The sequence below is a fragment of the Candidatus Brocadia sinica JPN1 genome, assembly GCF_000949635.1.
GTDB lineage: Bacteria > Planctomycetota > Brocadiia > Brocadiales > Brocadiaceae > Brocadia > Brocadia sinica.
In genome coordinates, this window is the sequence record NZ_BAFN01000001.1 from 1,729,490 (window position 1) to 1,787,160 (window position 57,671).

The 57,671-nt window shown below is 43.0% G+C and carries 45 protein-coding genes, 1 pseudogene and 2 riboswitches (2 of these 48 running past the window's edge); of the genes and pseudogenes, 26 read left to right on the top strand and 20 right to left on the bottom strand.

Annotation, left to right across the window (positions count from 1 at the left end; all coding sequences use genetic code 11):
• The 4 genes from BROSI_RS07690 to BROSI_RS07705 all read right to left on the bottom strand — a co-directional run.
• Positions 1-262: the start of an ABC transporter permease gene (locus BROSI_RS07690; protein WP_052563158.1), read on the bottom strand. Its footprint begins 503 nt before the window's first position; only the first 262 of its 765 coding nucleotides appear in the window; the start codon lies at positions 260-262; its stop codon lies beyond the left edge, outside the window.
• A 188-nt stretch (positions 263-450) separates the two neighbouring features.
• A riboswitch (cyclic di-GMP riboswitch) is annotated at positions 451-548 on the bottom strand.
• A 52-nt stretch (positions 549-600) separates the two neighbouring features.
• The gene (locus BROSI_RS07695) at positions 601-1,725 is read right to left on the bottom strand and encodes a hypothetical protein (protein WP_052563159.1); all 1,125 of its coding nucleotides are present in this window, start codon (positions 1,723-1,725) and stop codon (positions 601-603) included.
• A gap of 131 nt (positions 1,726-1,856) precedes the next feature.
• Entirely contained in the window at positions 1,857-3,644 is a 1,788-nt protein-coding gene (locus BROSI_RS07700; protein ID WP_052565710.1) for a glutamate mutase L, read from the bottom strand.
• 107 nt (positions 3,645-3,751) lie between these two features.
• Entirely contained in the window at positions 3,752-4,075 is a 324-nt protein-coding gene (locus BROSI_RS07705) for a hypothetical protein (RefSeq protein WP_157842431.1), read from the bottom strand.
• Between the two features lie 239 nt (positions 4,076-4,314).
• Between BROSI_RS07705 and BROSI_RS07710 the strand changes: the two genes are divergently transcribed.
• The 8 genes from BROSI_RS07710 to BROSI_RS07745 all read left to right on the top strand — a co-directional run bounded on the left by BROSI_RS07710 (position 4,315) and on the right by BROSI_RS07745 (position 15,300).
• Positions 4,315-4,578, top strand: coding sequence for a hypothetical protein (locus BROSI_RS07710; protein WP_052563161.1), 264 nt, complete (start codon positions 4,315-4,317; stop codon positions 4,576-4,578).
• Positions 4,579-4,616: 38 nt separating this feature from the next.
• Positions 4,617-5,954 (top strand): threonine synthase, encoded by a 1,338-nt coding sequence (gene thrC, locus BROSI_RS07715; RefSeq protein ID WP_052563162.1) that lies wholly within the window; start codon positions 4,617-4,619, stop codon positions 5,952-5,954.
• A 239-nt stretch (positions 5,955-6,193) separates the two neighbouring features.
• Positions 6,194-7,039 carry a zinc metalloprotease HtpX gene (gene htpX / locus BROSI_RS07720; protein ID WP_102046788.1) on the top strand — a complete coding sequence of 282 codons (846 nt, stop codon included), beginning with the start codon at positions 6,194-6,196 and terminating at the stop codon, positions 7,037-7,039.
• A gap of 190 nt (positions 7,040-7,229) precedes the next feature.
• A complete protein-coding gene (locus tag BROSI_RS07725) occupies positions 7,230-7,547 on the top strand; it encodes a hypothetical protein (RefSeq protein WP_052563163.1) in 318 nt (105 codons plus the stop codon).
• Between the two features lie 103 nt (positions 7,548-7,650).
• Entirely contained in the window at positions 7,651-8,919 is a 1,269-nt protein-coding gene (gene leuC, locus BROSI_RS07730; protein WP_052563164.1) for a 3-isopropylmalate dehydratase large subunit, read from the top strand.
• Between the two features lie 98 nt (positions 8,920-9,017).
• Positions 9,018-13,292: an acyl-CoA dehydratase activase gene (locus BROSI_RS07735; protein WP_082059106.1), complete on the top strand. Its 4,275-nt coding sequence runs from the start codon at positions 9,018-9,020 to the stop codon at positions 13,290-13,292.
• Between the two features lie 188 nt (positions 13,293-13,480).
• Entirely contained in the window at positions 13,481-13,972 is a 492-nt protein-coding gene (gene leuD / locus BROSI_RS07740; protein WP_052563165.1) for a 3-isopropylmalate dehydratase small subunit, read from the top strand.
• Positions 13,973-14,103: 131 nt separating this feature from the next.
• Positions 14,104-15,300 carry an FprA family A-type flavoprotein gene (locus BROSI_RS07745; protein WP_052563166.1) on the top strand — a complete coding sequence of 399 codons (1,197 nt, stop codon included), beginning with the start codon at positions 14,104-14,106 and terminating at the stop codon, positions 15,298-15,300.
• Between the two features lie 122 nt (positions 15,301-15,422).
• Here BROSI_RS07745 and BROSI_RS07750 read toward each other — a convergent pair whose 3' ends face one another.
• On the bottom strand, positions 15,423-16,232 hold the full coding sequence (locus BROSI_RS07750) for a DNA-3-methyladenine glycosylase family protein (protein WP_052563167.1): 810 nt from the start codon (positions 16,230-16,232) through the stop codon (positions 15,423-15,425).
• Between the two features lie 686 nt (positions 16,233-16,918).
• Here BROSI_RS07750 and BROSI_RS07755 point away from each other — a divergent pair.
• Entirely contained in the window at positions 16,919-19,471 is a 2,553-nt protein-coding gene (locus tag BROSI_RS07755) for a putative bifunctional diguanylate cyclase/phosphodiesterase (protein WP_052563168.1), read from the top strand.
• 41 nt (positions 19,472-19,512) lie between these two features.
• On the opposite strand, the gene BROSI_RS07760 is transcribed toward BROSI_RS07755, so the two are convergent.
• Positions 19,513-20,625, bottom strand: a complete 1,113-nt coding sequence (locus BROSI_RS07760; RefSeq protein ID WP_052563169.1) for a CapA family protein — start codon at positions 20,623-20,625, stop codon at positions 19,513-19,515.
• A gap of 217 nt (positions 20,626-20,842) precedes the next feature.
• On the opposite strand from BROSI_RS07760, the gene BROSI_RS07765 reads away from it, so the two are divergent.
• Entirely contained in the window at positions 20,843-21,610 is a 768-nt protein-coding gene (locus BROSI_RS07765) for an HAD family hydrolase (protein ID WP_052563170.1), read from the top strand.
• Positions 21,611-21,674: 64 nt separating this feature from the next.
• Here the strand turns inward: BROSI_RS07765 and ndk are convergent, their stop codons facing one another.
• The 3 genes from ndk to BROSI_RS07780 are packed head-to-tail and all read right to left on the bottom strand — an operon-like array spanning position 21,675 to position 24,456.
• Entirely contained in the window at positions 21,675-22,145 is a 471-nt protein-coding gene (gene ndk / locus BROSI_RS07770; protein WP_052563171.1) for a nucleoside-diphosphate kinase, read from the bottom strand.
• Entirely contained in the window at positions 22,130-22,693 is a 564-nt protein-coding gene (locus BROSI_RS07775; protein ID WP_052563172.1) for a DUF4416 family protein, read from the bottom strand. Before BROSI_RS07775 ends, ndk begins: the two co-directional genes overlap by 16 nt.
• 47 nt (positions 22,694-22,740) lie before the next feature.
• Positions 22,741-24,456: a proline--tRNA ligase gene (locus BROSI_RS07780; RefSeq protein ID WP_052563173.1), complete on the bottom strand. Its 1,716-nt coding sequence runs from the start codon at positions 24,454-24,456 to the stop codon at positions 22,741-22,743.
• Between the two features lie 784 nt (positions 24,457-25,240).
• On the opposite strand from BROSI_RS07780, the pseudogene tnpC reads away from it, so the two are divergent.
• A pseudogene (tnpC, locus tag BROSI_RS19025) lies at positions 25,241-26,199 on the top strand (IS66 family transposase); the annotation flags it as partial.
• Between the two features lie 177 nt (positions 26,200-26,376).
• On the opposite strand, the gene BROSI_RS20775 reads toward tnpC, so the two are convergent.
• The 4 genes from BROSI_RS20775 to BROSI_RS19030 form a co-directional block, all read right to left on the bottom strand.
• Complete coding sequence (locus BROSI_RS20775) at positions 26,377-26,535, bottom strand: CBS domain-containing protein (protein ID WP_230400657.1); 159 nt, start codon at positions 26,533-26,535, stop codon at positions 26,377-26,379.
• Between the two features lie 343 nt (positions 26,536-26,878).
• Complete coding sequence (uvrB, locus tag BROSI_RS07800; RefSeq protein WP_052563176.1) at positions 26,879-28,885, bottom strand: excinuclease ABC subunit UvrB; 2,007 nt, start codon at positions 28,883-28,885, stop codon at positions 26,879-26,881.
• Between the two features lie 5 nt (positions 28,886-28,890).
• Positions 28,891-30,144 carry an AI-2E family transporter gene (locus tag BROSI_RS07805; RefSeq protein ID WP_052563177.1) on the bottom strand — a complete coding sequence of 418 codons (1,254 nt, stop codon included), beginning with the start codon at positions 30,142-30,144 and terminating at the stop codon, positions 28,891-28,893.
• Positions 30,145-30,149: 5 nt separating this feature from the next.
• Positions 30,150-30,557 (bottom strand): ComEA family DNA-binding protein, encoded by a 408-nt coding sequence (locus BROSI_RS19030; protein ID WP_082059108.1) that lies wholly within the window; start codon positions 30,555-30,557, stop codon positions 30,150-30,152.
• Positions 30,558-30,937: 380 nt separating this feature from the next.
• Between BROSI_RS19030 and BROSI_RS07815 the strand changes: the two genes are divergently transcribed.
• From BROSI_RS07815 to BROSI_RS07885, 14 genes are all read left to right on the top strand, one after another.
• Positions 30,938-33,535: a PDZ domain-containing protein gene (locus BROSI_RS07815; protein ID WP_157842432.1), complete on the top strand. Its 2,598-nt coding sequence runs from the start codon at positions 30,938-30,940 to the stop codon at positions 33,533-33,535.
• Positions 33,536-33,601: 66 nt separating this feature from the next.
• Positions 33,602-33,958: a four helix bundle protein gene (locus tag BROSI_RS07820; protein ID WP_052563179.1), complete on the top strand. Its 357-nt coding sequence runs from the start codon at positions 33,602-33,604 to the stop codon at positions 33,956-33,958.
• A 43-nt stretch (positions 33,959-34,001) separates the two neighbouring features.
• A complete protein-coding gene (locus tag BROSI_RS07825) occupies positions 34,002-34,961 on the top strand; it encodes an SPL family radical SAM protein (protein ID WP_082059109.1) in 960 nt (319 codons plus the stop codon).
• A 247-nt stretch (positions 34,962-35,208) separates the two neighbouring features.
• Positions 35,209-35,499 carry a hypothetical protein gene (locus BROSI_RS07835; RefSeq protein ID WP_052563182.1) on the top strand — a complete coding sequence of 97 codons (291 nt, stop codon included), beginning with the start codon at positions 35,209-35,211 and terminating at the stop codon, positions 35,497-35,499.
• 74 nt (positions 35,500-35,573) lie between these two features.
• Positions 35,574-35,972: a hypothetical protein gene (locus BROSI_RS07840; protein WP_052563183.1), complete on the top strand. Its 399-nt coding sequence runs from the start codon at positions 35,574-35,576 to the stop codon at positions 35,970-35,972.
• A complete protein-coding gene (locus BROSI_RS07845) occupies positions 35,930-37,510 on the top strand; it encodes a site-specific DNA-methyltransferase (protein WP_157842433.1) in 1,581 nt (526 codons plus the stop codon). Before BROSI_RS07840 ends, BROSI_RS07845 begins: the two co-directional genes overlap by 43 nt.
• 111 nt (positions 37,511-37,621) lie before the next feature.
• On the top strand, positions 37,622-37,927 hold the full coding sequence (locus BROSI_RS07850) for a hypothetical protein (protein ID WP_052563185.1): 306 nt from the start codon (positions 37,622-37,624) through the stop codon (positions 37,925-37,927).
• 102 nt (positions 37,928-38,029) lie between these two features.
• Entirely contained in the window at positions 38,030-38,278 is a 249-nt protein-coding gene (locus BROSI_RS07855; protein ID WP_157842434.1) for an SIR2 family protein, read from the top strand.
• A gap of 34 nt (positions 38,279-38,312) precedes the next feature.
• The gene (locus BROSI_RS07860; RefSeq protein ID WP_052563187.1) at positions 38,313-40,247 is read left to right on the top strand and encodes an SWIM zinc finger family protein; all 1,935 of its coding nucleotides are present in this window, start codon (positions 38,313-38,315) and stop codon (positions 40,245-40,247) included.
• 338 nt (positions 40,248-40,585) lie between these two features.
• Positions 40,586-41,023 (top strand): septal ring lytic transglycosylase RlpA family protein, encoded by a 438-nt coding sequence (locus BROSI_RS07865; RefSeq protein WP_157842436.1) that lies wholly within the window; start codon positions 40,586-40,588, stop codon positions 41,021-41,023.
• Between the two features lie 168 nt (positions 41,024-41,191).
• Entirely contained in the window at positions 41,192-42,913 is a 1,722-nt protein-coding gene (sdhA, locus tag BROSI_RS07870) for a succinate dehydrogenase flavoprotein subunit (RefSeq protein ID WP_052563189.1), read from the top strand.
• A 7-nt stretch (positions 42,914-42,920) separates the two neighbouring features.
• Positions 42,921-43,631 carry a succinate dehydrogenase/fumarate reductase iron-sulfur subunit gene (locus tag BROSI_RS07875; protein ID WP_200891720.1) on the top strand — a complete coding sequence of 237 codons (711 nt, stop codon included), beginning with the start codon at positions 42,921-42,923 and terminating at the stop codon, positions 43,629-43,631.
• Between the two features lie 182 nt (positions 43,632-43,813).
• Positions 43,814-46,258: a tetratricopeptide repeat protein gene (locus BROSI_RS07880; protein ID WP_157842437.1), complete on the top strand. Its 2,445-nt coding sequence runs from the start codon at positions 43,814-43,816 to the stop codon at positions 46,256-46,258.
• 129 nt (positions 46,259-46,387) lie between these two features.
• Positions 46,388-46,530: riboswitch (cyclic di-GMP riboswitch) on the top strand.
• A gap of 73 nt (positions 46,531-46,603) precedes the next feature.
• Entirely contained in the window at positions 46,604-47,329 is a 726-nt protein-coding gene (locus BROSI_RS07885; protein ID WP_157842438.1) for a peptidoglycan recognition protein family protein, read from the top strand.
• A gap of 106 nt (positions 47,330-47,435) precedes the next feature.
• On the opposite strand, the gene BROSI_RS07890 is transcribed toward BROSI_RS07885, so the two are convergent.
• From BROSI_RS07890 to miaA, 6 genes are all read right to left on the bottom strand, one after another.
• Positions 47,436-47,783 (bottom strand): hypothetical protein, encoded by a 348-nt coding sequence (locus BROSI_RS07890; protein ID WP_052563193.1) that lies wholly within the window; start codon positions 47,781-47,783, stop codon positions 47,436-47,438.
• Between the two features lie 101 nt (positions 47,784-47,884).
• Entirely contained in the window at positions 47,885-50,047 is a 2,163-nt protein-coding gene (locus BROSI_RS07895; RefSeq protein WP_052563194.1) for a hypothetical protein, read from the bottom strand.
• 25 nt (positions 50,048-50,072) lie between these two features.
• Entirely contained in the window at positions 50,073-50,873 is an 801-nt protein-coding gene (locus BROSI_RS07900; protein WP_052563195.1) for a hypothetical protein, read from the bottom strand.
• A gap of 26 nt (positions 50,874-50,899) precedes the next feature.
• Positions 50,900-51,784, bottom strand: coding sequence for a hypothetical protein (locus tag BROSI_RS07905; protein ID WP_157842439.1), 885 nt, complete (start codon positions 51,782-51,784; stop codon positions 50,900-50,902).
• A 23-nt stretch (positions 51,785-51,807) separates the two neighbouring features.
• Positions 51,808-53,562 (bottom strand): pilus assembly protein PilM, encoded by a 1,755-nt coding sequence (pilM, locus tag BROSI_RS07910; protein ID WP_052563197.1) that lies wholly within the window; start codon positions 53,560-53,562, stop codon positions 51,808-51,810.
• Positions 53,563-54,516, bottom strand: coding sequence for a tRNA (adenosine(37)-N6)-dimethylallyltransferase MiaA (gene miaA / locus BROSI_RS07915; protein WP_052563200.1), 954 nt, complete (start codon positions 54,514-54,516; stop codon positions 53,563-53,565). It lies immediately after the preceding gene.
• A gap of 426 nt (positions 54,517-54,942) precedes the next feature.
• Here miaA and BROSI_RS19035 point away from each other — a divergent pair.
• Positions 54,943-56,095 (top strand): IS3 family transposase gene (locus BROSI_RS19035; RefSeq protein WP_420886059.1). Its coding sequence is split into 2 segments (ribosomal slippage): positions 54,943-55,211 and positions 55,210-56,095, totalling 1,155 coding nucleotides; the frame shifts between segments, so codons are not numbered across the junction.
• Between the two features lie 222 nt (positions 56,096-56,317).
• Here the strand turns inward: BROSI_RS19035 and BROSI_RS07930 are convergent.
• On the bottom strand, positions 56,318-57,671 hold the 3' portion of the coding sequence (locus BROSI_RS07930; RefSeq protein ID WP_052563202.1) for a DNA internalization-related competence protein ComEC/Rec2. It continues 1,148 nt past the right edge of the window; only the last 1,354 of its 2,502 coding nucleotides appear in the window; the start codon falls outside the window, past its right edge — the gene reads right to left on this strand; the stop codon is at positions 56,318-56,320.

A 57,671-nucleotide genomic window follows, 5' to 3' on the forward strand; every position in this document is an offset into this window, starting at 1 on the left:
GATTGTTGATCAAAAGACTACCAGATGAACTAAGACACGTACTAAACCATGTCCACGGTAGTAACGCACTGAAAACGAAAGCCGGGTAAGCATCAATGTTTAGCGGAACAACTTTCTGGAAGAGAAAAACCAACACCAGCAATTGAGCTAAGGGGAGCATGGGTGACCATAGTACGCCCAGAACCGAACCCTTATAGCGCACAGCAAAATCGCAACGCACGAGGTGCCGTATCAGATCAAAATTGTAACTTAATGAGTTCATATGATAAATATCCTCACTCCATGCTGAAATATGTTCTTTTGTACTGCCGGCAAGATTTAAGCCTCCGAAAGGTAACCTCTCGACAATTTCTTAATAATTGGCACTCATAGAGATAAAGTTATCTCAAAAATGAAGCTTTGAACGGCAAAAAAAAGCCTTACTGCAAAAATGTTTATTCGATAAACATCTTCGGCAGTAAGGCTATCTTTCTCGCGTTACTTCCTTGTAACTTAAAGACCCATTTACTTTGCGCCCCCTGATCGCTCAGGGTTTGCCTTTATCGGATTGTGAAGAGCATTTTATTTCACAGATTACCCTTAAGTCAATAAAAAAAATTTTTATGTCTCAATCATCTCCACATTTGCCCGTGGGACAATGGCTGTGGAACCATCGGGAAACTCGACCTCGAGGATGCGTACTGTGGCCTCGGTTTCGATGGTCAGGGGAGAAAAGGGGAGTGCCTTGATCTTGCCGATCTTTCCAAAATAAGGTACACGGATGACCCTTATGGTGTCCCCAATTTCCATGCCTCTGTCGAGTGGCTTGTCTAATTCTTCTTTGGCTGTCTTGTTTGAATAAGGTATGATAATTTCTGGTCTTACTACACCCGCACGGATCTGCGTAGCGCCATTAATAGAGGTTTTAGCGCCCGAGCGGGATTTTAAAAGCTCGAATGTCCTTTGTGCCATCTGTATCTGACCAAAACCTTCGGTAATAATGAGAGTAATACCGATTTCTTCTGAGCCCGTAATGGCTACTCCAAGGTCGTATCCAAGCAATTTCTTGAGATTTTTGTCGTCAAGCCCACCAACGATGATGCCTTTTACTCCTATCTTTCTTGCCTTGTCCATAGCATCGTGTTGGATAAAAGACCCCCCCACGATAATTTTGTCCTTATGAGTGGGCAGTATGCAGTCGGTAGTAAGTATATCATCGGACTTATTAACCGCAATCACGAGTTCACCTACTGTTTCACCACCTACCCCAAAGATGCCCTGAATGAAGGTTGCAGTTGTTTCCATAACTACACCCTCTTTTTCCATGACCTCTGTGACCGTGCCGTCCACGAAGGCGAACACTTGAATTGGTTTTGGAGTTTCCCGCAGGAGAACTTGTCCCGTTACTGTTGATATGGTTTCAATCGTTCCTGTTATAGGTGAAAGCAGGACGGTCTTCAGTATTTTAATCCATGGCTTTGTCTCGGCGATGATCTCGTCCTTCCGGACTGCGTCACCTTCTTTTTTTAACATATATTCTCTGATGTCCTTAGGTTGGATACCCAACCGATTTACGGCATTAATGGCGTGTATCTTACCAGGCAAATGGGTACTGGCTACTACATCCTCTGCCTTGAGAGTATCACCCTTTCCGACGATAACATCACCCCGTAACGGAAGGACACGTTGGCTTGTGACCCTGGTTCTTTCAGATATGCGTAAGCCGGGTGTATAAGCGTGAGTCATAGTATATTGGGAATTAAATGATTCATAATCTTATCAATGTGTTTTTTTTATCTGTATCTGATATCCTGATAATTGTTCGACTGAGCTTACGCCGAAGTCTGTGTTTATCTGAATCCAGAATGAAAGGTTTTTTATTCTGGGTACGCGTCAATGGCCTTGGTCCATCGTTGTAGTTGCTCCACTCTTGATGCCTTATCTTTTGCTAGGGTGATAGGTCTGCCCCGGGCATCGATAACTACCCCTACAACTCCGCCAAAAACCTTCTTCACAATAGGTTTCCCTTTTCCTGCGCCGACATCAAAACCTTTTGCCGGTATGACCTCAATTTCCGCTGTCTGATCAATGCCCAAGGGGAAGACGCTCAGGTTCCCATAAGAAAGCGAATTTTCTGTTTTTTTACCATCCGGCATCGTTATCTTATAGGAAATGCATTTTTCATTGGCCTTTCCGATACTTCCTTTAACAAGTGAAACGCAGGTACCCAGATGAATCAAACAATCTTTCTCAAATACCTCTGTAGATGCCTGTTCGTTTACCGTTGAAAGAACTCCCAGATGAGGCATCATGAAAATACTGTCGACAGCAATCCTGGTAATGCCTTCAGGCTGTAGGGCATCAATCATCATAAGCATTGCCTGTGCCCTGCGCGGTGCATTGGAGAGCACACCACCGCTGCCCACCAGGAGGTCCAGCTTTAGCATGTTTATTAATGTTTCACCCACAGTCTCTTGTTTAAATGCTTCGGAGATATCTCGTTCCCGCTGTACTCCCTTGAGTCCTACTGCCAGGGATTTGTGTTGTTCAAAGGATACCCTCAGAGCTTCACGGGATATAGCCTGTTCTATCTTCAACTCTTCCAGTGTTTGAGGTATAGTCGTGGGCCTGATCATCTTGTTCTTGATCCTGTTTCTGAGATCGGATTCATCGATATCGAATGGTATCCATCGCAGAATATTCTCAAGCCCCGCTTCAACCAACACATTAGAGATGCTGTAACTCATTCCGAGGTTTGCGCTCACTGTGCGATTAAATACCTCGCCATACACAGAAAAAATATTCGTCGTGGCGCCGCCTATGTCAATACCAATGACATTAATATTTTGTTTTCTGGCGATTGCCTGCATAATGAGGCCCTCTGCCGCTGGGGTGGGCATAATGGGCGCCCCGGTCCATGACATCAGTTTTTTGTAACCAGGGGCCTGTGCCATTACATGTTCGAGAAAAAGTTTCTGGATTTCCTGGCGCGCCGGAATGAGGTTTTCGTGTTCGAGGGTAGGTCGGATATTTTCTGTAATGTGGAGGGAGGTTTTTTTGCCGAGAATTTCCTTTATTTTTTCGCGGACATCCTTGTTGCCGGCATAGATGACCGGAAGCTGAAATGTCATGCCGAGCCGAGGTCTGGGATGTGCGGCTGAGATATATTCTGCCAATTCTATCACGTGAGAAACAGTGCCCCCATCAGTCCCCCCGGAGAGTAATATTATATCAGGTCGTAATTGACGTATGAGATCTATCTTCTCATGAGGAAGGCGTTTGTCGTTAGATGCAATAACGTCCATTACAATGGCGCCGGCTCCGAGCGCCGCACGCTGGGCGCTCATGGCGGTCATGGTCTTTACAGCGCCTGCCACCATCATTTGCAAGCCACCGCCTGCGCTGCTCGTAGATACATAAATGTCTACGCCAACATTCCCTTGCGCCGGTGTGATGATTCTTTCTCCATCCAGGATCTTCCGGCCAGAAAGTTCTTCTAACTCGGTAAAGGCGTTCAACACACCGCGGGTAACATCTTCAAAGGGCGCTTCTACAGTTGTAGGCGCCCCGCCACGGAATGTTTGCCGATAAACTCCATTCTTTTTTTCAATCAGGATGGCTTTGGTGGTTGTACTCCCGCAGTCTGTGGCAATGATGACATTCACATCATGATCCTCTTTTTTGTAAAAGCCTACCGCAAAGGCACAGAATGTGCTCGGCTTTAAAAACAATTGACAATTCTTTATTCCATTGCAAATGCACTTTCCGCTATTTACATTTTGGATCTTCTTTTTGCGCACTCTGCGTCTTTGCGGTGAATAGTTGCCTTTTCTAACTCCTCGATAATCTTTTTTATCCCTTCCCTCTTTTCAAGTATATCCTGAAGTAGATCGTATTCTGCTGGTGTGAAGAAAAAGGTTAAAAATGGTCTGAAGAATACCATCATCTGGCTTCCAAGATAACTGAGTGGTTGTGCACATTCAAGAAACATTGTGGCTGGAACTGTGATTCTTCTTTTGTTTATTACCGTTGCCAGTTTCCGGATAAGGGCCAGTTCCTGTTCGTTCAATGCTATATTTTTATGAGGCGTTCCCATACTAAAGGCATGCTTGAACTCCCGCCGGATAGATTGCCCGTTTACTTTTGGGAAATATGAAAATATTTTTGACAGTAAATTTTGTAAATACATGATGTCAGGGAATCTTATCAAAGTGATAGCGTTTTTGTCAAAATTAAAATAGTTTTTCACTATTCATAAGAATTTTTCAGTATTGCAGTGTTGTATCTATTCGAAAAAACTTGACAAATTAGATATATGAATCTTATAATTCTAACATGCCGGAAATTGAAGAATTAGAACATAGAATTGCAAGGCTTGAGACCCTTTATGAAGACGTTCTCAAAGAAAGAATCACCCAAATTGCCTCAAGAGTAGACCAAATATATGAAAAAATAGAACGTGATAAGACAGAGATACTTATAAAAACAGAAAAGGACAAGCGAGAGATCATTTATTGGATGATGGGATTGAATCTTGGCTTTTTAACCCTTACCATTACGGCTCTCTGGGCAATTCTGTCTTTTGCATTAAGACGGTAAATGTTTCCCATACGATATTTTGAAAGGAGAAATTGTTCATGCCATACAGGGCATGGTTCCAGTGCATATCAGGATGTAATGAAAAGTATGAGCTGAACGAGGTTGTCTACCAGTGCAGGAAGTGTGGAGATTTGCTGGAGGTCAAGCACGATATGGATAAACTCCACAGGCACTCCCCCGAACATTGGAAGAGGTTGTTTGATGAACGGTATAGACGCAGCAAGTGGCCTTACGGGAGTTCTGTTTGGGGCAAGAAAGAATGGGTGTGTCCCAATGTCGACAACGGGAACGTAGTTTCCTTATATGAAGGAGGCAGCAACCTTTTCTGGGCCGAACGGCTCGGAAAGGAACTTGGTTTGGAAGACTTGTGGATCAAACAGTGTGGGAATGCCCATACAGGCTCTTTTAAAGACCTGGGAATGACTGTACTGGTTTCCATGGTCAAGCAGATGATTGCGGAGGGGAAGGATATCCCAGCAGTTGCCTGTGCATCCACGGGAGATACTTCTGCTGCGCTTGCATCGTATTGCGCCGCTGCGGGTATTCTTGCCATAGTGTTTCTGCCAAAGAACAAGGTATCCCACGCGCAACTTATCCAGCCTATTGCCAATGGGGCGCTTACTTTATCGCTGGATACCGATTTTGATGGGTGTATGAAACTGGTAAAGGAGATATGTAGCAAAAATAATATCTACCTGGCCAACTCCATGAATTCCCTTCGCATTGAGGGTCAAAAAACAGTAAGTATCGAAATAGTCCAGCAGTTCGATTGGGAAGTGCCCGATGTTGTAATAGTTCCGGGAGGGAATTTGGGCAATACCGCAGCGCTGGGAAAAGGCTTTCTTATGATGCAGGAATTGCGCTTAATCGACAAATTGCCGCGCATTGTGTGTGCACAGGCAGCCAAGGCCAATCCTCTTTACCTTAGCTATCTGAAGGGGTTTAAAGAATTTACGCCGGTGAAGGCACAAAAGACTCTTGCCAATGCTATCCAGATAGGCGATCCGGTTAGTTATAAAAAGGCTATCAACGTTTTAAAGGCATTCAATGGCATTGTAGAGCAGGCAACAGAAGATGAATTGGCTAATGCCTCTGCACAAGCGGACAGAACCGGTTTGTTCAGTTGCCCGCATACGGGGGTTGCCCTGGCAGTGTTAATAAAATTGCTGGAGAAAAAGGCGATAAGGCGTGAGGAAAAAGTCGTTGTTATTTCTACTGCACATGGCTTGAAATTCCCGGAATTTAAGATAAGTTATCATGAAAATAAACTGGAAGAAGTAATCCCGCGATTTGCCAACCTTCCTGTAGAAGTTCAACCCCGGTACGATGCGGTCAGGACCGCTATCTACAGGAAACTTGAACAAATATCTTCATAGTATCCGATGCCGGTCACAAGGGACGGCGCTCTATTTTTCCTACCTCCTTGCTCAAAACAAATTGTATAAATATTTTATTTTCACTGAAAAATACATAAGATTAAATTCCTTGACAAAAAATAGGCTATACTTATAATGATTTTTCGGGTGGGGGGTGTTTTGGAATAATACCTTTTCCAGAAGTATGGAATTCCTCTCCTAAAGGTTTTTTTGCGGTTTGTTTGAGGAGAAAGAGTATTATGAATTATTTTAAGACAACGGTATTATTAATTGCCTTGACGCTGTTGCTTGTTTGGGTGGGCAGTATGTTCGGCGGACGTCAGGGTGCGGTCTTTGCCTTTGCCATTGCTATGGGGATGAATTTTTTTAGTTACTGGTTTAGCGACAAGATTGTTTTGAAGATGTATGGCGCCAGGGAGGTTTCTGAGCAGGAGTCGCCGGCCTATTATGGGATCGTTAGGGAATTAACCATGCATGCGGGATTACCTATGCCCAGGATATATATCATCCCAACGAATGCCATGAATGCCTTCGCCACGGGGAGAAATCCCAGCCATGCTGCAGTGGCAGTTACCGAGGGGATGCTTAATTCTCTGAAACTCGAAGAACTCAAAGGAGTTTTAGGACACGAATTATCCCATATTCGGAACCGGGATATACTTATATCTACCATTGTTGCAACGGTTGCCGGCGCTATCATGATGCTGGCAAATATGGCCCGATGGGCGGCTATTTTTGGGGGATATGGCGGGAGGGATGAAGAAGATAGCAGGGGGGGAGGTCTCGGAATGTTATTGGTAGCCATTTTGGCCCCCATTGCTGCGCTTGTAATTCAGATGGCGATTTCCCGTTCGCGGGAGTACGCAGCCGATAAGGGAGGCGCATTATTAACAGGGAATCCGCTGGGGCTGGCCAGCGCCCTTGAGAAACTGCAACAGGCATCAGTGGCCAGGCCTATCGGTGCAAGTTCGGCTACGGCGCATCTGTTTATTGTGAATCCATTAAGCGGTCGTTCGTTTGTTACAATCTTTAGTACTCATCCACCAATCGAAGAACGAATCAAGAGGCTCAGGGCGATGGCCTGAAAAAGGCTTTCTATAATAACATTCACCGTGGCAACGATTCTCTGCAACGGGTTATAAAGCCACCAACATTTCGGAGACCGGTTTAATCTCGCTACTGAAAATGCCTGGTGTCTTCGTGTCTTAAAGTAGCTTGAACTCTTACTACAACGTGTGTATTTACAAAGATAGTAATTTACTTGGAGGAACATGAATGGTGCACTATACTTGCGATATGTGCGGAAGACCATTGCTGGCAGATGAAGACATTCGCTATGTGGTGAAAATTGAGGTATATACCGCCTGTGATGCTATGGAGATGGCGGATGACGATGAAGATTTGGATGAAGAGATATGGGAAAGGGAAGAGGAAAGCGAGAGGCCGGATGGCGCATCGAATCCTGCTGAGCCATTGGAGGATGGAGAATATAAGACCTTTCGTTTCGATTTGTGCACCAAGTGTCATAAAAAATATTTACAGGACCCTTTGTTTTTAAAATCGTGGAATAGAACAAGATTTTCTGAAAATTAGAATTCGCTTTACCAATCTTTCGAATAATAATCATCCTCAGTTGCTTGCGTTTTGTGAAAAAGAAAAAGAAAGACGAAGCATACTGCAATGTGAAAAACAATCTATGGAAATGACAATAACAGAGAAGATCATCGCTGCACATTCGGGTCTCAAGGAAGTACATCCTGGGCAATTTGTTTACGCAGATGTGGATATCTGCCTGGGTAACGATATTACTGCCCCGATCGCTATTGAAGAATTTGAAAAGACAGGGATTAAAAAGGTCTTTGATCCGGAAAAGATTGTTTTGGTTCCTGATCACTTTACCCCCAATAAGGACATCAAGTCTGCACAACAGTCAAAATCCCTCCGTGTTTTTGCTGAGAAACACCATTTAAAACATTACTTTGAGATTGGCAGAATGGGGATCGAACACGCCCTGCTTCCGGAAAAAGGGATCGTGGCGCCCGGAGACCTTGTGATAGGAGCCGATTCTCATACGTGTACCTATGGTGCGCTCGGAGCATTCTCAACGGGTGTCGGGAGCACCGACCTCGCTGCATGTTTTGCTACGGGGAAGGTGTGGCTCAGGGTGCCTGAATCGATTAAATTCGTTTTTCACGGCAAGGTGAAAAATTGGACATCAGGAAAGGATTTAATCCTCTATACGATTGGGAAAATCGGTGTGGATGGAGCCCTTTACAAGGCAATGGAGTTTGCAGGCAGCGCCATATCAAATTTGCCTATGGACGATCGTTTCGCCATGTGTAACATGGCAATTGAGGCCGGGGCGAAAAGCGGTATAATTTCGTCTGATAAAAACACTGAAGATTATGTAAAGGGCAGGGTAACCAAAAAATATGCGATGTATCAAAGCGATCCCGGTTGTAATTATACAAAAACATACGAATTCAATGCCGAAGAAATTTCTCCTCAAATAGCACTCCCCAGTTTACCGGAAAACACAAAACCCGTGGAAGAGGTTTCGGGAATTAAGATCGATCAGGTAGTTATCGGTTCTTGTACCAATGGAAGAATTTCAGATCTCAGGATAGCAGCCAAAATCCTCAAAGGAAAAAAGGCGCATCCTTCCATTCGGCTTATTATTATTCCGGCTACCCAGGAAATTTACAGACAGGCATTACAGGATGGCTTGATTGAAATATTTATAGATGCCGAGGCGGTAGTTTCTACCCCAACCTGCGGTCCGTGTCTTGGCGGTCATATGGGTATTTTGGCAGAAGGGGAACGGGCGTTATCTACGACCAACCGTAATTTTACCGGTCGCATGGGGCATCCCAAAAGTGAGATATATCTTTGCAGTCCTGCTGTTGCGGCAGCATCAGCAATCACGGGAAGGATTACCCCGCCTGATGAGGTGGTAAAGAATTGACCCCAGGCATTTTCGTGATTTCAGATTTGATTTCTTAGCCGAGAAATTTGATAAGAACATGAGATTGTTATTAGATTATGGAAAGAGTGAGTAAAACTATGTCTCAAAAAAAATATATTGGACTTGACATTGGTTCTGTAAGCATAAAGGCAGTATTGATCAACGAACGCAAGGAAATCCTGGAAGATCACTACGTCCGTTCACATGGTCAATCGGTAGAAACATTCCTCCTGGTCTTGAGAGACATATTCAATCGAACCCATATCGATGATATTGACGGTATAGCTATTACAGGATCTGGCGGGAAGCTCATATCCGAACTAATGAACATTGCCTTTATCAATGAGGTTGTTGCTCACAGCCAGGCAACGACAACCTTGCACCCGGAAGCGCGCACCATTATTGAAATCGGCGGTGAGGATTCAAAGCTCATGCTTATAGAGAAGGATGTGTCAACAGGGCATACCAAGGTTTCTGATTTTTCGATGAATACCATGTGTGCTGCTGGTACGGGGTCGTTTTTGGATCAGCAGGCTACAAGGCTTGGTATCGCGATAGAAAAAGAATTTGGAGAGCTTGCATTGAAATCCAAAAACCCGCCGCGTATTGCCGGTCGTTGCAGTGTATTTGCCAAGACGGATATGATCCATTTACAGCAGGAAGGCACGCCGGTGCATGATATTGTTGCCGGACTTTGTTATGCCATGGCCAGAAACTTTAAGAGCAACATCGGGAAGGGGAAGGAATTTTTCAGGCCCATCGTATTTCAGGGTGGTGTGGCAGCAAATGTCGGTATGGTCAAGGCATTTGAGGATGTTTTGGAACTCAAGCCCGGTGAACTGGTTATACCAAAGTATTTCAATGTAATGGGGGCTATCGGTACGGTGTTTACCTTAATGGATAAAGGGATTCACTCGCCCTTCCGTGGATTAAAGGAAGTTGAAGAATACCTGAGGAGCCGCAGCGCAAAGGCGTCGAGCCTTGAACCACTTCGATCGGATAATTACAAAATTGTTGACATGATACACCCGGTTGCTGGCGACGAAAAGGTCGAGGCATATGTTGGGGTTGATGTGGGTTCTATCAGCACAAATATTGTTGTTATCGACAAACAGAAAAATGTCCTGGCAAGACGCTATCTCATGACGGCAGGAAGGCCGTTGGAAGCCGTGAAACAAGGTCTTTATGAGGTGGGTCTGGAAGTCGGAGATAAGGTGGTTGTCTGCGGCGCCGGAACCACAGGTTCCGGGCGTTATCTGACAGGAGACTTTATCGGTGCTGATATCGCAAAGAATGAAATTACTGCCCACGCCACTGCGGCAGCAAACGTGGATAAAAATGTGGATACGATCTTCGAAATCGGTGGGCAGGATTCCAAGTTTATACGGTTGGAAAATGGGGCAATTGTGGATTTTGCCATGAATAAAGTCTGTGCTGCCGGTACCGGCTCATTTCTGGAAGAACAGGCCGAAAAACTCAGCGTAAGCATCAAAGGGGAATTTAGCAAACGGGCGCTTTCGTCGTGCTGCCCCTCACATCTTGGAGAACGGTGCACCGTTTTTATGGAATCCGACCTGAACCATCATCAGCAGCGCGGAACGTCCAAGGACGATCTGCTCGCAGGCCTGAGTTATTCTGTGGTGTTGAACTTTATCAACAGGGTTGTAGAGGATAGGAAGATCGGGAATACTATTTTTTTCCAGGGGGGAGTTGCCGCCAACCGCGGTGTAAAGGCGGCGTTCGAAAAAGTAACAGGGAGAAAGATTATTGTTCCGCCTCATCACGATATTATGGGGGCTATCGGATCTGCCATTATTGCTATGGAAGAAAGGGTATGGGAGAAATCCAGGTTTAAGGGGTTTGATCTCCGGCACAAGAGATACGACCTGTCTTCCTTCGTTTGTAAAGATTGTTCGAATATTTGTGAGATTCGAAAGGTCACTATCGATGGAGAAAACCCGCTTCATTACGGAAGTCGTTGCGGCAAATTTGACGACGAAAAGACTTTGAAAAAAGGGAGGCACTTACCAAGGCTTTTTCGCGAGAGGAAAGATGCGCTCGTCAATACCTATAAGAAAAACAAACCGGATCAGCCTGCAGGAAAAAAGATCGGGATACCACAGGTATCTACCTTTCATGACCTCTACCCGATGTGGAAGGCGTTCTTCATCGAGCTGGGTTTTGATGTTATAACCTCCAGTGATACTAATAAAGATATTATCTATAACGGTGTGGAAGTAATTACCGCAGAGACCTGCTTTCCTATCAAAGTTGCGCACGGACACGTGATCGACATGTTAAACAGGGATATTGATTATCTGTTTTTGCCCAGCGTTATCAATTTAACGCATAGCAGCCCCCGGCTCACCCATTCGTATGCATGTCCTTACGTGCAGTGCATACCGTATCTCGTACGTTCGGCCATTGACTTTAAGGAAAAGAAGTTTGAAGTCTTATCCCCGGTCATTCATTTCGAATACGGAGAAGAGTTTGTGGACAAGACCCTGCGTCAAATCGCAAAAAGCCTTGGAAGAACCGGAGAGGTTGTTGAAATAGCGATAAAGTCGGCACGTGAGGCGCTGCAGACTTTTCATAAAACCCTTGAGGCACGGGGAAAAGAGATCCTGGGAAAATTAGGAGAAAATGAAAAGGCATTCGTGCTGATCAGCCGTTCCTACAATGGTTGCGATACGGGTATGAATCTTGGTCTTCCTGAAAAATTGCGTGATTTAGGAGTTTTGACAATCCCACTGGACTTTTTGAAACTTGATATTGAAGAAGTATCTCATGATTATCCGAATATGTATTGGAAGACAGGACAAAAATTCCTCGCAGCGGCCAGGATAATTGCCAGGGATAAAAGGCTTTACCCCTTATATATTACCAACTTTGGCTGCGGTCCAGACTCGTTTATAACCAAATTTTTTGCCAAAGAATTGGCAGGAAAACCCTGTCTGACCATTGAAATTGACGAGCACAGCTCTGATGTTGGGGCAATAACCAGGTGCGAGGCATTTATTGATAGCCTTAAAAATGTTAAATCTGTCACTGATAGAAAAAAATTGAGAGACGATGTTCCGGTTCGGAACGTGACGGAGAAAAAGAAACGCACGATTTACATTCCTTATATGTGTGACCACGGCAGGATGATTGCCGCCTCCATGAGGGCTAATGGTGTGCTGGCAGAAGCCTTGCCTATGGCCAATAAGCAGTCGATTGATATTGGACGAAAGTTTACTTCGGGAAAGGAATGCTACCCTGCAATTCTTACAACCGGGGATATTGTGAAAAAGGCTATGAGCCCTGACTTTGACCCTGAGGCAAGCGCCTTCTTTATGGCTACAGCATCCGGTCCTTGCCGGTTTGGCCAATACAATAAATTTCAGCGTATGGTATTGGATGATCTTGGATTTCCTCATGTACCTCTTTACACAATGGATCAGGGAGAAAACTACGACGAGGATACCAAGAGCCTTGGCACGCACTTCCGTAAACTGGCGTGGAACGGTATTATGTATATCGACCTCCTGCAAAAATTACAAAGGGAAACGAGGCCTTACGAACTACAGAAAGATGAAACGGATGCTCTTTACGAAAACTTCGTGAAAAAGGCAGAGTCAGCGCTCGAAAAACATCAGGATCTGGTGAAATTCGCGCGGGAGGCGAATATTGCCTTTGCAAACATAAAAGTAGACCGAAGCAAGCCCAGACCATTAATCGGTGTCATTGGAGAGACCTATGTACGTTGTAATGAGTTTGCAAACAACTTTCTTGCAAGAAATATCGAACGTCTGGGAGGTGAGGTATTTATTCCGCCTTTTGCCGAATGGATTAATTATATTGCACACTGCCGCAGGGAATCGTGCCTTTTTGAAAAGGATTATAAGGGACTTTTCGGTGAGATTATCTCTGATATTGTTCAGAGGTACGATGCCTACAAACTTACGAAGGTGTTTAAAGGCAGAATCAGACATTTTCTGAAAGATGCGCCAATTAAAGAACTCATCAGGAGGGGGAAACCGTATATTGACGATTCCTACAAAGGTGATCCGGTGCTCAGCATGGGGAAGGTAATTGAATACGTTGAGGAAGGGTTTGATGGTATCGTTAACGTAATTCCATTTCACTGCATGCCTGGTACGGTGGTGAATGGCGTACTTGAAAGGTTTCAGAAAGATTTTTACGGCATGCCCTGCCTGAAGTTGTCTTTTGATGGCCAGGAACAAACAAATGAAGAAACCCGGCTGGAGGCATTTATGCATCAGGCATATCAAAGGATGGAGGGGAAAGTAAATTCTCATAAACATGGCACGGTAAGCCGTAGACAAAAAAGCAAAGTAAGCAGTAGGCCGATGGCAGTAGGCAAAGGGTGATAATTTATACGTAACGAAATAAATAGTGCCGCACAGTAAAAATAAAAGCAAAAATAGAAATGCAAAATGACAGATGAAAAATTAAAATGGAAGAATTTTTAGTGTGCACAAGTTATGACGTTTGAATACTGTTTTAGTACCAATGCTCGGGCATGTTGCACGTGCTCTTACAGACTAGCGGGGTTACAATGAAAGGTAAATGCTGGAAGTTTGGAAATAATATTAATACGGATGAAATTATCCCGGCGCGGTATCTGAATACTACCGATACGAAAGAGCTGGCATCTCACTGTATGGAGGATGCTGACCCGGATTTTATGAAAAAGGCCAAGGCTGGCGACGCTATTGTGGCGGGGGATAATTTCGGATGCGGTTCCTCCCGTGAGCATGCGCCAATTGCCATCAAGGCAGCAGGGATTTCCTGTGTTATTGCAAAGTCCTTCGCCCGTATCTTCTTTCGAAATGCTATTAATATCGGGTTGCCTATTTTTGAGTGTCCTGAGGCTGCTGAGCAGATTCAGGAAGGCGATGAAATAGAAATTAACCTTGCGGCGGGGGAAATCCTCGATCATACTTCAGAAAAGAGATTCAAATTTGAGCCTTTTCCCCTGGAGATGCATGAAATTATCGAGGCTGGGGGATTAATGAATTTTGTAAAAATGAAAATGGGCGTTGCATAAATTCCCAATCACAAATACCAAATTTAAAGCAAAGCCTAAAGAACGAAATCTTAGTGACGGGGGCATTTGAGAAGTAAAATTCGGAAGTTGACAGGCTAATTTTTCTTATATTTTGGTCGCTGACTTTAGCCATGCAAACCTTAGAAATCACCAAGGATATACATTGGGTCGGGGTATTAAATACCACTCTGCGGGCGTTTGATGTAGTGTTTCAAACCCGATTTGGAAGTACATACAACTCGTATCTCATCCAGGCAGATAAGCCAACACTTATTGATTGTGTTCATGAAAAATTTGACCGGGAATATCTTGAAAAACTCCGGTCGTTAATCAACCTCAGGGACATTTGTTACATTGTGGTAAATCATACAGAAATGGATCATACGGGGGCGTTGGGTCTTTTGTTGAAAGAGACACCGAATGCCCAAATCTTAGCCACAAAGACAGCATCTCTTTTTTTGAAAAATATTCTTCATGCAGAGGTAAAAGGAAAAATGGTTGAAGATGGTGAGTGTATCAGCCTTGGTAATAAGCAATTAAAGTTTATTCATGCGCCATACTGGCATTGGCCAGATACCATGTTTACGTATTTAGAAGAAGAGCATATGCTGTTTTCCTGTGATGGTTTTGCGACTCATTTTTGTGATGAACGGCTTTTTGACGATCTGGTCGATGACTTTGCTGAAGATTTTCGATATTATTTTGAGCACGTAATGGGTCCTTATAGGAAAAAGATCCTTGAGGCAATAGAAAAGATCAAAAATCTGGATATCCGGTTAATTGCCCCGAGTCACGGTCCCATCCTTCGAACCGATCCGTGGAAATACATTAATGCCTATAAAGACTGGAGCACGCCCCGAAAGGATCCCCATAAAAAGCTGATATTAGTCTTATATGCGTCTATGTATGGAAACACGAAAAAGATGGCGGAGGCGGTGGCGAGGGGTGCATCTACGATGACTACCGAGGTTAAACTGCTGGATGCTGCAAACGTATCGCCTGAATTTATGCGGTGTGAGATTGAATCTGCCGAAGGAATCCTGATTGGTTCGTCGACTATCAATGGCGATGCGTTAATGCCTTTATGGAATATTATGAATATTATGTTTAGTGTGAACGTCAAGCTAAAAAAATGTGCAACATTTGGTACTTATGGATGGAGCGGAGAAGCCACAAGGCTTATGGAAGATCGGTTGAAAGGTCTTAAACTCCATATTGTTCAACCGCCGGTAAAGGTCCTTTTTACTCCTACAGAGGAAGACTTGAAAAGGTGCTCCATCTTTGGATATGACTTTGCCCAATCCCTGACGACGAGTTCGGCGACGTAAGTATCCCTACATCGAACTAACAGAACGTTTGAAACTTTGAATTTTGAAGTGTCGTTTTATGTTTCTGATAAAAAGACTCCCTGGCCTCTCTCCTTTTCACGATACAAAAGCCAGAATTTTCACTATCGGGCTTCTCGTGCAAGCATGTAAAGAAATTGCTGGGCATATCCCGCGTACCTGCCAAAATATTTTAGACCAAAAGCCTGCAGTTGCTGACTCGAAACCTCCTGATTCTTGAAATACAGCTTCTGAAGGATCTTCTTCATCCAGGTATCGATGGGAAATGCCTCGGTAAAACCCAGAGAAAACAGAAGGACGCAGTCGGCAATCTTGTCCCCGACACCGGGAATCTGTTTCAGCGTTTTCTTTGCCTCAATATAGGAAAGTTTTTTTAATGATTGTAAAAATGCTTCGTTAACGGAATCATTGGCGGCTTTAATATATTTTGCCCGGAAACCCGTCTTTGCACGGAGAATCCGCTCTAAATCATTTAACTCACCGGGGTTGGGAAACGAATACCCTTCGAATCCCTTCATTTCAATGCTCTTCCCAAAGAATTGTGCCAGTATTTCAAGATTTAATTTTATCTTGGGGATATTTGCCGCCGAGGAGCAGAGGAACGATATTAAACATTCCCAGGGATCTTGCCTGATAATGCGCAAACCGTGATGCCTCCTGATCGCCTCGCCAATGTGGACATCCTTAGTTATCTGCTGCAAAATAGTGGTATAGGGCTCATCTAGGGCAAAATAATGCGTCAGGAATTTCTGGTCTGTGCCCTGGAATTCCAGATGATTTGAGGACTGCCGGACACGAAAGATGCGGTCCCTCGCCGCAACATAATACCAGTCTTCCATCCTGGATACCCGAAACAGTTGTCCGCACAGGAGTGTAGATTCTAGGTTGAAATCTTTTACGAGGATTTTGGGCAAGGTGTATCCTTACAGAACAAAATGGGCTCCTTCATTGTGAAGTTAAGTAATTCGTAACAGTTTATTTCCCTTATCCTCTTTCCCCCCAAGAGGCAGAAAATTTGGTGATAATCAGCGTTCCCCACCTCTGGTGAAAGAAGCTGGAGGTGGGCTGTTGCGATAATTCTCATTATAAAGGTGAAAGTGAAAAATGAAAATGCAAAATTGACAGATATTTTCAATTTCCCTATCAGATAGGTATTTCGTTTTGTGGCAATGTCTTTTTTGTCGTTATTGCAAATACACGGAATCGATAGTTAAAAATAGGTATATTGTCTGAAAATAAATTCATATAGATACAGGACATATAATGGTCGTTGTATGTTGTAAGTTTCTTGTTTGTAATGTTTTGTGCTTGTCTGTAATGGTAAGGCAGACGCTTTTTAATAAAAATAATTTAGATTGTTGATAATTATTCCGATTATAATAGCAGTCCGGTATGTATAGATGCCAGACACTAGTTTTTGTTTCCTAATAAAACAAATTATCCACAAAAGATTCTCATCAGAGGTAGCGATTAATATCCTATGGGTAGAAAAAAATTTTCAAATGATGCGACTATTTTAACGTATAGGATCGAAGCTGTGGTTGTTGAGCTAAGAGATTTTTCGTTTTGCTCAGAATGACAGCACAGGAGGTATTTTCAGGTGAAAACAGATGGGAGGTCTGCCGTTCCTTCCGCAAATACAGGGAGCCGCTCTGTCCAGCTTTGCAGTGGTGTGGTAGCCGGTATCGGTGCAATAGTGTTGTTGGGCTGGATATGGGATTTTCTCTTATTGGCCAGCGGTTACTCAGATTATATACCAATGGCCCCAAATACTGCCGTAATATTCGTTGTCTTGGGCATTACGTTGTATGTCATCATCCGCTGGTCTGCAAACCGCATTCTCCGTTGTTTTGCTAAAGTCACGACAGTTTTTGTCGTGCTCCTTTGCTCGTTGATATTCATCCAATATGTAACTGATAGTGATCTTGGCATTGACCAATTATTTTTCGTTACCACGAAAACACTCGGAAAGATACCTGTGGGTCTCATGTCTCCTATTACAGCCGCATGCTTTATTCTCTCCGGTCTTTCACTGATGCTTGCGCTATCTTTTCCGGAAAATGGAAGGTATGCGAAAAGTATAGCATCCAGCCTTGCAACAATAGTAATATTTGTAGGATCGATCGTGATCCTTGGATATCTGTATAGAACGCCTTTGCTTTATGGCGGGACGATAATACCGATGGCGCTTACAACTGCAGTTGCCTTTGTATTTCTGGGCACAGGACTGATATTTACTATTGGCCAGGAGTACTGGCCACAGTGCCTGGTGACAGGTTTGTCAACACGTGCCCGTTTGATGCGGGCGTTTCTTCCCGTTACGGTTGTTATTGTTATCATCATGGGTTGGATATATACCGTTATTGTCCTGCAGTCAAAAAGTAACCCGGCATTACTGTCAGCGCTGCTTGCGATCCTGTTTATGGTTGTTATTGGCTTTATTGTTTCCCATACAGCAAGTATCATCGGGAACGCGATTGACCTTGCCGAAACAAAGCGCAATCTGGCAGAAATACAACTCCGCAAGTTGTCACAGGCTGTTGAACAAAGCCAAAGTATGGTGTTAATAACCGATGCAGCAGGTAATATTGAATACACGAATCCCAAATTTACCCAACTTACAGGCTACACCCTGGAAGAAACCATAGGACAAAATCCTCGTATCCTAAAATCGGGAGAGACGTCACCCGAAGAATACAAACAGTTGTGGGATACGATTACCTCCGGCAGAGAGTGGCGTGGGGAATTTCATAACAGGAAAAAGAACGGCGAACTTTATTGGGAGTATGCATCCATTTCCCCTGTCAGAAATTCTGACGGAGTTATTACCAATTTCCTTGCTGTAAAAGAAGATATCACGGAACGTAAAAATTTCGAAGCACAGCTTATGCGCCTGGCAGATCGTGATCCACTCACCAATCTCCTTAACCGCCGCCGCTTCCAGGAAGAGTTGAATAGCTCGCTTGCACAGGCGCGGCGACACGATACCAGCGGGGCATTGTTGTTTCTGGACCTGGATAATTTTAAAGACATTAACGATACCCTTGGACATCAGGCGGGAGATGAAATTCTTACACATCTTGCCGATATATTGAAAAAAAGACTGCGGGAATCTGACATTATAGCTCGTCTGGGCGGTGACGAATTTGCCATCCTCTTGTCTCACATCGATGCCAGCCATGCGCAGTCTGTTGCTGAACAGATTATTGATTCGGTGTATAGTCACGTTATGATCGTTCATGAGCAACCGACCAGAGTTACTGTCAGTATTGGTATTGCCCTCTTTCCTTTCCACGGCAATACATCTGAAACATTACTGAAGTGTGCTGATCTTGCCATGTATCGGGCGAAAAAAGAAGGCCGAAACCGTGCATGTGTTTATACCCATGGACAGAAGACAAAGATTGAAACACTACTAAACTGGGAAAAAAACATCCGTGAAGCGCTCTATCTGAACCGTTTTGTGCTGCATCTGCAGCCTATTGCGGATATGCGTGAAAATTGTATTGTGGGCTATGAGGCGTTATTGCGAATGATTGGTGAAAACAATGAACTCATCCATCCAGCAGCATTTCTTGATGTTGCTGAACGTTCCGATCTTATCAATGATATAGATCGATGGGTAGTACGCAGGGCCATCAGGATCATTACAGAAATATGCAAATCTGATAAAAATCTGTATATTGGAGCCAATCTCTCTGGTAAGGCATTCGACGACCCGGAACTGATATCTATCATTAATCAGGAATTGGCAGCCACCGCTATTAACCCGGTAAACCTTGTTCTGGAAATTACCGAAAGCGCCGTTATCACAGACATTATCGAAGCACAGCATTTTATTACTACCCTCAAGGCCATGGGCTGTCGCTTTGCCCTGGACGATTTTGGCACCGGCTTTTCATCGCTCAATTATCTCAAGCATTTACCCGTCGATTATTTGAAGATTGATGGTAGCTTTATCCGTAATCTGCCAAACGACTCAGCAGACCAACATTTGGTCAGGGCAATAGTAGAAGTAGCGCGTGGTTTGAATAAACAGACTATAGCCGAGTTTGTGGAATGTGAAGAAGCGGTACGATTGCTGTTAGAATACGGAGTGGATTATGCCCAGGGGTATCATATTGGCCGGCCAAGGGCAATGTCTGAGATATGAAAAAGGCGAAGGGCAATCTTTATCTCCTTACCACCGTGCAATTAATCCCATTCAAGCGTTAAGGTATGATCCTTATTTAACACTACCCGGGTCCCAAACCTTTTGCCTTCCCTGTTCAAGATGTTGCTGAGCCACACAGCATCGGGCGTTGATGCCCGATTTACTCGAAAGTGTTTCGTGTGTGTTGGTGTCATTTGAAAACGAACGAGCCTGCCGCTTGCTGGTTCCGCATATGCAAAATACATCAAACCTAAATCACCCCTGAAGAATTCGTAACCACTGATACCTTCATAATCATTGAGAAAATCACCGCAGCCATAGATGATAGGTCTGTCCTGATAAACCTCTATGCCTTTTACATGGTGGGAAGAATGTCCGTGGACGATATCGATTCCTGCATAATCAATGAGCATATGAGCGAATTGTATTTGTTCGTGAGGGATTTCATACCCCCAGTTATCTCCCCAATGAATAGAGGCGATTACAATATCTCTTCGTTGTTTTACTTTTTGCACTTGCTCTCTGATATGCCGGACAGCACTGTCTGACAAATCTTTTAAGAGATTCACACCGGGCCGGTTTCCCAAAGCAGCCCATTCTAAAGGTATTCCGCTTGTTTCCGATCCAAACGAAAAAACAATTACTCTTCCTTTTCCATCCACATCTAATAATGCAGGAGTTTCTGCCTCTTTCAGATTCCAACCTGCCCCCGCGCTTTTCACATGGGCTTTCTTCAATGTTTCAATGGTTTCTGCGAGACCCGTATATCCCCAATCAAGGGTATGATTATTTGCGAGAGAACAACAATCTATCCGGGGCGCCGTTATACAGGGAATATTGAGGGGATTCATCCTGTAGTGGACAGGCTTGCCTTTCCAATAGTCATTACTCTTTGTTATACTTGTCTCCAGGTTAACTATTTTCAAATCCGGCGCAATTCGTTCCAATTCGCCGAGGGCGTCTCCCCAGATAGAGGAGAAACTAACGGGATGTGGAATCCGGCCACTTTCCCTCTCTGCTAGTTCCAGATATCCCCTGGCGTTTTTCATGTAGAATTCGTGGAGGAGGGGATTGCCAGGATACGGCAATACCTGATCTATGCCTCTTCCTGTCATTACATCACCACACATGAATATACTGATAGTATCGGACATTTTTCCCGGCTTTTGAACAACTCTTTGGTGGGTGTTTTTTATCTATGGAAAATCTTCTGGTATTCCTATGGAAAAGCTTCATTTTGTGTTAAAATGTGCATTTATAATTCCCTGTTTCAGGAGAGAGTATAGCATATATTCCCTTTTCTGTTGAGTATTATTTTTTGCTCAAGTCCGTGACAATGTTTACCCGGGTTTTTTGCGAAGATGAAATTTTATGATAAACGGTTATATCATTCGAAAATTTAACGATGAGAAGATTCCTGGGCGCTTCAGGGCTATACTCTTCGACCTTGATGGCACGCTCCTTGATACCCTGGAAGACCTGGGTAATGCCGCAAACCGTGTTTTACGGAAAAACGGATTTCCCATGCATGATATGGATGCATATCGCACTATGGTTGGTGATGGCGCGGTTGTGCTTATACGGCGGGCACTCCCGGAGGACAAACGGAATGATGAAACCATCCGTGCCTGCGTCCAGTCGTTCCGTGAAGAATATGGACGAGGGTGGAAGACAAAAACCAGGCCCTACGATGGAGTGGCAGAAATGCTCGATGCGCTGACGGTGTATGGCATGAAAATGGCGGTTCTGTCAAACAAGCCGGACGATTTTACAAAACGGTGTGTAGCTGAATTTCTGTCAGATTGGACATTTGACATGGTTCTGGGGCAGAGCGACTCTACACCCCTCAAGCCAGATCCGGCAGGCGCAAAAGAGATAGCTAAATACCTGGATATCCCACCCTCTCATTTTATCTATCTCGGAGATACTGCTATTGACATGAAGACTGCCGTTGCGACTGGCATGTTTCCTGTGGGAGCACTCTGGGGATTCCGCACGGAAAAGGAGTTGCGGGAAAATGGCGCGCAGGCGCTCATCAAAAAACCACAAGAAATTCTGAATCTCCTGGGCACGACCTCAGATACTGCACAGACAAAAAGGAAACACGATATAAAGGGTAAAGCTGGAAGGGATAAATGACCTTTATCCGTGGGTAGAGGGTGCAGCTCAAATGATAACCCTTCTCACTCCCCTCTTTTTCATCTTAAATAATGTCTCCTGTAGACATATCATAAACCCATTTGAGGTCTGTGGGATTATACTCAAAGAGTTCTTTTTTATCAAAAAAGATACCGATCTCTTTTTCGGCAGAGGCGGGAGAATCTGAACCGTGAATCAAATTGAAACGGTTGCTGACGGCATAATCGCCTCTGATAGTACCGGGTTCTGCCTTTGAGCCGAAGGTCGCGCCCATCATTTTTCTCACAATTTCTATGGCGTTCTTTCCTTTCAATACCATAACGATTACGGGTGCAGAGGATGTATATCTGACCAACGGTTCAAAAAAATCCTTATTTTCATGTACGGCATAGTGTTTTTTGGCCATATCCTCTGAGATTTGGGTCATTTTAAGTCCCACGATCTGAAATCCCTTTTCCTCAAACCGTGATATGATTTTTCCTATCAAGCGACGTTGAATGGTATCTGGTTTTAATATAACTAAGGTCTTTTCCATAAAATATGATTCCTTTTTTTGAGTTTTTTGACATAAAGTTCCCTTACCAGGAGGAAGAAATTTTGATAATCAGGACTCTGGTAGTCTGGAAATGTCCATGGGAAGGATTCATATCTTCCCCTGCGATAATTAAGGGTTACCTCAGCATAGATGCCATCGCGCAAATAGATACGATGGGAGAAATCCTTGGTGGAAACCAGGATGAGTCTGCTTTCATTTATGTAGCCAGGGTCAATATTGACGGGACGTTTCATGGCATATTGTTTTAAAGAGGCAACGAATTCTTCCAAAGCATTGGTCTGTACTTTGATAGCAGCAATCTCATCGGGCAAAATAAGTTTTTCGAAACTATAAAATTGCCTCTGAATTCCCTTACCCATTTCCCCGGTATAATAATCTGTAAAATGAAAGGGTAGGATGTCACTTTTCAGGTCTATCGGGCCAAAATACTCTTCCAGTGTTTTGTCAATCTCCCTGAGGATTTCAGGAATACTTGTCAGTACACCAATAAGTAAATTTACTGGCTTAGGTTTGGAAATTTGGCCCAAGATAGTTACAAGTTGATAATTACAAAATACCTACAAAGTTCTTATACTTACGGTTTCGACAGCGCTTCAAGCAGGTGCTTGATCTTCGATCTAACTTCATCGGGTGGTGTCAGGAATGTTTCTCCGCTTTTTCTTAATTTTATTTCAAGTTCTTTCGTCTCGGTAAATTTCTTACCAATAATAATCTTTATAGGGATGCCAATCAGGTCGGCGTCTTTAAATTTGACACCGGGTCTCTGGTCCCGGTCGTCCAGCAATACCTCAAGACCTGCAATATTCGTGAGATCCTCGTAAATGTGATTTGCTATTTGCATGCTGGCGGCATCGTTGACATTGACGGGGATGATAATAATCTTGTATGGGGCCAGCGCAATTGGCCATATGATACCATTTTCATCATGCGACCTTTCGATAAGGGAGGCAATAATACGATTGACTCCGATTCCGTAACAACCCATGATCATGGATTTCTCTTTGCCATTGGTGTCCAGGAACTTTGCCTTGAGGGCATCGCTGTATTTCGTGCCGAGTTTGAAGACGTGTCCGATTTCGATACCCTGTGAGATGTCGATCTCATGATTACATTTCGGGCACCTATCCCCTTTGGTTACATAACGAACATCAGCAACACCGCCGATGGTAAAATCCCTTTCAGGATTCACATGTAACAAATGGGCATCCGGCTTGTTGGCGCCCGTAACAAAATTGCGGAGTATGGATACGGCCTGGTCGGCTATGATTTTTATCTGGATGCCCACGGGCCCTGCAAACCCCACGCGCGCGCCAGTGACGTGTTCGATGGTGGTATGGTCTGCAAGCGCAACGGTTTCCTGGCCAAGCAGCTTGGTCAGCTTGGTCTCATTAACCTCATGGTCGCCTCTCAGGAGAACAGCAACCGGCTGGCCACCCGCAATATAAATCATGGTTTTAACCATTTGATCTGGTTTTATCTGTAAAAAGTCGCTAACTTCCTGAATAGTATGCTTATTGGGTGTGGAAATCTCCTTAATCGGTTGCGGGGTTGCGTTATTTTCTCGAGGGATGGGGGCAGCTTCAGCCCGCTCACGATTGGCGCTGTAGCCACATTTCAAGCACCGGATGAGAACATCTTCTCCCACAGGACTGGGGACCATAAACTCATGGGAAACGTCGCCGCCCATAGCGCCGGAGTCTGCCTCACAGATAATGTAGTCGAGACCGCATCGGTCAAATATGCGGCAGTAGGCATCGTACATGGACTTATAACTCTTGTTGAGTCCCTCATAATCCAGGTCAAAGCTATAAGCATCCTTCATGATAAATTCCTTGCTACGCAGGACTCCGAACCGGGGTCTTGTCTCATCGCGGAATTTCGTTTGAATTTGATAGAGCGTAATGGGGAGTTGTCGATAGGAATTTATCTCATTTCTTACAATATCCGTAATAATTTCTTCATGGGTGGGTCCCAGTGCGGTAGTTTTGCCGTGTCGGTCCTCAAAGGTAATCAAGTCGTCTCCAAATACATTCAAACGGCCACTCTCTTCCAGGAGATCCAGCGGTTGAAGTGCGGGGAGGAATACTTCAATAGCACCAGCCCGGTTCATTTCTTCCCGCACAATATCAACAACTTTATTCAATACCAGCGTGCCTAAAGGCAAATATGCATAAGCCCCTGCCGTAATCCTTCGAATAAGTCCGGCACGGATCATGAGTTTATGACTGTCGATTTCAGCCTCTGAAGGGCTTTCTTTCAATGTCGGGATCAATGTTTGCGACCATTTCATCTGTTGTTTATTCCTTAAAAGAATTGCACGTGATATTTATAGTGAACGACTTAAGTAAGTGGGTATACAATTACCATTATGGGTGAAGCGAAGCAATCCTCCTCTTTGAGATCATCGCGGGCTAACAACCCTTGCAATGACGTTTTTCATTTATAGTTACTTTAACTGTTAGTATTAAAAAGTAAAAAACATTATAATCCTTTATATTCGGCTTTCAAGGATTAAAATAATCGGGGAAAGTCTGTTTCTGAAGTCGTCCTTGAAGATAGAAGATGACTGGCTATATCAATACAAGCGATCCGGTTAAATTCGGTTTGGTTTTAGAAGTCAAAACCAAACGGCTTAGATGCTGAAATAAATTCAGCATGACATTTACTTTTATTTGTCATTACGAATTTATTTCGGAATCTCAACTTCGAAATTTCATATATTAACCATATGTGTGTCTAGAATTGAGACAAGCCGCAATAGAAGGAAGGATTGTTGTTTTATAAACTCACGAGCGTTTGATTTTAGCCCATTTATCTTCTTTGGCCAATCCTGGGCGGATTGCTTTTCCATAAATATATTGTAACTATTCAGCGAAAATAATTTTAAAATTTATTTGACAGAGTATTAGTGTAGAACTTGAACCGCCAGTGCAAGAGTTGTAATTTGACTAAGTGGGGCTGTTGTAGGCCATTGCAGGCCATTTGTATAAGCGGAGAACAGTCGGGAGGCCATCAAGGGAATTGCGCGTCTTAGGGTGAAGTATAGCGCATAAAAAATGGGTAAAAAAACCTATGGGATAACAAAGGCCGTACAGTATGGGACGAGGCTGAAAGGGCATTCGGTGTATATGTCTCAGTTTCAGTTGATTCCCTACAAGAGGATACAAGAATATTTTAGAGAACAACTGGGGGTTCCGGTAAGCGAGGGTTCCATTTACAACTTCAATCAAGAGGCCTACCATTTACTGGAGACCTTTGAGGAAAAAGCCAAAGCGAGTCGTGCGGGTTCGGATTTGTTGCAGGGTGATGAAACGGGTATTAATGTGAATGGGGACAAGTATTGGTTGCATTGTACGTCCAATAGTTCGTGGACGTACTTTTTTCCTCATGAGAAACGGGGGACGGATGCGATGAATGCGATAGGGATATTACCGAGATTTAAGGGAATTCTCTGTCACGACCATTGGAAGCCGTTATTATAAGTATGAATGTACCCATGCGCTTTGCAATGCCCACCACGTAAGAGAATTGGAGGGGGTGTGGCAGGAGGATAAGCAACGATGGGCGCAAGCCGCAAAATTATTGCTCGAAGAGATGAATCGAGCGGTGAACGAAGCGGGAGGGAGATTAGAAGCCAGTGAGTCTGAAAAATACCGGCAAAGATACCGGGCAATATTAAAAAATGCGGAAGCTGAATGTCCGGCGCCTGATGAAACGAACCGAAAAGGGAAAAGGGGCAGGATGAAAAGGACAAAGGCCAGGAATCTGCTGGAGCGACTCATAGAGTATGAGGATGATGTGCTGAGATTTATGGATAACAGAATCGTTCCCTTTACAAACAATTTAGGTGAAAACGACATCAGGATGACAAAGGTACAGCAGAAAATATCGGGCTGTTTCCGTCCTTTGGAAGGCGCAAAGTTTTTCTGTCGTATTCGCAGTTATCTTTCAACCTGTCGAAAACAAGGGGGTGAGTTCGAGCTTGGCTTTGGAGATATTGTTTCGAGGTGAATTGCCTGCATTTGTCGGCTAACCGTGGTTGTGGTTGAAAATACGCTGAATAATTACGTTTTATTTATTATCATGAGTATAGCATCAATCGACTAACATCTCTCAAGTTAATCCCCTTTAGCAAAGGGGGATTTAGGGGGTTGTGTTTTTTCTGAAAGGTTATTTGGGTCGAGATTAATAAGGTAGACGTCGTACTGTTTTATTTCCATTCCCAATTTTCCATTGCATCGTCTACGGTTCCATCAGGTAACAATGTATCGTCTTTTTTCTCGTACATTAACCTGAAAGCATTATCCCAACCCTCCCTGGGCCTGGTTTTTATTGGTTTAATGATTATTCTTTCTTTTTCTACTTCCAAATCAACCTCGTTTTCGATATTGCATTGCTTGTAACAATTTAGTTTTTTTGAAAAAATCCTGATGAAAGCAATATCAAACAAGTTTATTACACATTCCTTACCCCTCTCTAGAGGGGAATTATGAAAATCCCCTCTTGGGAGGGGACCAAGGGGTGGGTCTGGGGCAAGCCAATTTAAAGCTTAATCAGTCTTTTCTTCAAATTTACGCAAGACGATTTATTCTCAAAACAGGTATTTTTGTATTGAGAAATATTATTGCGAGCTTCGTATATCATTTTTCAAACTCCTCATGTTTTGTATCTTTATCTTTTTTAAAGAATTTTCCATACAAATGTCCTTTGAGTTACACTTTCGACTCAGATGATACACTCTTGCTGTTTACGCTATATTTAGAACGGATCTGCTGAATTTTGTCCCTTAGCTCGGCTGCCCGTTCAAACTCCAATGCCTCCGCCGCCTTGAGCATCTCTTCCTCCAGTTCGTTCACGAACTCCTGGGTGATGTATTCTTCCTCGCTTTCTGCAACGGCTTCATAAACGATCTTGTGTGATGAGACCTCGTCTTCGATGCCCTTCTTGATCTCTTTTTGTATAGTCTTAGGGGTGATGTTGTGCTCTTTATTGTATGCAATTTGAAGTGCCCGGCGACGGTTGGTTTCATCGATGGCCCGTTTCATTGAGTTTGTTATCTCATCTGCATATAAGATCACCTCGGCATTCACATTCCTTGCGGTCCGGCCGATAGTCTGTATTAAAGAGGTTTCGGAACGCAGGAATCCCTCCTTGTCTGCATCGAGGATTGCCACCAGTGAGACCTCCGGTAAATCCAGTCCCTCCCTGAGCAGGTTGACACCTACCAGCACGTCAAATTTTCCCAACCTCAAATCCCTTAATATCGTTACCCGTTCTATGGCGTTTATCTCAGAATGGAGGTACATACCCTTCAGCCCCTCTTCTTTGATGTACTCACTCAGGTCTTCTGCAAGCCGTTTCGTTAACGTGGTTACCAGTACCCGTTCCTTTATTTCTGAGCGTTTCTTAATTTGCTTCAGCAAATCTTCCACCTGAGTTTTTGCAGGTTTTACATAAATTACAGGATCGACAAGACCCGTTGGGCGAATAATTTGTTCAACCACCTTGCCCTTGCATTTCTTCAACTCATAAGGACCGGGTGTTGCCGAAACGAACATGATTTGATGAATCTTTTCTTCCCACTCGTCAAATCGCAAGGGACGGTTATCCAGTGCAGAAGGTAAACGGAAACCGTATTCAACCAACGTTTCCTTGCGCGCCCGGTCGCCATGATACATACCTGCTATCTGGGGAACAGAGACGTGGGATTCATCTACAATGAGGAAAAATTCTTTGGGGAAATAATCGAACAGTGTGTACGGTGTTTCCCCGGGTGCGCGGCCGCTGAGATGTCTCGAATAGTTTTCAATACCGTGACAATATCCTACCTCCAGAAGCATCTCCATGTCGTAGCGTACCCTTGCCTCCAGGCGCTGGGCTTCGAGAAATTTCTCATTTGACCTTAGTTCCTTAAGGCGGTCATTCAATTCATATTCGATGGATTTGGCGACACCTTCAATCTTTCCTTCTGGCATGACAAAGTGTTTTGCCGGGTAAATGGATATTTCCTTTACCTCTTGTATAGTATTACCAGTTATGGGATTGATTATGGAAATCCTGTCGACCTCGTCTCCAAACAATTCTATGCGGTATGCAGTCTCTTCATAGGCCGGAAATACCTCCACAACATCCCCGCGCACACGCAATGTGCCACGCACGAACTGTATATCATTCCGATCGTATTGGATGTCGATGAGTTTCCTCAAGAGTTTGTTCCGTTCTATCGAATCACCCTTGCAGAGGTGCACATACATTTCCTGATACTCTTCGGGTGAACCCAACCCATAAATGCAGGAAACACTGGCAACGATGATAACATCTTTCCGAGATATGAGATTACTGGTTGCTCCCAAACGCAGACGGTCAATCTCCTGGTTGATGGTCGCCTCTTTCTCGATGTAGATGTCCCGTTGCGGGATATACGCCTCGGGTTGATAGTAGTCGTAATAGCTGACGAAATATCCCACGGCATTTCCGGGGAAAAAGCTCTTGAATTCGCTGTAAAGCTGGGCCGCGAGGGTCTTGTTGTGGGTCATAACCAGCGTTGGTTTTTCCAGGGCTGCAATCACATTAGCCATGGTAAAGGTCTTGCCAGAACCCGTCACGCCCAGTAAGGTTTGATATCTGGTATTTTTTCGGTAACTTTCCACCAGTTGTTGTATGGCGTGAGGCTGGTCGCCTTGCGGTGTAAAAGGGGATACTAACTGAAAAATAGACATTATGGCTAACCTTTGTAATACTGCGAAGACTTGTATCTTGTCATGAACTCGTCAACAAAAACTTTTACCGTAGAGGCAATCGGTACGGCCAGCAGTAACCCTAAAAATCCAAACAGCTGGCTACAGATCAGGATGGAGAGGATTACCATGACAGGGCTTAGCCCCAACCCCTTCCCCATAATTCTCGGTGTTATCACGGTTGCCTCAAGCAATTGCGCAATACCAAAGATGAAAAGCACATATAGTATGTGCTTGAGATCGTGAAATTGAAAGAGTGCAAGCGTGGAAGCCAGCGCAATTCCTGTACTTGTACCAACGTAGGGAATCAGATTGCCAAAACCACTGATAAAACCGATAAGAAATGATAAAGGAATTCCTACAATTGTTAAACCAATGCTATAGATAAGAGAAAGGATAAGACAGACAATAAGCTGGCCTCGAAGAAAATACCGGAGATTGTTATTTACTTTCGATAAAAGATTCATTGCCTGGTCTCTTTTTGAAAAAGGGAAAATGGTCTTTATGTTTTGGGCAATGGTGTTAAAGTCCTTGAGCAGGTAAATGGATACGACGCTAAAGATGATGAAATTTACGATGATACCCAAGAATCCAAAGGTACTGTAAAAAATATTTGTGATAATATCGGTAAAAAACCCCATAACCTGTGGTATATACTTTTTTAACTTCCAGGTGATCTTTACGAAAGGTATCCCTCTCAGGCTCGATTCTCCATCAGGTGCGGAATCTTGCGGGGAGGAAACCTCCTGTTCTCCGTGTTCACCGATGTCTGCAGATGTTATTTTTTCATGTTCATTGTCATGAACAGATCCCTTGTATTCCCGTAACAGTGATTGAATCGATTTGACGAATTCTGTGTCTCCGTATGCTTTGATCCACGACTCAAAGTCAGCTTGATATTTCGGGTAGTGGTCTTTGATGATACCGCCAACCTGATATATCCCACTGACCGTCTTCGGAATTGCATATGTCAAAAATCCAGCGGTAGTCAGGAAGACGGCAATGATAATGAAAGCGATGCCGAATCCGCGATGGATATGTTTACGGGTAAATGGCCAATCTCTTTGTTCAAAGAAATCAACTACGGGATCAAGGATGTAGGCGGTAATAAATGCAAGAAGAAGGGAGATAAGCGTTCCTCTCAGAAAATAACAGAACGAGAAAAAAACAATAATTGAAAACCCAATGAGTATTACACGGATACATGGATTATCTAATATTTTTTGCCGCTCGTTTCCCATAAATTCTATTCCCGGTTATCCAGACCGACACTAACCGTGTCAGATCCTATCTTTATGTGATCTCTTATAGCTTCTATAATGGATGTTCCTATGCCATTTACATTAGACAACTCATCCAAGGTCTTAAAATTACCGTGTTTTTCGCGGTAGGCAACGATGGCCTTTGCTTTTACCTCTCCCAATTTTGGCAATAAGACCAATTCATACCAGGGGGCATTGTTGACATCAAGTTTTACTTTTGTATCTTCGGGTTTAAGATTGCCGATAATTTCAGTTTCCGGTAGCCACCAATGCCTGTCCATGCCTATTTTAATTATGGTACCGATAAACAACGTTGTTGCCAAAAAGTAAATGACAATAAGTTGTTTTTTTGTGGGCGAGAAATTATCGGACGGCTTCTGTGATATGGGCATAATAATCACAAGACTTTTCAGGCATCCTTATGAATGGTTACATTCTCAAATTCTACTTATTCTAACAGTAATTTCAAAGGATTCAAGACAATGTTGTTGTTTTTATCCCTTTCAAAAATTTTCCCATTGCTTTTGGAAGTTGCATCTATTATCCTGATTTTTAATTATCATTCTTGCACCATGAGAAGACATCTCCCGCCAGGAAAGCAATAGAAAATTTTATAATTGTGGACGCTGGAGATGTTTATTGTTCAAACCCTCTTACATTTTTTAAGACAAGCCTAACCATGCTCAACAAAATCTTCTATTCCGTATCTTTGTATTTTTTTTGTGTCTTCGTAGTATCAGCTATATGCCCGGATATTTTAGCGGATGAAGCTATGCAGGTCTCGGTGGATGACCAGGATTTTGACACCAGAAACTTCTTTGCTCTCGAAGAAATGGAGTTCAGAAGGGATAAAGTCAATTTCAATAAGGGGTGGCTGGGTATCTTTATGGAAAATGCAGAAGGAAGGGGTATTCTGGTCAAAGAGATCACACAGGGATCACCCGCCGCTGAGGCTGGTTTAAAGGTGGGAGATATTATTACGAAGATTAATAATGAGCCGACTATAGGTAAGGGCGATCTTAATCTCATCCGATTCAAGAAGGTCGTAGAAGCCATTGGTGCAGATGGTGCGCCGGTACTTACCGTTTCCAGAGATAATACCGAAATGATGTTTAAGCCAAGACTTTTCGGAAAACTACTCAAGAACGTACATGAACCAATTACTTCTTTGATCTCAAAGGCAAGTTCCGGGCTTATAAAACAAGACGCGAATATCCCTTCCTCATCTTCGCCTTGCGAAGAAGGCCGGGAAAGTCCATCTTCGAATAAAGAGGGAAAAACGCCTTTCAATTCAAACGATACAGGAACAAGTTTTATCGGATTCGCAATCAAAAACGAAAAATACAGAGACATACTTGGTGCAACCTTGCAGAGGATTGGTGAAGAGGCGTATGCCCGGGACGGTTTCCAATCCAATGAAGAGACCAATCCGTTTCGTTTGTCCATCGTAAATTATTTCATGTTGCACCCATTTGATACTCTCAAAATTGGACAGGTTATCGTCGATACGTTTGGTAACAAAGACCTCTGTACCCGGCTAGAGTGCGCGGCAGAACTGTTAGATGCCAGGCCGGATAAGCTTAGCATCACACCGGAAGCCAACTCTTCGTTTCCACATTTCGCAGGAGGCAGTGTGAAAGATTTTCATTTTACCTCCCCTCTGTTCCCTCCTTCGCAAGGAGGGGATGAAGGGGTGGTCAATAAATCCCCAAATGTTTTATCAGGCATTGAGCAAACACAAAAAATAGAGCCTGCCGATTCTTTGCAAGGGCAACTCCAGCGTATCATCGATAGCTTAGTACCCTCTGTTTCTCTTATACAAGAAGCATTTCATGACTTATCCCGGGAAGAGGTTGAATTCTTGTATCAAAATGCCCATAAAATCTGGCTGCCTGATGTGAAGGTAGGGACACAAGACCTTGCCAGGTTACTGGCACTCTCTCAAAAAGTGGATCTTGCAAGGTTGTTTGAGGCTGCATCGTTATTGTTGAGTAAGCTTGACCCGATATGTTGTGAACAAGGAATAGACGCTTTAAAAAAGACATACCTCAATGCGACCAAAATGAATATCTCACCATTTCACATACCAGCGAACAATATCGATGGGGCAAGGGGAAGGAAAACAGGTGATTTGGCGACAGACAGTCTCCCTTCTACTGGTGGGAGGGGATTAGGAGGAGGTACTGGAGCATTACAGGATTTTGCCGGTGATATTTTGTTTGTCCAGGACACAGTCATTGGGAAAATCGTTATGGGTGGGGCAGCTACATCGTATTATTATGCCGATGCAGCAGTAATTATCGACCTTGGAGGTAATGATTATTACTTTAATAATGCAGGCTCGTCCAGCAAGGATATCCCGGTCGCTATCTGCATCGATTTATCAGGGGATGATGTGTACAATACATCCGGCCCATTTTCTCAGGGTACCGGAAGGTTTGGAATCGGTCTCCTGGCAGATTTTAGGGGAAATGACAAATACGTGAGCCAGGATTTTTCTCAGGGGTCTTGCCTGTTTGGAATCGGAGTGTTAATGGATAATGACGGTAACGATTTTTACAGCGGTCACGTTGCAAATCAGGGAGTAGGTTTCTTTGGGGCAGGAATACTTAGTGATCTCAGTGGCAATGATGTTTATTTTAGCCGGCAATTCGCTCAGGGGGTGGGATTTACAAAAGGGTTTGGTGCATTAATAGATTCAGGTGGAAATGATTTCTACTTTGCCAGTGGAGAATATCCGGATTTTCGTGACCCGGAAAAATCATTTCAGTCCATGTCTCAGGGAATGGGGATGGGTATCAGGCCAGAAGAGTCTATTGTTGGGGCTTCAGGGGGAATTGGCATACTTATAGATCAAAAAGGCACCGATCAGTATCATGGGGACTATTTTTCACAGGGGAGTGGTTATTATTATTCCTTAGGATTGTTATGTGATCACGAGGGCAATGATAAATATTACGCAGGTCGCTATGCCCAGGGCGCTGGTATTCATTCAGCCATTGGTCTGTTGAAGGATGTATCTGGAGACGATACCTACGAATGCACTTTTGGTGTTTCGCAGGGGTGTGGACACGATACCGGCATCGGGTTTCTGGTGGATGATTGCGGAAATGATGCTTATCGGAGCAAGACCACTTCGCAAGGTGTTGGTCTGGAAAAGGGTATTGGGGTCCTGGCAGATTTTTACGGGAATGATACCTATGATGCAAACGATCCTAGCCAGGGCGTTTCATCCCCATCAAAAACCGAAGAAATTACCGGCATTGGGATAGTAATTGATAATCAAGGAGACCGCGATACCTTTCATGATCCCATTGCAGAAAATCTGTTATTATACCGACCCAGTGGGGGACTGGTGTTAAATAGATGAGACGATACACGATTTCGGATTGCAGAATTCGGATTTCGGGTTTAAAAACGCAAAAAGGAGAAAAGGATGGACCGCAATGATATGAAAAAGAGAACAAAAGAATTTGCCAAAAGTATCATTAAACTCTGCCGAATATTTCCAAATAACATGGAAGGAAGATTGATTGGTAATCAGATATTTCGTTCAGGAACTTCAGCCGCTGCTAATTACAGAGCCGCATGTCGGGCAAGGTCGACATCTGGCGTTATTTCAAAGTTATCCATTGTGGAAGAAGAGGCAGATGAAACCTTGTTTTGGCTTGAGTTAATAAACGAAATGGAAATTGTTGATAAAGCTTTACTTAATTCATTAATGGAGGAAAATGATGAAATAATAGCCATTATCGTTTCATCCATCAAAACTGCCAGGAATAATAAAAAGTGATTTAAACTCCGAAATCCGAATTCCGCAATCCGAAATCAACATAATGCAGATAAATTTTATCGAACGTAAAGGATACGTTCTTACCAGATCAACGCTAAAATGTCTCAGTCAGGTGGCATCGGTCAATCCCACCCTGGGATGCATTCATCAATGTGCCTATTGCTACGCAAGGGGTTACTCGATGTATCCGGGTGACGGCAAGGTGCTTATTTACGGGAATATGCCTGAAAAATTAAAACAAGAGTTATCCGCCCGCCGGAAGTTGCCAGCCTATGTATTTTTTAGTCCAACCTGTGATGTCCTGCAACCCATCCCTCAAGTGCTCAAGGTAACCTATGAGTTGTTGAAAGTTTTGCTTGAATATGGTATTGGTATAAATCTCCTTACCAAGGGCAGAATTCCCGCAAAATTCCTGCAGTTATTTAGCCAATATAAAAAAATGGTGCACGTTCAAATAGGCATTACCACATTAGACCGGGATATTCAAAAGAGAATGGAACCTTATGCCGCGACGCCACAAGAAAGAATACAGAATATTGAACGACTCTGTGCGATAGGTATTTTGCCCGAAATAAAATTAGACCCGTTGATCCCTGGTGCTACAGATACTGAATCGAACTTAACAGCCTTGTTTAGGATACTTCAGGGATTTGATGTGAATTCCACGGGTACCAATTATTTATTCCTGAGACCCCAGATAAAGAAAAACTTGTATAAAGCGTTGGGGAATACACCTCTCTTGCCAAAAATTATGGAGCATTACCAAAACAGCAAGTCCATGAATTTACTGGCAGAGCAATCCCGTGTACTTGCCCTGGATTTGGAATATAGAAAACAGTCGTATGAAAAGATTTCAAGATGGGCTAAGGATTTTGGGATTTATGCCTATGTATGCGGTTGTAAAAATCCGGATATTACCGAAGAACCGTTGTGTGGAATTAACTGGGGTCAGCATTTTGAAAAGATTTTGGGACAGAAGCACCTGTTTGAAGAGGGTGGTTAATTTAATCTTTAGAATTTTAATACTACTGGGTGGCATGGACAAACTCTGTTTGTCCGTGTTTTACTTGTTTGAATGGGGATTACAATACCTCAGATCAATATATTCTGATGAAAAAAACAGGTTTTTTACAAAAAGCACAGAAGAATTTGCTTGCAAAAGAGTTTTGAGAAATAGAGGATATCTGTACAGGAAATTTTAAAAGTATGAAGAGATTAAGCGGGCAGGTAAAACACCTATTTTATTCATTATGACCACTGAGACAAAAGAAAGTGATGAAGTTGCTGGATATCTCGAAACTCGTTACCCTGAGTTTAAAAATGCAGTTCTTGTTATTTATATCAACAAAAGCGGCGAAATAATCGAAAGCAAGGCCAAGAAAGATAGGGCAGAACTTGAAAAACTGAGAAAGGCTGCCGATGCTATTGATTGCGATAGTTCCCCATACAAGGTTGTCGTGTCTGTTCTCATGCTGAGAGAGGGCTGGGACGTGGATTGCGGAAGATGTTCCCGCACGATATTACACATGAGAAGATGCTGAACCAAGTTCAGCATGACAGGTTAGAAATCACAGAAGAACTTTGTGTTGTAGGGACTTAGGCATTTCTGGAGTTTGTGGAATCAATTAAAAGCGAGGGCGTTGAACTTGGTTACAGAAGCATGGGAGAAACGGCAAAAGGTAATTCCCCGATAGTAATTGAACCAGATAGGGAAAATCCAGGCAAAGATCTTGAGAAACTTGATATAAAGATTCCTGTGCTTACTCCCAGACTTTACAGAGAATATAAAAGACTTGAAGAAATAAACATAGATAAATTTCACTTTACACCCGTAGAACTGAAAACATTTTCCGAAGAAGAAAAGAAAGAGATTGTCTTTAAGGATATAGAAGGTCAGATGTCGCACATTACCGTATTTGAAGGGATGAGGAAGTTACTAACGTTGTCCTGCCATTTCATTCCATTGAGCATGTGGATGAACCAAGAGAAGAAAAAAGCAAGACAGGTCAGTTAAAGCTGTTATCTACCGATGATAGGGGCAGGCAACTCAAGGGGTGGACAAATAAGTTGATCTGGGGAGATAACAAGCTGGCGCTTTCATCGCTTATCAACGGCCCCTTAAGAGAAGAAATAGAAAGGGAAGGAGGCCTGAAACTCATTTATATAGACTCACCCTTTGCAGTCGGTGCCGATTTTTCATTTCAGATAAGGCTCAACGGTGATGAGGTAACAAAAAAGCCTTCCATCATTGAAGAAATTGCATACAGGGACACATGGGGTAAAGGCATCTCCTCTTACCTCTCCATGATGTATGAGAGACTGAAACTCATGCATGCTCTGCTGGCGGAGGATGGGAGCATTTATGTGCATTGCGACCGGCGGGTAGATGCCTATTTGAGGTTAATACTAGACGATGTGTTTGAAAAAGACAATTTTAAAAACGAAGTTATTTGGTGTTACAAGGAACGAGAAAGAGTTTTAAATACTTATAATCCTAAGCATGACATGCTTCTCTTCTATTCAAAATCTAATAGTATAGATAGACCTTTCAATTGGCAAGAGGCAACCGAAGAATATTCTGAAGTTACAAAAAAGAAATTTAAATACAAGGACGATAAAGGTTGGTATCAAATCAGAGGAAAAAATACAATGGGTAGTCCTATTCAAGCTGCCGATGGATTAACTCCTGAGGATGAACAAAATTATCCAGGACTGACCTATAGAGATTATATAGAAAATAGAGCAGGTGTAGCACCAAGAGATTGGTGGAATATTGATATCATCAACAAAGCCGCCGATGAAAGAACTGCATATATTACCCAAAAACCAGAAGCTTTACTTGAAAGAATTGTGAAAGTCTCTTCCAACGATGGCGATCTTGTGGCAGACTTTTTCTGCGGTTCAGGCACAACCCCTGCCGTAGCCGAAAAACTAGGCAGGAAGTGGATTGCCTGTGACCTCGGCAGATTTGCCATCCATACCACAAGAAAAAGACTGATCCAGGTACAACGTGAACTCAAAAGAGACGACAAACCCTATAGGGCGTTTGAGGTCTTAAATCTTGGGAAATACGAAAGAAAATATTTTATGGGTATCAATCTTGATTTGACGGAGGATGAACAGAGAAGACAGCTTGAATTAAAACATGAGGCATACATAAATCTGATCCTGGAAGGTTACAAGGCAAAAAGGGTAGAAGGCTTGAGGACGCTTTGCGGGGTGAAGGCACAGAGATTTGTCCATGTCGGTCCCCTGGATTTTCCCATTACCAGAAAAACCGTTGAGGAGATTTATGATGAATGCCGGGAGAAGGTAATCACGCAGGTTGATGTGTTGGGTTTTGAGTTTGAGATGGGATTGTTGCCGCGCATAGAAGATGAGATGAAAGATAAAGGAATAAACTTGAAACTCAAATATATTCCACGAGAAGTCTTTGATAAGCGGGCGGTGAAAAAGGGACAGGTAAAATTCTATGACGGTGCATACCTTGAGGTAAAACCCGAAGTAAAAGGCAAAAAGGTCAAGGTTCGACTGAAAGATTTTACGACCTAATACACGCAGGACGACCTTGATGAGATAGAGCAAAACCTCAAGAATGGCAGTAATAGAGTCGTTATAGAAAATGGCCAGATAATCAGGATAGAAAAAGACAAGAACGGTATCGTGAAAAGAGACATTTTAACGAAAGATTGGGTTGACTGGATAGATTACTGGGCGGTAGATTTCGATTATGCAAACAAGAAAGAGATTGTCAGAATAGGGAAAAATGGCGCATCAGAAGAGGCCTGGACAGGAAGTTATATTTTTGAAAATGAATGGCAATCCTTTAGAACCAAGAAAAATGCTGAGCTTGAATTCGAATCCTCGTGGCATGAATACAAAAAGGGTGGTAGATACAAAATAGCCATAAAGGTTGTTGATATTTTAGGACAAGATACAACTCAGGTGGTAGAAGTTAAGGTTGAATAAACCCGAGAAAACATTTTTGGCTGAAAGAAACGTTGATAGTGGCACTTTATATAAAGAGGTTGCAAAATTACTGGTTGACCGAAAGCCGTGTTTGGGGAGCAGTTGCCATTTGATGCACTCATGAAGGCACAAGAGGAGTCCGCAAGGTGCAGGATAATGTTCCTCGTTGGCACATCTGCCGTTGTCCAGCCCGCGGCATCCTTACCTTTTTTGGCAAAACAGAAGAGGGCTCAAATAATTGAAATAAATATTGAAAAAGCTTTTCCCGATGCAGATTATTTTATTATGGAAAAGGCAGGGACGTTCCTTCCCATGATCGTTGAAGAGATAAAAAAGATACTTATTCTGTAAAAAGCTGATTTTATATAATGAAGATTTTTGGAGAATGATGGAGGAAAGATTGTCATTGAAAAATCTGGAAGAGAATTTTAGAGAATTAACCTGGAATGATTTACAGAATTGGGTTGGCAGCCGTACCTTAAAAAGGGGGGAAGATTATTTCAAGCGTGGCCGGGTTACGAACTTGAGAATTGCACCGACGGGGATCCTTGCCAGGGTATCTGGCACCGATGAATATACAACCCTCGTTACGATACACGGGCAAGGCCAGCAGAAGGAAATCACATCTGATTGCACCTGTCCCTATGGCAGCGGTTGCAAACATGCCGTCGCCACGGTCCTGGCATTTTCCCAGGCTATTAAAGACAAGAGAAAAGTACCAACAGCCCAATCGACCGACCCGGACATCATGAAGATGAAAGGACTTGACGACGGTGAGTACGAAGAAGACGACTACGATGATCCCGGAGATACCCAAACTCGATCAAAAAAGTCTTCCGCTAAATCAACCCCGGACAACGATATCGCAGAGTTCCTTGACCAGCATGACAAGGAGTTCCTGAAAAAATTCGTGATAACGCTTGCAAACAGGTATCCGGAGGTTTACACAGAGCTTTTGGACAGCGCACGGTTAGCCGGTGGCAAGGTGGAAAAGCTTATTTCCAGCATACGCCAAGAGATAGATAACATTATATCAGAACCGGCATGGCGTAACCATTGGTCAGATGAGGGAAACCCGTCTGATTTTAGCAGGGTGAAGTCTATGATGTTGCATCTTTTTGACCAGGGTTATTACGATGCCGTCACTATTATTGCCGGGGAATTGCTGGATAAAGGTAATTCGTACGTTGAAACCTGCGATGATGAAGGTGATTCAGCTTTGCAAATTTCTGAATGCCTGGAGATCGGATTTAAAGCGGTTAAAAAGTGTGAATGGCCAAACGTGAGTAAGATTATGTTCATCATAGAAGCGGAACTGCAGGACGAATATGATCTGTGCGGTGGTGCATACGAAATCTTAGAATCAATACGTGACAAATCGGCATGGTCTGCAGCGGCTGACGATTTATCAGACAGGCTTGCTGATTTGCCATCCTCAAAGAATTCTAACAGCGAATTTAGCAGCAATTACCGGAGAGACCGCATTTCCAATTTTCTTATCTCTGCCTTAGAAAAATCGGGCAGGAATGAAGAGATACTTCCCTTATGCGAGGAAGAGGCAAAAATTACCGGCAGCTGGGTACGGTATGTTGAGAGGTTGATCGGGGCAAAAAAATATGATGAAGCCAGAAAAGCTGCTGAAGAGGGTATAAAGCAGGTTGGCCAAAAGTACCCGGGAATTGGGAATACCCTGAGGGAACATATTGCAAAACTTGCAGAAAAAAGCGGCGACTATGATTCAATCTTATTCCTAAGACAGGAAGAATTTTTAGAGTATCCTTGCCTGAAAAATTACAATAAACTCATAGAAGCGGCGGTCAACACGAAAAGCGAAACAACGATCAGGGACTGGGCACTACAGTTTTTAGAAACGGGAAACGTGCATACCCGAGGAGATCTAAAGTCCCCACAAAAAATCAAAGAAAGGTATTCCAAAAGTTTCCCTGCATATGATGTATTAATTGATATAGCGGACAAGGAGAAAGACGCTGATAAGGTATTGCATTGGTACAGACAGTCTTACGCTAAGGATCGTTGGTTTTCCGAGAAACATGTCCAGGTTGCCCATGCTATCGCAGGAAAGTACCCTGACGAGGCGCTAAAGATATGGTGCGCATTGGCAGAAAATCAAATTGCGTTAACAAAGCCATCAGCGTACGAAACAGCTGTGGGCTATCTGAAACAGGTGCGTGACATTTATCGAAAGACCCATCGGACGAAGGAGTGGGAATCTTATGTAGCCGTTTTAAGAGAAAGCAATAAAAAAAAGATACGATTTATACAAAGTTTACGTACCCTTACCGGCGAAAGGATTATATAGAATCCCTGTATAAAAACTTCCTTTTTTGTAAGTTTTTTACCTCCCTTTCATCGCAAGGAATGAAAATAGGTTAAAGAAAATCTCGATCGGGGTCAAGGGTCAAGTTTTTTGCTCCTTGCCTCTTGTTCCTTTTTATTTTGAAAGGGCATCGAAAGGTACTTTGTGTGGTGAGTATGTCATCACCGGAGATATATCCGGGACTGTTGAAGGAACATGTCGGCTTGTAATAGAAGTTGTGACTATCTCATCCTGTTTTAAATGATGAGATTAGAACGGTTGGGATTTACAAAAAATAATAGAGGATAAGCATGTATCAAAACTTAAAAATAGGGAACTTTTTGATTATATTTATCGGAATTACGTGCGTAATTGGCTGTAGAAATGCTGACGTTAGAAAAAATGATATTAAATCAATTGACAGTAAAAAAACCGACGCCAAAAACAGTAGCAAACAATCCGATCTTTATGATGAAACAGGCATTGCTTCATTCATTTCTGATGAATACGATGGCAAAATGACCGCGAGTGGTGTCCGTTATGATAAAAACAAATTGACAGCTGCTCATCCGTCGTTGTCCTTTGGAACAAAAATATTGATTACCAATTTGATGAATAAGAGAAAGGTTGAAGTAATTGTTATAGACCGTTTTTATCGCACGACGGACAGGATTGTGAATGTTTCACATAGGGCCGGTGTAGAATTAGATTTGATAGAGAGCGGGATTGCAAAAGTAGGCATAACGATCATTGAAAAAACCGGTCAGAATTTCAAGTAAAAGGGATTTGTTCTCTATCCAACTGAATAACTGTGGATAATTGGGAACACCACCCGCATTTTTCTTGGCGCGTTAACAGCTATCTGATATCATGTTCACACTACGGCGGGAATTGAAAGGGTAATTGTTCAGGATCTTTCCCATAACAAGAAAAACACCAGGTATACCATGGAATTCAAACACGATGTTCTCATAGTGGGAGCCGGGCTTGCCGGTTTGCGGGCGGCAGTAGAGGTGGCGGGAGTTGCGGATGTTGCCCTGATCAGTAAGGTGTTTTCCACCCGCTCTCATTCCGGTGCCGCCCAGGGAGGTATTGCCGGAGCGCTGGGCAATGAAGAGCCCGATTCATGGGAATGGCACATGTACGATACGGTCAAGGGGGGGGATTTTCTCACTGACCAGGATGCAGCTGAAGTTCTGACGCAAGATGCCCTCCGGGCTATTTACGAGCTTGAGCATATGGGTGTTCCTTTCAACAGGACCCCGGCTGGTACCATTGCCCAGCGGGCATTTGGCGGCCATACCCGCGATTTCGGCAAGGCGCCGGTTAAAAGGGCATGTCATGCAGCCGACCGTACTGGCAGGGTAATTATGGATACCTTGTACTTCGAATCACTCCGGAAGGGGATTAAGGTCTATGAAGAATTTTATCTGCTGGATCTGATTATGCAGGAAGACACGGTTGCAGGTCTCGTGGCATACGATCTTGCAACGGGCGCTGTTCACGTCTTTCATTCGCGGGTAGTCGTGTTAGCAACGGGTGGTTTCGGCAAGGTGTACAAAACCACCTCCAACTGTTTCGCGAATACCGGGGATGGAGTGTATCTTGCCTATAGGGCAGGGGTGCCTCTCGAGGATATGGAGTTTGTTCAATTTCATCCCACCGGTATTTATGGCATGGGTGTGCTCATTAGTGAGGCAGCCCGCGGCGAAGGGGGTATGCTTCGGAATGGGAAAGGGTACCGGTTTATGGAAAGGTATGCCCCAGGCTTAAAAGATCTTGCCCCACGGGACGTCATTAGTCGTGCAATTTATGACGAAATTCGTGAGGGCAGGGGAATTGATGGACGGGATTACGTCCACCTTGATCTTACCCATCTGGGGAAAGAACGCCTTGCGGCGAAACTCTCTGATATTTCCTCCTTTGTCCGGATCTATCTGGGAATCGATCTGGTCAGGGATCTCATCCCCGTACAGCCCACCTGCCACTATATGATGGGAGGGATTCCCACAAACCTGGATGGCCAGGTTCTTGATGAAAATCAACAAGTGATACAAGGCCTTTATGCAGCCGGTGAATGTGCCTGTGTATCGGTGCACGGCGCTAACCGGTTGGGCTGTAATTCGCTACTTGACCTTGTGGTGTTTGGGCGCAGGGCAGGGAAAAAGATACTCCAGGCACTGGATGGTCTTGCCTGGGTCTCGTTGCCCGATCAACCAGAAAGGGATACTCTTGCAAAGATCGATCGTTTGAAGAGGCGACAGGATGGAGAAAAGGCCGGGGTATTGAGGAATGAGATGCAAGAGGCCATGATGGCGTATTGCTCCGTATTCCGTAACAAGAAAGACCTGAATAAAGCCCTTGCAACTATCCGGTCTTTAATGGAACGATATGAGGGAGTTGCAATAGACAATCGCGGGCTTGGATTTAACACAGACCTTACGGAAGCCCTTGAATTGGAATCTTTACTCAACCTGTCATATATAATCCTGGTTTCTGCATTGGCAAGGGAAGAAAGCCGTGGCGCTCATTTCAGGGAAGATTATCCCGAAAGGGATGATCAAAACTGGCTCAAACATACCTTAATCCGGAAGACTATGGACGGTTATCGCCTCTTCTACAAGCCGGTGACTATTACACGATTTGAACCAAAACCGAGGGTGTATTGATGTGGAAATGAAATTCAGGATATACCGCTTTGATCCGGATGCAGATAAAGAACCTTATTACCAGAAGTATCAGATTTCTGCCAATCCTTCGGATCGTATACTGGATTGCCTCAACCGGATTAAATGGGAGCAGGATGGAACACTCAGTTACCGGATGTCCTGCGGCCATGGGGTGTGCGGTTCCGACGCCATGAAAATCAACGGTCGCTGCGCCCTGGCTTGCCAGAAGCTGGTAAAAGAGTATGAAGGGCAGGAGGTAGTTCTGGAACCACTCCCTTCTTATAAGGTGCTCAAAGACCTGGTTGTGGACCTGGAGCCATTCTTCGAGAAAGTAAAACTTGTTCGTCCTTATTTGATCTCTGAAACCATTCCTCCGGAAAAAGAGCGTTCGCAATCACCAGAGAACAGCAAACAGCTGGACACTGCTATCAGATGCATCTTGTGTGCCTGTTGCATGGGTGCCTGCCCGGTGGTTAACGAAAACGAGCGGTTTATAGGTCCTGCCCCTCTGGTATGGGCATTCAGGTACATTTTTGATTCGCGGGATGATAAGTATCGGGACCGGCTCAGGCAATTGGATTATCCTGATGGAGCATGGGCATGTGTCAACCACTATGAGTGCACACGCGTTTGTCCAAAAGAGATCCCGGTTACAAAATACATAAATACTATTAAACAGGAGATACAGAAAACAAAGGACAAAAGTAGTCCGGCATGATAGTACAAAACGTCTTATCAAAGACAGAAATATACTGCTTATGATACTTGCATTCCCATAGGGTATGTGTTACACTCTTTTCACTTGCAGCTCGTTTTTTACGAATCAGCGCCAAAATATAGGTTGCTATCCTGAGAAAGGGGCATTTCTTTTTTTTCTATGGCTGAATGATGATGTTTTTTATGAGCACTGTTCGTTCCCCTGCGCCCCGCTACTTTCCCACAAAATTGAACAAGTATCTGAAAGACATTGCACCTTATAGTATTCTGGCAGCAATATCGGTCGTCGTTTTTCTTAACACCCTGAGCAATACCTTTGTTTACGACGACTCTGCAACCGTCGTAAACAATAACCTGATTAAGAACTGGAAAAACCTCCACTCAATCTTTTCCTTTCATTATTTTATTCTCTCCGGAGAACTTAGCTATCGTCCCGTTGTTACGCTATCGTATTTTGCCGATTATTTCCTTTGGGGTTTAAATCCTGCTGGTTTTCATCTTACAAACATCCTCCTTCAAACAGCAAATACCGTATTGTTTTACGTCTTTGTGAAACAGGTTACGAAGGCAAATACAGCAGCCTTTATCTCTACGCTATTATTTGCCACTCATCCGATTCTCACCGAGACGGTAAACTCCATTAGTTATCGGGAAGACCTTCTTGCTGCACTCTTTTTCTTAATCGCCTTTGTCTTATTTCTGAAAATCGATGAAAAATCTTTAACCCGGGGTAAATTTTTTGCGTATTATGCAGGCTCCTTATTTGCCTGCTTCTTATCCCTCTTTTCAAAAGAGACGGCGGTTGCATTCCCTGTCCTGCTTGTGCTGTTTAACGTCTTTTCTGCAACTCCAGCCAGCCCCCTTCGTTCAATGATAAAAAGGGTGAAAGGTGTTTCCATCGGCTATTTTCTAGTCACCGGTTTTTATCTGTTTATCCGGTTTGTGTTGTTTCGGCATGTGTACATTCGATTGGATCAAACTCAGCAAGGCTTGTTTGTCATGCTTAAGGTTATTGCATCGTATATAAAGCTCTTGTTTTTTCCATTCAATCTTAATGCCGATTATGTGGTTCCGCCGGTAAATGCAGGAATACCAGCTTTTATAATCTCAGTGCTCCTCGTAATTACAACCGTCATCCTTCTGATACGATTATGTCAAAGTAATGAACAACATGGGTTTTTTCTCTCGTGGTTCTTTGTTACGCTCTTACCGGTATTAAACATAATTCCCATAGGAAATATTATGGCGGAACGATATCTCTATATTCCCATTATGGGTTTCTCCGGGGTTATCGGAATGCTTGTTCAAAATTATACTCTGAAAAAAAACTTAGCAACAATGTGCCTGGGAACCGTTATTGTTGTCTTCGGTATTACCAGTGTCCACCGGAACGGAATATGGCGGGATGAACTCACCTTATGGTGTTCAACCGTTAATCGTGAGCCTAACAGTGCCCGTGCTCATCACAATCTCGGTGTTGTGCATAGTTTAAAAGGCTTCTATGACTATGCCGAATTTGAATATAAAAAGACGCTGGAAATTAAGCCCAGGGATGCAGAGTCACACTATAACATGGGAAATGCCTACGAGAGGAAAGGTATGTTCGATGCTGCTATCAAAGAATATCAGGAGGCATTGCGGTACAATCCGGTTTATGCCGATGCCTATAATAATCTTGGTGGTATATATAAAAACAAACGTCATATCGACAGGGCTATCGAACTCTATAAAAAAGCAACCCAATGTAACCCGTTCAATCCCTACTATTACAATAATCTTGGACTTGCATACCGTGAAAATAAACTCTACAAAGAGGCTATTGCTGACTTGAGAAAGGCATTACAAATAAACTCCGGGATCTCCACCACACATAACAACCTGGGAAATACTTACAGGGAAATGGGGAACTTCGGGGAGGCATTGACTGAGTTCAAAACAGCGCTGAAGCTGGACCCTGCGAACGCTGATCTCCACAACAATCTGGGGATTATTTTTACAGATATGGAGCAGTTTGAGAAGGCCATACATGAATTTGATACCGCAATTCGACTCAATCCAAAATTGGCCAATGTGCATAATAACCTTGGCATTGTCTATGCGAAGAAGGGTTATCCCGATAAGGCTGTTAATGAACTGAATGAGGCAGTTGCACGGGGATTTGACAATGCGGATGTGCATAATAATTTAGCGGGGATATATTTGACGAAGGGATCAACAGATAACGCGATTGCTGAACTTCAGTTGGCCTTAAAATGTAATCCTGTAGATAGCAATGCCCACTGTAACCTGGGAAATGCTTATATGTCAAAAAATCTTGTGGATGAAGCCATTTCTGAGTTTAAAGAGGCAGTAAAATACAATCCCGCCGATGGAGAGATATACTATTATCTTGGAAATGCCTTTTACCGGAAAGGACAATACAGTGAATCGGTAGATTCTCTTCACCAATCGGTTCACTATCAGCCGAATAACCCGTTAGCACATAAACTACTCGGCGTTATTTATGCAAATTACTTAAACAACCCTTCCAGCGCATTATTCCACCTGAACGAAACACTCAGATTAGACTCTCGGCAATCCATGGCAAAAGAAATAACGGAATTCATCAGCAAGCTAAAAAATAAGTAGCCAATGGTTATCTGTGTTCTTTCATAAGATTTTCATGAACAGGGTTTCTTCGGTAAGTGGGTTCCCAATTCGGCGCTTAGAAACCAGAAATTATTTATTGACAATGAAAAAATTACATTTATAATATAACAACGATAAAGGCAAACTCCGAGTGATCGGGGGACGCAAAGGAAAGGGTCTTTAATAGGTTCATGCGGGGTTCACCTGAGATAATAAAAGAGACGCGTACCATAGAGGAAGCTTTAACTTTTAAAGATAGCCTTACTGCCGAAGATGTTCGGGAATGAATATTTTCACAGCAAGGCTTTTTTTATTTCTAAAAACTTTAAGTTAAGGCGGCATTCTATGCATAGAAAAATAGTATCCTTATTGTCGCGAAACTCGAAGATCTATTTTAGGAATAGAATCATGCACCAGGGCGAGAGGATGGTTCAATGCCTTTCGCTCATTATGATACTGGTTGCATCGGGCTTGTGTGTTTCTACACCCTTTTTTACCAGTGTAAAGATTGAAAGAACGAAAAGACCGGAAGGCCTTGGAAGTTCCTCCTATGTGCAAGATCTCGAAAAACTCTGTCGCATCAATACAAATGGAAGACCATGGGAGTATATCGTTATACATCACAGCGCCACGGCAAAAGGTAATGCCGCCCGATTTGACCATTACCACCGGAAAAACAGAAAATGGCAGCATGGCCTCGCTTACCATTTTGTGATTGGGAACGGATCTGTTTCAGGAGATGGTGAAATTGAGGTTGGTGAGCGCTGGAAAAAACAAATTCATGGCGCCCATACAGCGAATATGGATTGTAATCGTGTAGCAATCGGGGTTTGTCTGGTTGGTGATTTTGAAAACGGGGGAGCCCCAACCGAAAACCAACTCGATTCGCTCGTCAGACTTATCCAATATCTTTCCAGAAAATACAATATTGCTTCATCTAATATATTACAGCATAAAGAGGTGCATCAGAAATGTACCGCCTGTCCAGGTAAAAATTTCCCATTTGCAGAGATTAAGACAAGATTGCTGCAAATCGCATCAAAAGGAAGCAAGCATATCCAGGAATTATAATGGTAGGCTTTTGTTGTGTTCGTGTAAAAAGTTATTTTTGAGGAAGTTTTTGTTCTGTAGTTATTAGTAAGTCTCGTGTAACTCTTTTTGTTACGGCTACGCTGGGTTACTTTGTTTGTGTTTTTAATAGTTCTGTCTTTACCTCTTCAATAGACATACCATAAGGCCTTCCATGCTCTTGTAATTTTTTGTCATATTTGTAATTTCGGGCAGCCACAAGTCCTAAACCTCCTCCCTGGAAATACTCATATATCATAATGGTCTGTTCTTCGGTATCTACAAGATAAAATGGCTGTCTGTTACCTTGCTTCTCTCCCACAACACCAAAAACATGCCGTGCGTTCCCATCACCTTGCGCAACGACATAATTTGTCGTGTTTTTCAATACCAGCACTATGAGTAGTAAGACAATAATAACGAGTAAAAGGGTGTTCGTATTATAGAGTTTGTGCATGGTTGCATCTCCAGGGCTGATTCCACATTTTTAGTGATCTGTTTGAAGAAAAATTGCTAATTCTTTTTATAATGTAAATCTGTTCCTTTGGGTTTTTTATTTTATTTGCTCAAAAATTTTGCCTCCTGCTCTTCCCTAATTAGAATCGTGGGCTTTAAAAGAATGACCAGATTTGATTTTTGGTTATTCTTCTGATCGTGAGAAAATAATCTTTTTAATATGGGTATCTTGGATAGTACTGGGATGCCAGTCGTAATGGTATCTTTAGTGACAGAACCTAATCCACCAATCATCAGTGTGCCCTTGTCAGGAACACAGACCGTTACCGATACCTGAGAAACATTAACCTTGGGTAATTGAACAGTTTGTTCTGGAGGAATATTTGTGGTCCCAACACCTCCACCTATATCGGCGTCCGTGGATAGTCCGCTAAAAGTAAAAGATGTGATTTCCTCGACGGTAAATACAGAAGGAGTCACTTCCAAATAGATGTATTTCCTGTCTGCGCTTACTATTGGTCTTACATCAAAGGTGGTTCCTTCCGGTATTGTGCCAATGACAGGAGTAACCACACCTTCGGAGACAGATGTGCTTTGAATATAATTAATAGTTTGGACAACGGCAATATTTCCACGCTGGGTGTTGGAAAGTGTTATTCTGGGGGAAGTGAGTATTTCAGAGTCTTTGCTCTCCTGGACAGCGCGTATGAAACCTTTCAACATAGAGTCGCTTAAAATGGAATAGCTGACCTGAAGCCCTTCACCGGCAACGAGGTCGCTAATATCTGAATCTGCCCCTGTATCAATGGATGCATCTTCACTAAAGAATTCACTGAAATTGCTTCCAATATCTTCAAAGAATGTATCCGAGACAGAAATGAAACGAGCTTCAATATTTACCTGGAGATTTTGTGCTGACCGTAAAGAAGCCAATAAATTTTCAATTTGCTTATGGACATATTTCGTATTGACTACCACGAGGTCCCCAGGCTGCCCCATCCTCGCAATAATGCTCCCTTCGCCCTGTCCTGGTATATTAATATGCCGTTGTCCCCCCGTGGCGGAGGCTCCGATTACGCTGGTACGGAATGACCATGATGAAGGTTCAATGGTGGTAACTATCAGTTCGATGAGATCGAATACCCGTGCTGAAGGGTCTTTTGTTTTGACGGTTTCCTTTTTCCGCATGCTTAACTGGGTGGAGGCAGCCGCTGTAATATCAAATTCGAGAGGTTCCTTATCATCGAGATTGATCAATATGTCCCTTATATCATAGACACGCAGTTCCATTTTTTGCTTATACACATGAATGATGTCCCCTTCAATCACATATTCATATCCTTTCGGCAGGATGTACTTCAATGCAGTCCTTAGTGGGACATCCTTCAGCTTCAATGAAATCGAGGCATTTCCTGCTTCCGGATCAATGATCATATTGACATTTGTCTTCTCTCTTATAAAGATGATAACGTCTCTTAATGGCGTATCTAAAAACTCAAATGAAATGATCGTATTCAGGGCATCTTCAATGACCTTTGGAGGAGACTCAAGAACGGGATCCGGGATGAGTCGTAGTTGTTCTGTTTTTTTCTTGTTTTCTTCTACAATTTTATCCATCTCCGGAAGTGTACGTTTTAAAATATCTTTCCATTGTCCTCTTTCTGGAAATTGTAAGGTGTCCTGATGGGGAACGGACGCCTCTTTGAGGTATTCGTGGCTTTTTAACTTTTCTTGTATATGGGTGGCTTTTAGATTCTCCGTGATATACTCGTGTTTTCTCTCATTTATCTTTTCTTTCAGGTACAACGCCTCTTTGTTAGCAGGGTCCATGGCAAGTATGCGATTCGTTATCTCTACAGCATCATCATGTCGTCCCTCCTTCATAGCGGTATATACGTTTTGCAATAAGGATGCTGGATCTTCTTCCGTGACAGGTGGGGTTGTCATTTCCCTGGATACGCAGGTTTTAGCCTGCATCTCGGGTGAGGTCTTTTTCCCTTCCAGAAGCCGTCTTGACTCTTTTAGTAATGCAAGAGTCTCCGTATTATCCGGTTCTAACAGGATGGCCAGCTCAAGTGTGTCAATGGCCTTCGCGTAATCCTTTAGTTCAAAGTGCATTTTAGCGGCCTTAAGGTAATAATTATTTGAGGGAGGTGATTTTGTTTCTGAAGTATCTTTGCTTTGTGCCGGGGATTGATTTGGCGCAAGGAATGATAAACATATATGCAAGATAACAATTGAGATCAGGGTAAAGACACTTTTCATGTAAGCCCCTTTTTAAAAGGTATTGTTAATTGGTTGAAGCGGTATTTACTGATGAATAAATAGTAACAGTTTCCGTCCCCAAATTTGCTAATTCTCCTATCCACAAATCGTAGGACTCTCCCTTTTTATCTTTAAATACGATCTTTGAAGTTGAAATCATATGTTTTTCTTCTGCAAGAGATGTGCCTATAAATTCACCCTTTTCATTCCGAAGGAGTGCAGATTTCTTAAAAATCAGCGCTTTTTGTGCAGAGGGGATAATCTTTATTAACTTACAGTATGTATTAAAATCCACCGGTTCCCTGGCTATTATTTTTTTCCCACCAATTGTTTTTCCGCCTTCCACGATAAAACTTTCTGTCAACCAACTATCTTTATGCAACTTCCTGACTTGAATCAAGGCCAGATCCGCAGTCCCTCCTTTCAAAGTAAATTCTATACTGCCTGGAGTGGGGCACGCTGAATATGGAAGAGTTTGTAATTCTGGTTTTTTAAATAAATCTTTTGTTGTGATGCCTGAAATTGTTTCCCCTTTCGTGAATTTAACGAAGAGATGCGAATGCAGTAGACGGGTAGCAGGTGGCGGGGTTGTAAAACGTGATTCCAACTGTGCGGCCTCTTCTCGCTCCTTATTCAGAGCAGGAGGCACACTTGTCTTGAGTTTTCGTTCAATTACGTTTGATAGTGAAGCCAATTTTGTATCGGTTTCGTGTGCCCTTAAATGTAACACAATAAAGATATGAAGCAGTGCATAGACAAGATAACCTGCAGTAATGCCAAGGACAAATTTTTCCACGTGCCTGAAGGTAAAATTTTTAATATTCATGGTTAAATTCTGACATTAATATTAATTCATGTCTTGTAATCGATAACATATGCATCGATGGTAACATCAATAACCGGATTGGATGCATGGTTGTCTTCATTTCCCATCAATGTGCCAGGATTTAATACTTTATCAGTACTCAAAATCGTGATACCCTCAATAACAAACGGAATATCCGATTTTAAAATATCACGCAGTAAGAATTGGATACAATCCGCCGGCAGTTCAACCTTGATGGTAATGGGTATAACGGTATAAAGCTGCGCAAAAGAAGGATCGTATGAAGGAGATGATTCCCGGAATGTAATTTTTTCAAGTTTTGTAATTCCGGTTTTGTTCAGGGTAGCATTGACAATTGCCTCCAGAATCCAGAATCTTTTTTGTGCAGGCAGGATAGTATCCCATGACGGAATGTCTTGCCCCCAATTTTGAAATGGCAAGGCGTCCTCAGTTACAGCAATCGTATTTGTCGCTAATTTTGTTAACAATGCAGAAACCCTTTTAACATATTCGTTCTTCCAGAGCGCTTCATCTTCGATTTTAATCAGCCCTTTTTTTGCATCTTCTCTTGAAAAAATTGCTTCCAGCCGGTCATCTTTTTCTTTCAGAAATGACCTGCATTTCTCAATTTCTTTATTGTAAAGCTCTGACTCTTGTTTTGCCGATTCAATCCATGCGTCATTATAGAGGTCCTTTTTTATCGCGTATTTCTCCAGCGCCATTGATAAATCTTCATTGTCTTTATAAGCACTGGCATACTGATGTGACAGCGGAAATATACGCACAAACAAGAGGACCAACAGAATAAAAAAAGCAATACCTGCGGAGATCCAAAAACCAAATACTCCCGTGAAAATTCCAGGAAAGATTTTCCTGAGCCGCAGGAAGTTTATATCTCGACCGATGTTCATATCTTCTACACCTTCATTTTCAGTCACGATTTTTTAAATGGTGTTGAAGTTCCATTGATGAACGACACTGAATTTTCCTCCCATTGAATTTCCTCTTTCGACTTTACAATCCATCGTATCTCAAAACTAATATAACTATCCCCGCCCTCTTTATGGTTCACTTGCCGGGACGAACCCGGAACAATTTCTGCATTTTTGAATGCCGGGATTCTGTGATCAAAAAGGGTTATATTTTGAATAGGTTTCAGGATGTGTTCTTCTATAAAGCGCATACTTGGTTCTTTGCTTTCTCCTTTGATTCCCATCAGGAGCAATTTTTTCGAAGCGCCAGGTTTTGCAGGGGTAGCAGGTTTTTTCGCCTGAGAAGACCCGGATGGCATTTGTTTTGTCGTGCCATCAGTTTTCATGGTATCTGCATCTATCCATGAAGACTGGATGCTGGTTATAGATGCATTGTCGGGTATCAGGGATAGTAGTTTATCCAGTACTTCCATCCAGGTGAACCGGGAAGAATCGATGGAGGAAATCAGGTCAAGTTCAGATTTTTTTGCCTGTGCAAGTGTCTCAGCATTTTTGTATTTCCTTTCAAATTCCTTGTTGTCTTGCAGCACTTTTTGATAACGGCTGGAGGAATTACGGAGGTGCGAGATCTGAATGTGGAGTTCTGCATATTGAATGAGCAGTGACAGTGCTAAACAACCGAGAGTGGCTATGGCATAAGGTTTTTTCTTTGAGATCTCCGCAGATTTGATGAGTTCCTGTGGTAATAAATTTATTTTTATTCTGCCTGATCCGACGCCCTGCAGTGCGAGACCGAAAGCAGCGCCCAGATGCAATACATTCTCGCTGAAATAAGCAGGACTAATATTACTGGATAGTCCGAAATTGTTTAGGGCCTTAAAGACTTTCACCTCGTAGGTAAAATTGTCGGTAATACATTTCACGTTGAGTGGGTCTTTAAATTTATTTCCCATGAGGAAAAGGGTCTTAAAATGAACCGTCTCCTTCGTTAATGACTTGTAATATTCCATCGATCTCTGGATTTCTTTTACGAGATCGGTATCTACCGTGGAAATTGGTATGCTTCTGAGCCAAAAATAGAGGCTGTCAACAATGATGAGGTCTGTATTTTCCGTTTCCGAGTTTATGATAATGGCTAACCCATCGATTTGCTGATCAAAAGAAATGAAGTTGGAAATGGCCAGAGGTGATGCCTGTATTGCAGTTAGCCTGGACCTAAGGGGTGAGATATTGGTCAATAAATGGTCGAGCGTTGCCCGCTTAGACGCAAAGAGCCCAATCTCTACACTCTCTGCACCGGGGACTTGTTCCGTGAATTGCTGATAGTCCCATACAATGTCTTTGAGATCAAAGGGAATTTGTTGCTTTGCCTCATAACTGACAATATTTCTTAACCGCTTCTTGTCTACCGGTGGGATTGTGGTAAACCTGGATAATACGAATTGGCCTGGAATAGACAGTATTACATTGTCGGTCTTGGCGATATGATGTTTTGTCAGAAAGGTTTGAATGGCCTCTTGAATAGCTGGTGATTGTAAGAAATTTCCGTCGGATGGAATCGCAGAATATTCAATGATATCCATATCTTCAACCAATAATCTATCCGGTGTCTGTTTAATCTTTACCGCCTTTAAAGCACGACCACCAATATCCAGTCCCCATGCAGTTTTTGTCCTATGGCGTGTTAAAGCATCGCTTAATTTCCGGATGCCAAAATTGCGTATTTCAGTCGGAATGTGCAAATGATGGAATTTCATTTACATCGTTTCTTTCGATAAGGGTTTGTTTTGTGTAAAACATGCAAGGACTTCTTCAGAAAGTCTCATGGCATCGCTGGCTGGGTTGGCATGAATCCAGTGGATATTCGGGAAGCTTCTAAACCACGTCATCTGCCTTTTTGCAAACCGACGTGTTCTTTGTTTAATTTCGCTAGAAACCTCTGAAAGTGTATACTTCCCTTTGAGAAAATCGATAATTTCTTTGTATCCAAGCGCCTGGGAGGCCTGCTTGCTTAAACCCAAGGGATTGCTTAATAATGATCGTACCTCGTTCACAAGACCACGCTCAAACATGCGGTCAACGCGTGTTTCTATGCGCTTATATAAAATATCCCGGTTGTATTCAATCGCAACCAGGATACAGTCATATTTTGGATTTTTATGACCAAATTGGGTCTGAAAAGAAGAGATGCGCTGTCCCGTCGTTCTAAAGACCTCAAGCGCGCGGATGACCCTTTTCTGGTCATTGAAATGTAATTTGTCGGCCGTTTCGGGATCAATGTCAGCAAGCATCTTGTGCAGGTAGTTAGGGCCTTTTTCCATAGCAACAGCCTTTAGGGAATTGCGATATTCCCAGTCTGCAGGGGGACCTTCAAACAAACCATCCATAATAGCCTTTAAATAAAGGGCAGTCCCGCCTACAACGATGAATTGCTTGCCTTGCTGATAAAGACTTTGTGCAATAACTTCAAAATCCTTCACATACTGGCCTACACTATACTCTTCCCAGGGTTCTACGATATCTATGAAATGATGTGGAGTCTTGTTTCTTGCGGCAAGGGAAGGTTTTTCTGTCCCGATATCCATGCCCCGATATACGAGCATAGAATCAGCCGAAACTATTTCTGCATTGATGCTTTCGGCAATCTTTAAAGCGATGTCCGTCTTCCCACTTGCCGTGGGCCCGGTGAGTATCCAGATAGGAAAAGACATAGGGTATATTTGATATAATCGGTAAAATTACTGCGTTTGCATCATGAATACTGAGGGCGGCTATGCCGCACCCAAACGAAACGTTGCGAGTGATAAGTTTACCGCGTTAAGATTCAAGGCAATAACTTTTAACTCATAATTCTATCAAAAAACATGCCAAAAAATAAGTTGTTGCAAAATAAACATTTATGTGCTGAAGGCTCACGAAAGGGCATGGAAATGTTTATTTTTTAGACGTTTGGCCTTGTTTTTCGTGCCAATACTATAAAAATCTATTAGATCTATTGCATAATGAGTAATTATACAATGCCATTGTACCTATAATGTACCCCAAAAACTGGACAGTATGTTAAGATAGAAAATCATGCCTGGCTAAAGGCAGGCATGGAAGAGAAAAAGGTTTGGAAAGGGGGTATAAAATAAGAGGTGGAGAGGAAGCAATATAATGGGGAATTTAAGGCGAGAGTAGCGATAGAAGCGATAAAGGGGGAGAAGACTGCAAACGAGCTAGCAGGGCAATATGGGGTACACCCAACGCAGATAGCACAGTGGAAGAAGCAGGTAATAGAAGAGATACCGAGGATATTTTCGCTGAAGAAGGTGCAAGATGCCAGAAAGGAGGATGAATTGCGTGCGTCGTTGTACCAGCAGATAGGGCAATTGAAGGTTGAACTGGATTGGCTGAAAAAAAAAGTTGGGATCAACGGTTGAGGAAAGGAAGAGGTTAATAGAGCCAGAAAATGAGGAGATAAGTGTAAGTCGGCAGTGTGAGTTACTGGGGATATCCCGTTCAGTCTTTTATTATAAGGCGATTGGTGAGAGTGCATATAATCTTCAATTGATGAACCTGATAGATGAGTATTATACGGGGTATCCGTTTTATGGGGTAAGGCGGTTGACGGCATGGTTAAGAAAGGAAGGGCATGAGGTAAACCCTAAGAGGGTAAAACGGTTAATGAGGAAGATGGGATTATATGCGATCTATCCGAAGCCTTGGCTAAGTAAAGGAGGTGAAGGACACAAGAAATACCCATATTTACTCAGAGGATTGAGTATAGAGTATCCAGATCACGTGTGGTGTGCGGATATAACGTACATACGGCTCAATCAGGGGTATGTATATCTCATGGCAATAATGGACTGGTATAGTCGGTATGTGCTGTCGTGGGAGACATCAATAACCCTGGATGTGGGATTTTGTCTGGAAGCATTAGACAGGGCAATAAGGAAGGGATGCCCTGAGATATTTAACACGGACCAGGGATCGCAGTTTACGAGCAATGCGTTTACTGGGAAATTAGAGGGAGCCGGGGTAAAGATCAGCATGGATGGAAGGGGACGAGTGTTTGATAACATTTTTATAGAGCGTTTGTGGAGGTCGATAAAATACGAGGAGGTGTATTTAAAAGACTATAAGACGGTAAGAGAGGCAGTGGATGGTTTAAGGAGGTATTTTGATTTTTATAACAACGAGAGATTACATCAGTCGCTTGAATACAGAGCGCCAGCAACGCTGTATTGTAGTAACAAAAAGGCACGGAAAGGAGAGATGGTAAATACTCTTGAACTGACCGGGTAAAAATGGCAAGAAAGCAAGAACGGAGAAATGCACAGCGGATGAGCAGAAAAACTCCATTCCGCTCCGCTCCATTCCGTTTTCCTGCTCATCAAATAATTAAAAGATACTTCGCATAAACAATACTAAAATTCTATCTTATTTTTATTAAATAATTGTCTAGACAATGGGGTACACCTTAACCTAAGCAAAGTAAACGTATCCGTGAAAAACCAGCTTTGTGTCTCATTTATCAAAGGTAGTGCAGGTTATTCCGTTATTATCCAGATTAAACGTTATAGCCCCTTCCTGGTGCGTCTGTAAAACTATGATATTATGCCTTCTCAAGATATCGAGTGTTTTAGGAGAGGTTATGCCGTCACATGAATTGATAAAGGCGTACGTAGGTTGCGCTGTATTTATCAACCTTTCTATATTGTTTATGAATGAACCATGGTGAGGCATTTGAATGATATCAGTCCTGATTCCTGAAGATTTTGATAAGATCGATTCGATTCCTCGTTCTTCGATGTCTGAGCAGAGAACTATGGAGTACCCAAGATATTCAATTTTTATAACACAAGAATTGTCATTTATTGTGGTAACGTCAGAAACAAATGGCAGGGGATGCAATATTTTTATCACGGCAGGTTCAAACCCCTTTAGGGCTTCGCCATGAGAAAGGGTTGCTGTACGGATGTTTTTTTTGCTGAGAAAAGCAAGTATTCTTTGCCCCTCTTCGGATGAAAACAGGTGCGGCTGTGAATAGACAGATTTTACCCGGAATCTTTCGATGATAGATGGCAAACCGCTAAAGTGATCTTGATGTTCGTGGGAGAGGATCACCAGATCAATTTTTTTTATATGCTGACCCCACAAAAAGGGAGCCACAATATTTTTCCCTATATCGTAATTCTGCCACGAACCCACATCATACAGAAGATTTTTTCCGTTGGGAAATTGAATAACGATAGCGCTTCCATGCCCCACGTCTAAACACGTGATTTTCAAAGAGTGATTTGTGAATTTAAACAGGTCAGAGAAAATGAAAATATTAGCGCTCAGCAAGCCAAATAGTGCAATTTTCGCAAGATCTATTGATAAAAAGTTACGAGAGAGAAGCAAAACGATGAACAGGTAATATAGAAGAATCTCTGTTTGCGAAGGCCCGCTGACATAGAAATACGAATACGGTAAGGACGCAAGATTTGAAACCAGAGATTCTAATAACATATCTGTATTTGATGCCAGCCAGGCTGAAGCAGATGCCAGAGGAGGGCATATCGTTCCCAGCGTTAATAACACGATACCACAAACTATGATAATCCAGAATAATGGGAATACAATAATATTGGTAATGGGGATGAAGGGTGTGAAAAGATGGAAGTAATGGGCCGTAAGAGGCAAGGTTGCCAGCCAGGCGGCAAGGGAAATGCAGAAGGATTTCCGCAGATATTTTTTCAGGAAAAATAATCGTCCCCGTTCGGCCTTTACCTGTAACGTTTCTATGAATAAGGCTGTTTTAAATAAGGCGCCTTCTATTTTTAACGACCCATAGACAATGCCCATCGTTGCCAGCACTGATAGCTGAAACCCAATA

Coding starts and splice junctions, on each gene's coding strand:
- thrC (WP_052563162.1), top strand. CDS start 4,617: ATGCCATACAGGGCATGGTTCCAGTGCATATCAGGATGTAATGAAAAG.
- BROSI_RS07880 (WP_157842437.1), top strand. CDS start 43,814: ATGAGCACTGTTCGTTCCCCTGCGCCCCGCTACTTTCCCACAAAATTG.
- BROSI_RS07745 (WP_052563166.1), top strand. CDS start 14,104: ATGCAAACCTTAGAAATCACCAAGGATATACATTGGGTCGGGGTATTA.
- BROSI_RS07895 (WP_052563194.1), bottom strand. CDS start 50,047: ATGAAAAGTGTCTTTACCCTGATCTCAATTGTTATCTTGCATATATGT.
- BROSI_RS07820 (WP_052563179.1), top strand. CDS start 33,602: ATGGACCGCAATGATATGAAAAAGAGAACAAAAGAATTTGCCAAAAGT.
- BROSI_RS07705 (WP_157842431.1), bottom strand. CDS start 4,075: ATGGGAACGCCTCATAAAAATATAGCATTGAACGAACAGGAACTGGCC.
- BROSI_RS07815 (WP_157842432.1), top strand. CDS start 30,938: ATGCAGGTCTCGGTGGATGACCAGGATTTTGACACCAGAAACTTCTTT.
- uvrB (WP_052563176.1), bottom strand. CDS start 28,885: ATGTCTATTTTTCAGTTAGTATCCCCTTTTACACCGCAAGGCGACCAG.
- htpX (WP_102046788.1), top strand. CDS start 6,194: ATGAATTATTTTAAGACAACGGTATTATTAATTGCCTTGACGCTGTTG.
- BROSI_RS07695 (WP_052563159.1), bottom strand. CDS start 1,725: ATGACTCACGCTTATACACCCGGCTTACGCATATCTGAAAGAACCAGG.
- BROSI_RS07805 (WP_052563177.1), bottom strand. CDS start 30,144: ATGGGAAACGAGCGGCAAAAAATATTAGATAATCCATGTATCCGTGTA.
- BROSI_RS07905 (WP_157842439.1), bottom strand. CDS start 51,784: ATGAACATCGGTCGAGATATAAACTTCCTGCGGCTCAGGAAAATCTTT.
- ndk (WP_052563171.1), bottom strand. CDS start 22,145: ATGGAAAAGACCTTAGTTATATTAAAACCAGATACCATTCAACGTCGC.
- BROSI_RS07860 (WP_052563187.1), top strand. CDS start 38,313: ATGATGGAGGAAAGATTGTCATTGAAAAATCTGGAAGAGAATTTTAGA.
- BROSI_RS07835 (WP_052563182.1), top strand. CDS start 35,209: ATGACCACTGAGACAAAAGAAAGTGATGAAGTTGCTGGATATCTCGAA.
- BROSI_RS07710 (WP_052563161.1), top strand. CDS start 4,315: ATGCCGGAAATTGAAGAATTAGAACATAGAATTGCAAGGCTTGAGACC.
- BROSI_RS19030 (WP_082059108.1), bottom strand. CDS start 30,557: ATGCCCATATCACAGAAGCCGTCCGATAATTTCTCGCCCACAAAAAAA.
- BROSI_RS07825 (WP_082059109.1), top strand. CDS start 34,002: ATGCAGATAAATTTTATCGAACGTAAAGGATACGTTCTTACCAGATCA.
- miaA (WP_052563200.1), bottom strand. CDS start 54,516: ATGTCTTTTCCTATCTGGATACTCACCGGGCCCACGGCAAGTGGGAAG.
- BROSI_RS07760 (WP_052563169.1), bottom strand. CDS start 20,625: ATGTCCGATACTATCAGTATATTCATGTGTGGTGATGTAATGACAGGA.
- BROSI_RS07765 (WP_052563170.1), top strand. CDS start 20,843: ATGATAAACGGTTATATCATTCGAAAATTTAACGATGAGAAGATTCCT.
- BROSI_RS07780 (WP_052563173.1), bottom strand. CDS start 24,456: ATGAAATGGTCGCAAACATTGATCCCGACATTGAAAGAAAGCCCTTCA.
- BROSI_RS07875 (WP_200891720.1), top strand. CDS start 42,921: ATGAAATTCAGGATATACCGCTTTGATCCGGATGCAGATAAAGAACCT.
- BROSI_RS07725 (WP_052563163.1), top strand. CDS start 7,230: ATGGTGCACTATACTTGCGATATGTGCGGAAGACCATTGCTGGCAGAT.
- BROSI_RS07735 (WP_082059106.1), top strand. CDS start 9,018: ATGTCTCAAAAAAAATATATTGGACTTGACATTGGTTCTGTAAGCATA.
- BROSI_RS07900 (WP_052563195.1), bottom strand. CDS start 50,873: ATGAATATTAAAAATTTTACCTTCAGGCACGTGGAAAAATTTGTCCTT.
- leuD (WP_052563165.1), top strand. CDS start 13,481: ATGAAAGGTAAATGCTGGAAGTTTGGAAATAATATTAATACGGATGAA.
- leuC (WP_052563164.1), top strand. CDS start 7,651: ATGGAAATGACAATAACAGAGAAGATCATCGCTGCACATTCGGGTCTC.
- pilM (WP_052563197.1), bottom strand. CDS start 53,562: ATGAAATTCCATCATTTGCACATTCCGACTGAAATACGCAATTTTGGC.
- BROSI_RS07890 (WP_052563193.1), bottom strand. CDS start 47,783: ATGCACAAACTCTATAATACGAACACCCTTTTACTCGTTATTATTGTC.
- sdhA (WP_052563189.1), top strand. CDS start 41,192: ATGGAATTCAAACACGATGTTCTCATAGTGGGAGCCGGGCTTGCCGGT.
- BROSI_RS07885 (WP_157842438.1), top strand. CDS start 46,604: ATGCATAGAAAAATAGTATCCTTATTGTCGCGAAACTCGAAGATCTAT.